This window comes from Stenotrophomonas sp. FW305-C-20-S1 (assembly GCF_058783335.1).
The window spans coordinates 1-55,105 of sequence record NZ_JBYTEK010000031.1 but is presented as its reverse complement, the minus strand read 5'-3'; the positions used below and the strand labels follow the sequence as shown (position 1 = coordinate 55,105).

The 55,105-nt window shown below is 66.8% G+C and carries 39 protein-coding genes and 1 pseudogene; 17 read left to right on the top strand and 23 right to left on the bottom strand.

Going from position 1 to position 55,105, the window contains the following annotated elements; genetic code table 11:
• Window positions 1-383 precede the first annotated feature (383 nt).
• The 4 genes from AC3WTC_RS15660 to AC3WTC_RS15645 form a co-directional block, all read right to left on the bottom strand.
• Window positions 384-2,672, bottom strand: a complete 2,289-nt coding sequence (locus AC3WTC_RS15660; protein ID WP_081323768.1) for a TonB-dependent receptor — start codon at window positions 2,670-2,672, stop codon at window positions 384-386.
• A gap of 176 nt (window positions 2,673-2,848) precedes the next feature.
• Complete coding sequence (gene phbB, locus AC3WTC_RS15655) at window positions 2,849-3,589, bottom strand: acetoacetyl-CoA reductase (RefSeq protein WP_025874115.1); 741 nt, start codon at window positions 3,587-3,589, stop codon at window positions 2,849-2,851.
• Window positions 3,590-3,614: 25 nt separating this feature from the next.
• Window positions 3,615-4,943 carry a CitMHS family transporter gene (locus AC3WTC_RS15650; protein ID WP_492711868.1) on the bottom strand — a complete coding sequence of 443 codons (1,329 nt, stop codon included), beginning with the start codon at window positions 4,941-4,943 and terminating at the stop codon, window positions 3,615-3,617.
• Window positions 4,944-5,018: 75 nt separating this feature from the next.
• Window positions 5,019-6,155, bottom strand: coding sequence for an OprO/OprP family phosphate-selective porin (locus AC3WTC_RS15645; protein WP_447945821.1), 1,137 nt, complete (start codon window positions 6,153-6,155; stop codon window positions 5,019-5,021).
• Between the two features lie 306 nt (window positions 6,156-6,461).
• Between AC3WTC_RS15645 and AC3WTC_RS15640 the strand changes: the two genes are divergently transcribed.
• The 4 genes from AC3WTC_RS15640 to AC3WTC_RS15625 all read left to right on the top strand — a co-directional run bounded on the left by AC3WTC_RS15640 (window position 6,462) and on the right by AC3WTC_RS15625 (window position 10,316).
• Window positions 6,462-7,151: a response regulator transcription factor gene (locus AC3WTC_RS15640; protein ID WP_025874118.1), complete on the top strand. Its 690-nt coding sequence runs from the start codon at window positions 6,462-6,464 to the stop codon at window positions 7,149-7,151.
• The gene (locus AC3WTC_RS15635; RefSeq protein WP_312401170.1) at window positions 7,144-8,535 is read left to right on the top strand and encodes a sensor histidine kinase; all 1,392 of its coding nucleotides are present in this window, start codon (window positions 7,144-7,146) and stop codon (window positions 8,533-8,535) included. The genes AC3WTC_RS15640 and AC3WTC_RS15635 overlap by 8 nt, the downstream gene beginning before the upstream one ends.
• Entirely contained in the window at window positions 8,532-9,587 is a 1,056-nt protein-coding gene (locus AC3WTC_RS15630; protein WP_492711865.1) for an ABC transporter substrate-binding protein, read from the top strand. The genes AC3WTC_RS15635 and AC3WTC_RS15630 overlap by 4 nt, the downstream gene beginning before the upstream one ends.
• 72 nt (window positions 9,588-9,659) lie before the next feature.
• Window positions 9,660-10,316: a response regulator gene (locus tag AC3WTC_RS15625; protein ID WP_033831979.1), complete on the top strand. Its 657-nt coding sequence runs from the start codon at window positions 9,660-9,662 to the stop codon at window positions 10,314-10,316.
• Between the two features lie 59 nt (window positions 10,317-10,375).
• Here the strand turns inward: AC3WTC_RS15625 and AC3WTC_RS15620 are convergent, their stop codons facing one another.
• The 3 genes from AC3WTC_RS15620 to AC3WTC_RS15610 all read right to left on the bottom strand — a co-directional run bounded on the left by AC3WTC_RS15620 (window position 10,376) and on the right by AC3WTC_RS15610 (window position 15,196).
• A complete protein-coding gene (locus tag AC3WTC_RS15620) occupies window positions 10,376-10,987 on the bottom strand; it encodes a hypothetical protein (RefSeq protein WP_492711864.1) in 612 nt (203 codons plus the stop codon).
• A 319-nt stretch (window positions 10,988-11,306) separates the two neighbouring features.
• The gene (locus tag AC3WTC_RS15615; protein ID WP_492711862.1) at window positions 11,307-13,958 is read right to left on the bottom strand and encodes a hybrid sensor histidine kinase/response regulator; all 2,652 of its coding nucleotides are present in this window, start codon (window positions 13,956-13,958) and stop codon (window positions 11,307-11,309) included.
• 68 nt (window positions 13,959-14,026) lie between these two features.
• A complete protein-coding gene (locus AC3WTC_RS15610; protein WP_059065060.1) occupies window positions 14,027-15,196 on the bottom strand; it encodes an OprO/OprP family phosphate-selective porin in 1,170 nt (389 codons plus the stop codon).
• A gap of 331 nt (window positions 15,197-15,527) precedes the next feature.
• Between AC3WTC_RS15610 and AC3WTC_RS15605 the strand changes: the two genes are divergently transcribed.
• Both AC3WTC_RS15605 and AC3WTC_RS15600 read left to right on the top strand, forming a co-directional pair.
• Complete coding sequence (locus AC3WTC_RS15605; protein ID WP_025874125.1) at window positions 15,528-16,883, top strand: dicarboxylate/amino acid:cation symporter; 1,356 nt, start codon at window positions 15,528-15,530, stop codon at window positions 16,881-16,883.
• A gap of 229 nt (window positions 16,884-17,112) precedes the next feature.
• A complete protein-coding gene (locus AC3WTC_RS15600) occupies window positions 17,113-19,404 on the top strand; it encodes an NADP-dependent malic enzyme (protein WP_025874126.1) in 2,292 nt (763 codons plus the stop codon).
• Between the two features lie 505 nt (window positions 19,405-19,909).
• Here the strand turns inward: AC3WTC_RS15600 and AC3WTC_RS15595 are convergent.
• Both AC3WTC_RS15595 and AC3WTC_RS15590 read right to left on the bottom strand, forming a co-directional pair.
• Entirely contained in the window at window positions 19,910-20,665 is a 756-nt protein-coding gene (locus tag AC3WTC_RS15595; RefSeq protein WP_431602132.1) for a basic secretory protein-like protein, read from the bottom strand.
• On the bottom strand, window positions 20,662-24,006 hold the full coding sequence (locus AC3WTC_RS15590; protein WP_492711860.1) for a GH92 family glycosyl hydrolase: 3,345 nt from the start codon (window positions 24,004-24,006) through the stop codon (window positions 20,662-20,664). The genes AC3WTC_RS15595 and AC3WTC_RS15590 overlap by 4 nt, the downstream gene beginning before the upstream one ends.
• Window positions 24,007-24,443: 437 nt before the next feature.
• Between AC3WTC_RS15590 and AC3WTC_RS15585 the strand changes: the two genes are divergently transcribed.
• From AC3WTC_RS15585 to AC3WTC_RS15570, 4 genes and pseudogenes are all read left to right on the top strand, one after another.
• A complete protein-coding gene (locus AC3WTC_RS15585) occupies window positions 24,444-24,641 on the top strand; it encodes a zinc-finger domain-containing protein (RefSeq protein ID WP_025874129.1) in 198 nt (65 codons plus the stop codon).
• Window positions 24,642-24,656: 15 nt separating this feature from the next.
• Window positions 24,657-25,772, top strand: a complete 1,116-nt coding sequence (locus AC3WTC_RS15580; RefSeq protein ID WP_492711858.1) for a glycosyltransferase — start codon at window positions 24,657-24,659, stop codon at window positions 25,770-25,772.
• On the top strand, window positions 25,753-27,084 hold the full coding sequence (locus tag AC3WTC_RS15575) for an O-antigen ligase family protein (RefSeq protein ID WP_492711857.1): 1,332 nt from the start codon (window positions 25,753-25,755) through the stop codon (window positions 27,082-27,084). Before AC3WTC_RS15580 ends, AC3WTC_RS15575 begins: the two co-directional genes overlap by 20 nt.
• 269 nt (window positions 27,085-27,353) lie before the next feature.
• A pseudogene (locus AC3WTC_RS15570) lies at window positions 27,354-27,804 on the top strand (REP-associated tyrosine transposase).
• Window positions 27,805-27,907: 103 nt separating this feature from the next.
• Here AC3WTC_RS15570 and AC3WTC_RS15565 read toward each other — a convergent pair.
• Window positions 27,908-28,825 carry an LpxL/LpxP family Kdo(2)-lipid IV(A) lauroyl/palmitoleoyl acyltransferase gene (locus AC3WTC_RS15565; RefSeq protein ID WP_025874133.1) on the bottom strand — a complete coding sequence of 306 codons (918 nt, stop codon included), beginning with the start codon at window positions 28,823-28,825 and terminating at the stop codon, window positions 27,908-27,910.
• 60 nt (window positions 28,826-28,885) lie between these two features.
• Here AC3WTC_RS15565 and waaA point away from each other — a divergent pair, with 60 nt between their 5' ends.
• A complete protein-coding gene (gene waaA, locus AC3WTC_RS15560) occupies window positions 28,886-30,184 on the top strand; it encodes a lipid IV(A) 3-deoxy-D-manno-octulosonic acid transferase (protein WP_025874134.1) in 1,299 nt (432 codons plus the stop codon).
• A gap of 235 nt (window positions 30,185-30,419) precedes the next feature.
• On the top strand, window positions 30,420-31,742 hold the full coding sequence (locus AC3WTC_RS15555) for an amino acid transporter (RefSeq protein WP_248148842.1): 1,323 nt from the start codon (window positions 30,420-30,422) through the stop codon (window positions 31,740-31,742).
• A gap of 84 nt (window positions 31,743-31,826) precedes the next feature.
• Here AC3WTC_RS15555 and AC3WTC_RS15550 read toward each other — a convergent pair whose 3' ends face one another.
• The 3 genes from AC3WTC_RS15550 to AC3WTC_RS15540 form a co-directional block, all read right to left on the bottom strand.
• Complete coding sequence (locus AC3WTC_RS15550) at window positions 31,827-33,185, bottom strand: TolC family outer membrane protein (RefSeq protein ID WP_025874136.1); 1,359 nt, start codon at window positions 33,183-33,185, stop codon at window positions 31,827-31,829.
• A 16-nt stretch (window positions 33,186-33,201) separates the two neighbouring features.
• Window positions 33,202-33,849, bottom strand: a complete 648-nt coding sequence (locus AC3WTC_RS15545; protein WP_032975442.1) for a protein-L-isoaspartate O-methyltransferase family protein — start codon at window positions 33,847-33,849, stop codon at window positions 33,202-33,204.
• A gap of 136 nt (window positions 33,850-33,985) precedes the next feature.
• Window positions 33,986-34,666: a TetR/AcrR family transcriptional regulator gene (locus AC3WTC_RS15540; RefSeq protein WP_032975445.1), complete on the bottom strand. Its 681-nt coding sequence runs from the start codon at window positions 34,664-34,666 to the stop codon at window positions 33,986-33,988.
• A gap of 123 nt (window positions 34,667-34,789) precedes the next feature.
• Between AC3WTC_RS15540 and AC3WTC_RS15535 the strand changes: the two genes are divergently transcribed.
• Both AC3WTC_RS15535 and AC3WTC_RS15530 read left to right on the top strand, forming a co-directional pair.
• A complete protein-coding gene (locus tag AC3WTC_RS15535) occupies window positions 34,790-35,926 on the top strand; it encodes an efflux RND transporter periplasmic adaptor subunit (protein WP_033831969.1) in 1,137 nt (378 codons plus the stop codon).
• A gap of 3 nt (window positions 35,927-35,929) precedes the next feature.
• On the top strand, window positions 35,930-39,091 hold the full coding sequence (locus tag AC3WTC_RS15530) for an efflux RND transporter permease subunit (protein WP_492711856.1): 3,162 nt from the start codon (window positions 35,930-35,932) through the stop codon (window positions 39,089-39,091).
• A 500-nt stretch (window positions 39,092-39,591) separates the two neighbouring features.
• Here the strand turns inward: AC3WTC_RS15530 and AC3WTC_RS15525 are convergent, their stop codons facing one another.
• Entirely contained in the window at window positions 39,592-40,500 is a 909-nt protein-coding gene (locus AC3WTC_RS15525) for a LysR family transcriptional regulator (RefSeq protein WP_492711855.1), read from the bottom strand.
• 116 nt (window positions 40,501-40,616) lie between these two features.
• On the opposite strand from AC3WTC_RS15525, the gene AC3WTC_RS15520 reads away from it, so the two are divergent.
• Together AC3WTC_RS15520 and AC3WTC_RS15515 are read left to right on the top strand one after the other, a co-directional pair.
• The gene (locus AC3WTC_RS15520) at window positions 40,617-41,390 is read left to right on the top strand and encodes an SDR family oxidoreductase (RefSeq protein ID WP_025874142.1); all 774 of its coding nucleotides are present in this window, start codon (window positions 40,617-40,619) and stop codon (window positions 41,388-41,390) included.
• A gap of 159 nt (window positions 41,391-41,549) precedes the next feature.
• On the top strand, window positions 41,550-42,623 hold the full coding sequence (locus AC3WTC_RS15515; RefSeq protein WP_492711853.1) for a hypothetical protein: 1,074 nt from the start codon (window positions 41,550-41,552) through the stop codon (window positions 42,621-42,623).
• Between the two features lie 62 nt (window positions 42,624-42,685).
• On the opposite strand, the gene leuB is transcribed toward AC3WTC_RS15515, so the two are convergent.
• The 9 genes from leuB to ilvC form a co-directional block, all read right to left on the bottom strand.
• Window positions 42,686-43,747, bottom strand: a complete 1,062-nt coding sequence (gene leuB, locus AC3WTC_RS15510; RefSeq protein WP_492711852.1) for a 3-isopropylmalate dehydrogenase — start codon at window positions 43,745-43,747, stop codon at window positions 42,686-42,688.
• Window positions 43,737-44,315 (bottom strand): 3-isopropylmalate dehydratase small subunit, encoded by a 579-nt coding sequence (leuD, locus tag AC3WTC_RS15505; protein WP_032977269.1) that lies wholly within the window; start codon window positions 44,313-44,315, stop codon window positions 43,737-43,739. Before leuD ends, leuB begins: the two co-directional genes overlap by 11 nt.
• Window positions 44,315-45,733, bottom strand: a complete 1,419-nt coding sequence (leuC, locus tag AC3WTC_RS15500; RefSeq protein ID WP_248148846.1) for a 3-isopropylmalate dehydratase large subunit — start codon at window positions 45,731-45,733, stop codon at window positions 44,315-44,317. The genes leuD and leuC overlap by 1 nt, the downstream gene beginning before the upstream one ends.
• 59 nt (window positions 45,734-45,792) lie before the next feature.
• Window positions 45,793-46,572 carry a class I SAM-dependent methyltransferase gene (locus AC3WTC_RS15495; RefSeq protein WP_492711851.1) on the bottom strand — a complete coding sequence of 260 codons (780 nt, stop codon included), beginning with the start codon at window positions 46,570-46,572 and terminating at the stop codon, window positions 45,793-45,795.
• Window positions 46,573-46,582: 10 nt separating this feature from the next.
• Window positions 46,583-48,169, bottom strand: coding sequence for a 2-isopropylmalate synthase (locus AC3WTC_RS15490; protein WP_025874148.1), 1,587 nt, complete (start codon window positions 48,167-48,169; stop codon window positions 46,583-46,585).
• Window positions 48,166-49,257 (bottom strand): threonine dehydratase, encoded by a 1,092-nt coding sequence (locus AC3WTC_RS15485; RefSeq protein WP_492711849.1) that lies wholly within the window; start codon window positions 49,255-49,257, stop codon window positions 48,166-48,168. Before AC3WTC_RS15485 ends, AC3WTC_RS15490 begins: the two co-directional genes overlap by 4 nt.
• Before the next feature lie 96 nt (window positions 49,258-49,353).
• Window positions 49,354-49,605 (bottom strand): ACT domain-containing protein, encoded by a 252-nt coding sequence (locus tag AC3WTC_RS15480; RefSeq protein ID WP_025874150.1) that lies wholly within the window; start codon window positions 49,603-49,605, stop codon window positions 49,354-49,356.
• A complete protein-coding gene (gene ilvG / locus AC3WTC_RS15475) occupies window positions 49,589-51,325 on the bottom strand; it encodes an acetolactate synthase 2 catalytic subunit (RefSeq protein ID WP_059065039.1) in 1,737 nt (578 codons plus the stop codon). The genes AC3WTC_RS15480 and ilvG overlap by 17 nt, the downstream gene beginning before the upstream one ends.
• Before the next feature lie 37 nt (window positions 51,326-51,362).
• Window positions 51,363-52,337, bottom strand: a complete 975-nt coding sequence (ilvC, locus tag AC3WTC_RS15470) for a ketol-acid reductoisomerase (protein WP_025874152.1) — start codon at window positions 52,335-52,337, stop codon at window positions 51,363-51,365.
• Between the two features lie 800 nt (window positions 52,338-53,137).
• On the opposite strand from ilvC, the gene ggt reads away from it, so the two are divergent.
• A complete protein-coding gene (gene ggt, locus AC3WTC_RS15465; RefSeq protein WP_080149926.1) occupies window positions 53,138-54,799 on the top strand; it encodes a gamma-glutamyltransferase in 1,662 nt (553 codons plus the stop codon).
• Window positions 54,800-55,105: the final 306 nt, after the last annotated feature.

Here is a 55,105-nt window from a genome sequence, read left to right as displayed (position 1 = left end):
GCGCTGGCCAGGACACGCCGCAAGTACGTCCCTGTAGGCTCGGCCACGGCATCCATGCCGTGGACGGTCCTGGCCAGCGCAAGCCCCCCGCTCCAGACAATTTCCCGCTAGACGGCCAGCAATCCACCAGAGGGATTGCGCTTGGAGAGCTTGAAAAGCAAAGCGCCGGGCACTGCCCGGCGCTTTGCTTTTGCTCTTGCTTTCCATTGCCTCCGCGCCGGCGCAGGAAATCGTCGAGCGCGGTGGGACGGGCCGAGGCAGGACCGTGAGGCGCATGGATGCGCCGACCGAGCCTACAGGGACGTACTTGCGGCGTGTCCTGCCTCGGCCCGTCCCACCTCGCCCCGCTGCGGTACTGATGCGCCGCAGCACCCGCTTTCGACTTAGAACTCCGCCGCCACCGTCATGAAGATCTGCCGCGGCGCACTCGCATGGATTGCATACCGCGTGCCCTTCGGATCGGTCGGTGCGAACGAACTCAGCTGGCCCGCATAACGCTTGTTGGTCAGGTTGGTCGCGTTCAACGACACCCGCACGTTGCGCAGGCCCATGCCCGGGCCGAAGTCGTAGCCGGCGCCGGCATCGAAGGTGGTCACGCCCGGCACCGACTGGTCGTTGGTGTAGGTGTAGTACCGCTTGCCGGTGTACTTGGCGCGCAGGCTGGCGAAGAAGCCATCGCGGTTCCAGCTGATCTCGCTGGACGCCATGCGCTGCGGCGTATCCACGGTGATCTTGCCGGCCACCGGTACGATCGCACCGCCCGAGGTGTAGTCATCCTCGTAGGTGGTCTTGTTCCAGGACAGCGCGTTGTACCACTGCAGGCCATCGACCGGCTTGAGGATGAAGGTCAGCTCTGCGCCATGGCTCTTCACCGAACCGACGTTGATGAAGCGCGTCACGCACTCCGGGCGCGTGCCTACCTCGATGCTCGAGCACGGGTTCAACGACAGCAGACGGTTGTCGAACTTCACGTTGTAGGCCGCGATCGACGCCTGGTATTTCTCGCCGAAGGTACGGAAACCAGCTTCCAGGCTCTTGGACTTCTCCGGCTCCAGGCCGGCGCTGGCCGCGAACGATTCCGGTGACACCTGCAGCGGGCCACCGCTGCCGCCGCCGACGAAGGCGGCGATGTTCTCGGCGTACGAGGCGAACACTTCATTGTTGGCGTTGAGCTTGAAGCCCACGCCCAGCTGCGGCAGCACCGATTCCTTGGCGGTCAGCGTACCCGAGGCGATGCTGGTTTCCACGCCCGGCTGGGCCTTGGCAGTCATGCGCGTGTTGGGGCTCTTGATGCCCACGTCCACGGTCAGGCGCTGGTCGAGGAAGCGCATGCGGTCCTGCACATAGAACTGGCGGGTACGGATGTCGAAGTCCTGGTTGAACAGGCGACGATCCGGATTCTGCAGGTACAGGTCGTCCAGGAACGGGCCGCTGATGTAGTAGAAGTTGCGCGAGACGTTATGGTCGTTCTGCTCGTACCACACGCCGGCTTCCAGTTCGTGGATGCCCAGCGTCCACGACAGCGCAGCGGTCACGCCATCGCGGTTGATGGTGTAGTTGGTGCTGCGGATCGAGATCGGCAGCATCCTGTCGGTGCCCGGGTAGGACGGCTGGCCCGGTGCCCACCAGTGGCCCTGGCCACGGTTTTCGTGGTGGTAGCCCAGTAGTTTCAGGCGGCCCTGTTCACCCAGGCGGATGTCGGCGTCGATCGAGTACAGGTTGTCATCGCGCAGCGCACGGCTCTGGTAGTAGGCATCGTCGATGCTGTTGACGCCGCCGCTGAATGCACAGCGTGCCTTGTTGTAGGTGCCCGGTGCGCAGTATGCAGCCGCGACGGCGCGATCCCAGTCCGGTGCATAGATGTTCCAGTCATAACCCAGGCCGCGCGCCAGCATGTCCTTGGACAGGTAGGCATAGTTGGCCTGGCTGGCGCGCGAGGTGGCGACAAAGGCACCGAAGCGGTTGTCGCCCACGTTCCATACCGCCTTGGCATTGAACTGGCGGGTGGTCTGGTTCTGGTACGGCGCGGCCCACATGTCCTGGTCCTGGTGCACGCCGGACACGTAGGCCGAGAAGCCGTTGATGTCGCCGGTGTCCACCCGCAGGTAGCCGCGGCGCTGGTTGTCATCGCCGACGGTGATGCTGGCGCGGCCGCCGAATTCGGTGGACGGGTCCATCGAGAAGTACTGGATGGTGCCGCCAAGGTTGCTGGTCGAGGCCACGCCCAGCGAGCCGATGCCCTGCGACAGCTCGGCGCCGGCCAGGTTCTCGGCGATCAGTGCACGGGCGATGCTGAGGCCGTTGTAGTTGCCGTAGCTGTTGTCGCCCAGCGGGATGCCGTCCAGCGTGTAACCCAGGCGGCTCTTGTCGAAGCCACGCAGGCTGATGGTCTGCGATTCCTCATTGGCACCGAATGCATCGTTGGATTGCACCGACACGCCGGGCAGGCGGTCGAGGATCTTCTGGCCGCTGGTACCCGGCGGCAGCACCTGCTTGTCGACGGTGGTGATGCGCTGCACCTGGCGGGTCTCTCCCTGGCCGATGACCGAGACGGTATCCAGCGTCTGCGCGCTCAGCGCGGTATCGGCGGTGGCGTCGGTGGCTTCAGCGGCGTGGGCGCTGGCGGCGGAAAGCGCGATCGCCACGGCGATCGTCAGGTATCGGGTCTGCATGATGGTCCGTTGCATGGGGGATGGTCACCGGCCCGGGGGCGTGGTGCACGGCCACTATGCGAACGGAACATGAAACCTTGTTTACGGAAAACCAACGAACGGCGTCGTGGGAGAAGCCGCGCAGGGCGTGAATCTGCCGGGGGAGGGAAGCAGACCCACGCCCTGCGCGGAGAGGGCTAGCCCATGTACAGGCCACCGTTGACCGGATAGTCGGCACCGGTCACGTAGGAGGCTTCATCCGAAGCCAGCCAGGCACACAGGCCGGCCACTTCTTCCGGGCGACCCAGGCGCCGCACCGGTACCGACGCGGCCAGTCGATCCAGCACGTCCGGTGGGAAGCTGCTGATCGCCTGGCTGGCGATGTAGCCCGGCGACAGCGTGTTGACGGTGACCCCGCGCGAGGCGACTTCAGCGGCCAGCGCACGGCTGAAACCGTGCATCGCGGCTTTTGCCGTAGCGTAGTTCACCTGGCCGATCTGGCCCTTGTGCGCGCTGACCGAACCGATGTTGATGATGCGGCCCCAGCCACGCGTGGCCATGCCATCGACCACCTGCTTGGTCAGGTTGAACAGCGAATTGAGATTGGAGGCGATCACCGCATTCCAGTCCTCCACCGTCATCTGCCGGAACAGCAGGTCGCGGCTGCCGCCGGAGTTGTTGACCAGCACGTCCACCTCGCCGACCTCGGCACGCACCTTGGCGAAGGCCGCCGTGGTCGACGCCCAATCGGTGGCGTTGCCTTCGGAGGCGATGAAATCAAAGCCCTGTTCGCGCTGCTCGCGCAGCCAGTTGGCCTTGCGCGGCGAGTTGGGCGCGCAGCCGGCGACCACGGTATGGCCGGAACGGGCCAGGCTCTGGCAGATGGCAGTGCCGACACTGCCCATCCCGCTGGTGACGTAGGCGATGCGAAGAGTCATTGCAGAACGCTCCTTGGTAAGGAAATCAGGCCGTGAAGGGATAGAGCCCGAACAACAGGCCGCCGATCATCAGCAGCAGCGAAATGGCGATCGCCCACTTCAGGGTGAATTTCTGGTGGTCGGCGAATTCAACCTTGGCCAGCCCCACCAGCAGATAGGTGGAAGGCACCAGCGGGCTGAGCAGGTGCACCGGCTGCCCGGCCAGCGACGCGCGGGCCATTTCCACCGGGGTGATGCCGTAGTTGCCGGCCGCCTCGGACAGGATCGGCAGCACGCCGAAGTAGAACGCGTCGTTGGACATGAAGAAGGTGAATGGCATCGAGGCCACGGCGGTGATCACCGCCAGGTACGGGCCCCAGCTGTCGGGGATGATCGCCAGGAAGCTGTGCGACATCGCCTCGACCATGCCGGTGTTGTTGAGGATGCCGGTGAAGATGCCTGCGGCGAAGATCAGCGCCACCACCGACAGCACGCTGCCGGCATGGCTGACCACGCGGCGGCGCTGTTCGGCCAGGTTCGGGTAGTTGATCACCAGCGCGATGGCGAAGCCGATCATGAACAGCACCGGCATCGGCAGCACACCGATGATGAGCGCGCTCATCAGCGCCAGGGTCAGCACCAGGTTCACCCACAGCAGCTTGGGGCGCTTGGTGTCTTCGGCGTCTTCCACGGTCGGCAGCGTGTTGCCGTCGTCGGACACGCTGTTGTCCATCCAGCTGCCGCTCTTGGGCAGGGTCACCACGCCCAGGCGACGACGCTCCTTCAGGCCCAGGTACCAGGCCAGCAGCAGCACGCCAGCGCAGGCGATCACCATCGAGGGAATCAGTGGCACGAACACATCGGCCGGATCCACGTGCAGTGCGGTGGCCGCGCGTGCGGTCGGGCCGCCCCACGGGGTCAGGTTCATCACGCCACCGGCGAGAATGGTCACGCAGGTCATGTTCAGCGCGTTCATGCCCAGCCGCTGGTACAGCGGCAGCATCGCCGAGACGGTGATCATGTAGGTGGTCGAGCCATCGCCGTCGAGCGAGATCAGCATCGCCAGCACGGCGGTGCCAAGCACGATCTTCATCGGGTCGCCCTTGACGAAGCGCAGGATGATCCGCACCAGCGGATCGAACAGGCCTGCATCGATCATCACGCCGAAGTAGAGGATGGCGAACATCAACATCACGCCGGTCGGCGCGATCTTCTTGATGCCTTCCAGCATCATCTCGTCGATGCCGGCGGCGAAGCCACCGATCAGGGCGAAGATGATGGGAATGGTGATCAGGGCAACGAGCGGCGACAGTCGTTTGCTCATGATCAAGTACATGAACGTAATGACCATGCCAAAGCCGAGGATGCTCAGCATCATCTGCGGACTCCTAGAGGAAACAGGACGTGGGACGTGGAAGGGGCCCGAGCGTGCGTGCCCGGGGAAAACGCGTTAGAAGTCGAACTGCAGGCGCCCGGTGACCGCGCGCGTGCGATCCACCGTGGTGCCAGCGAGGCGGTCGCGGTTGCGGCTTTCGATCACGTTGAGCATGAAGCGCAGGTTGTCGCGCAGGTACCAGTTGCCGCCCAGCGTCCAGCCTTCGGTACTGCCACGGCGCAGGTCCGGCGCACCATCGAGGTGCTGCGCGCCCCACATCTGGTCGTAGCGCAGGGCCACTTCGAAGGCACCGGCCTTGTGGCGGATGTTCTTGACCCGGGCGAAGCGACCGGTCTTGCGGTCGTAGGCGCGGCTTTCGCCGGTAACGAACCAGCTGAGCATGCCGTAGGCGGCCATCACGTCACCGCGCTGGGCGCCATCATCGAAGGTGGCGCCGCTGAACTCGCCCTGCCATGACAGCGGGCCGCGCACCTGCGCATATTCCAGCGACCACTTGTTGACGTCGGTATCGCGGCCGGCGGAGAAGTCGACCAGGGTCAGGCGGCTTTCGTCGGACAGATGGCCGGCCGGACGCGGACGGATCTTCAGGCCCGGGGTGCCGTTGCCGCCCGGGTTGTCATAGGCCTCGCGGGCCAGCGACAGGCCCAGGTGCAGCACGTCGCCCTCGCTGGGTGACGGCGCCCAGGTAACGCGTCCACCCGCAGCGCGGCCCTTGACCTGCCAGGCGTCGATGCTCTCCAGGCTGTACACGCTGGCCGCCCAGGTGAAATCGCCCGGATTGGCCTGCCACGAGGCGCCCAGCCGGTACAGCGGCGCCAGCGTGGTGCCGGCGTTGCCGCGCTCCAGGAAGCTGCCGTAGTTGGAGCCGGTGCGGTCGTCCAGCGAGAAATACTGCTTGAACTGGCCCACGGTGAGGCGACCGGCATCGCCGAAGCTGCGGCTCAGGTAGACGTCCTTGGCCTCGACACGGTCGCCGGAGAAATCGGCTTCCAGCTTGTAGTCGACCACGAAGAACTTGCCGGACACGTCAACCCAGGCGCGGCGGATCTCGGTGTCGTCCTTGTTCGGCGTACCCCGGTTGTCGTTGTCGAAGGTGGCGAAGTCCAGGTGCAGGCGGCCGCCCACCGTGGCGGTCACTGGACGCTCGTCTTCGGCGAAGACCGGCGCGGCCAGCGCAGCCAGGGCCATCATGGCGGCAGGACGCCGCCAGGCAATGCTCAATTCCACAAACCCTCCCAGGTGCGCGCCAGGCGCGCGGCAATCGTGGGCACCGGACGGTGCGCGGCCGCAGTCTGTGTCGCGCAAGCTGTCATCGTCCTGTCAGCGGTTTGTGCGGTGCAGCGTAAATGGTCTCCGCTGCGCTACCCGGCGACGATGCACCCGGGGGCGCCGATCCATGACCGGCGGAACAGGTCAGCATCGGTAGCGCCCGGCCATGCCCGGCGAGCGCAGCGGCGCCATGCGGTAGCATTCGTTTCCCCTCCCACTGTTGTGCCCATGCGCCTGCTGCTGGTCGAAGACAACCCGGACCTGGCCGATGCGATCATCCGTCGCATGCGCCGCAGTGGTCACGCGGTGGACTGGCAGGCCGACGGCCTGGCCGCCGCCAGCGTGCTGCGTTACCAGAGTTTCGATCTGGTGGTGCTGGATATCGGCCTGCCAAAACTGGATGGGCTGCGGGTGCTGGCCGGCATGCGCGAGCGTGGTGACAGCACACCGGTGCTGATGCTGACCGCACGCGATGGCATCGAAGATCGCGTGCAGGCACTCGATGTCGGTGCTGACGACTACCTCGGCAAGCCATTCGACTTCCGTGAATTCGAAGCGCGCTGCCGCGTGCTGCTGCGACGTGCACGCGGGCAAGCCAGCGAAGTGGTGCAGATCGGCGGCTTCCAGTTCGACAACGCTGCGCACCGGGTGACCCTGGATGGCGAGCCGATCGAGCTGCCCAACCGCGAGTATCGCTTACTGGAGATCCTGGTCGGGCGCCTGGGCCAGGTGGTGGGCAAGGATGAGATCGGCAATGGCCTGTTCGGTTTCGATGACGAAGCCGGGCCGAATGCCATCGAGCTGTACATCGGTCGCCTGCGCAGAAAGCTGGCGGGCGCACCGCTGCGCATCACCACGGTGCGTGGTGTCGGCTATCTGCTTGAAGCCAGCGACGGCCCGGCCGATGCCGATGGTTGACGCGCGCAGCGCAAGTGCCGCCCCCGGGTCGCTGCGGCGCACCCTGCTGCTGTACCTGGGCGCGTTGCTGGCGGTGTTCGCGGTGGCGCTGCTGTTCGCTGCACGCGACTACGGCCAGCGTGCCGCCAACCGCTCCTACGACCATCTGCTGGTGTCGTCGGCCCTGTCGATCGCCGATTCGGTGGCATTGGTCGATGGCCAGTGGCAGGTGGACCTTCCGTATGCCGCGCTGGACCTTCTGGCGATGGCGCCGGAAGACCGCGTGTTCTACCGGATCGCCGACAGCCGCGGCAACCTGATCACCGGCTACGCTGACCTGCCTGCGTCGCCGCGGCGGCCGGGCACGCAACCGCAGTTGTTCGATGCCCCTTACAGCGGCGAGATCGTGCGTTTCGTGGTGGTCGGCCGCAGCTTTGCCGCGGCCTCCGCGCAGGGCGAAGTGCAGGTGCAGGTGGGGCAGACCCGGCGTGCGCGCGAAGCGGTGGCGCAGGAACTGGTCACCCGCGCGCTGTTGGCCATCGGCGTGCTGTCGGGATTGCTGCTGGCACTGGTGGCGTTCGGCGTGCACCGCGCGTTCCGGCCGCTGGTGCGGGTCGAGCGCGAACTGTCACGCCGTGAGCCGTCCGACCTGAAACCGCTGGATGCGCGCGTGCCACGCGAGATGGACCAGATGGTGGCCGCGCTGAACCGCTTCATGGAGCGCCTGTCCAGCAGCAATGAAACCCTGCGCGCGTTCATGGCCGAGGCCGCGCACCAGATGCGCACGCCGTTGGCCGCGCTGCGTGCGCAGGCACAGCTGGCGCTGGACGACGACGATCCGGAAGACATGCGGCGCAGCCTGCAGGCGATCGAGCGCAACGCCACCCACATGAGCCGGCTGCTCAACCAGCTGCTCAGCGATGCCAGCGTGATCCATCGGTCACATCTGCAGCGCTTCGCCACCGTGGACCTGGCCGAGACCGTGCACCAGGCCCTGCATGAAGCGCTGCCGCAGGCAGGGCCCGCCCCGCGCGTGCAGCTGGCGATGACGGCCGAGCCGGTGCAGGTGCATGGCGACGCGCTGCTGCTGCGCGAAGCCATCAAGAATCTGGTCGACAACGCGCTGAAGTACGGCGGCGATGGCCCCTTGCAGATCGCGCTGACCGCTGAAGGCGGGCAGGCCGTGCTGACCATCGCCGACCACGGCACCGGCATCGCCGCCGCCGATGCCGAACGCGTGTTCGAGCGTTTCGCGCGCGGCGAAGGCGCACCCTCCGGCGGTGCAGGCCTTGGCCTGGCCATCGTCAAGCGGGTGGTCGACAGCCATGGCGGGCAGATCGATCTCAGCAATCGACCGCAGGGTGGCCTGGTCGCCACCATCCGCCTGCCCCGGAGCAGCACATGATCCGCCTGTTCGCCGCAGCCTTTGCCCTGTTGCTGGCCGTGCCGGCCCTCGCTGCGCCGGGCGATGTACGCCGCTTCCCCGCCCAGGGCGCCGCCACCGCGCAGCTGCGCATCCACGGCACCACCGATATCGAGGTCTTCGCCGAGGTCATCGCTGACTACCAGCGGCTGCATCCGGGCAGCGAGGTGGTGTACGAAGACATCATCACCCAGGACCTGTACGCGCGTTACCTGCGCGACCGCAGCGGGCCTGCGTCGCCGGACCTGCTGATCTCCAGCGGCATGGACCTGCAGACCAAGCTGGTCAACGACGGCCACGCGTTGCCACACCGCTCGCTGCAGACCCAGGCGCTGCCAGCGTGGGCGCAATGGCGTGGCGAGGCATTCGGCATCAGCTACGAACCGGTGGTGATGGTCTACAACACCCGCAGGCTGCCGGCCGCGAAAGCGCCGCATACGCGTCGACAGTTGCTGGACCTGCTGCGCGCGGAGGGGGCGCCGTTGCGCGGCAAGGTTGGCACCTACGATATCGAACGCAGCAGCGTGGGCTACCTGCTGGCGACCCAGGACGCCCAGCGCGGCAGCATCGCCGGCGCGTTGCTCGGTGCGCTGGGCGACAATGCGGTGGTGCGCGAGGAGCGTACCGGGGTGCTGCTGGACCAGGTGGCCAGCGGCCAGTTGTCGCTGGTCTACAACGTGCTGGGCTCGTATGCGCAGGCGCGTATCGATGCGGGCGCACCGCTGGCCATCGTCGAGCCGGAAGACTACACGCTGGTGGTACTGCGTACGGCGGTAATTCCGCGTACCGGTGCGCACCCGCAGGAAGCGCGGCGTTTCCTCGATTACCTGCTGTCGCCACGCGGCCAGCAGGTGCTCGCGCGGGAAGCGCGGCTGATGCCGATCGTGCGCAGCGATGCAGGCGGCGGGGATACCCCTGGCCGCAGCCGTCGCCCGATCCAGCTCGGCCCCGGCCTGCTGGTCTACCTGGATGCGCTCAAGCGCCGCCAGTTCCTGGATGCATGGCGCAGCAGCGTGGAGCCGGCGGGGCGGTAGCGCCCGTACTGGTGCTCCGGTAGCGCCGGGCCATGCCCGGCGGAGGCAGTTCGCTGCCCGTACAATGGCCGCATGAGCGAATACACCATCCTGATCGCCGATGACCATCCGCTGCTGCGTTCGGCGGTGGTGCAGTCGTTGCGGCAGAGTCTGCCGCTGGCGCAGGTGCGCGAGGTGGCCAGCGCCGAAGCACTGGCCACCTCGCTGGACGCACAGCCCGATGTGGATCTGGTGCTGCTGGACCTGACCATGCCGGGCGCACATGGATTCTCCGCGCTGCTGCACGTGCGCGGTTCGCACCCGGACATTCCGGTGGTGATCCTGTCCTCCAACGACCACCCGCGGGTGATTCGTCGCGCGCAGCAGTTCGGCGCGGCCGGTTTCATTCCCAAGTCCGCGCCTGCCGAAACCATCGGTGAAGCGGTGGCAGCGGTGCTCGATGGTGGCCTGTGGTTCCCGGCGATGGCCGCTGAGCGTTCCGAGGCCGACGCGTTGCTGGCCAGCCGCCTGGCGCAGCTGACGCCGCAGCAGTTCCGGGTGCTGCTGTGCCTGGCCGACGGGCTGCTCAACAAGCAGATCGCCTATGAACTGGGCTTGGCCGAAAACACGGTGAAGGTGCACGTGACCGCCATCCTGAAGAAGCTCGAATGCCACAGCCGCACCCAGGCGGCAGTGCTGGTGAAGGCACTGGAGCCGGAAGGTGATGCGCGCGTTGGATTGGATGGCTGACCGAGACGGGACGTTGGCGCATGTACTGCGTCGTTGTGGATGCTGTTCCGCTTTCCTGATCAGTTCCCGCTGATCGAATTCAGTTCGGGATCGGTAGAGAACATGAATCTGTTCTCGTATCCCTCGCCGAGCTTCTCAGATACTTCGGCGTAGCTGTATGTGGGAGATGATCGGTCTGACGCCAGTCTGTGGCCCCATGCTTCGTGATCGGCACTGCTTTGGGCGCGAGCGATACCAATGCATATGCTCAGGCCGCACGCCAGGCGATCAAGAACCCCGTCCTGACCCATTGCGCGCTCGAGAGATGATCGATAGTGCCTGGTCAGGTCCTGGGCATCAGGGCTGGACGCTGCGTCGATGGTCATACGGTCGATTGCATCAGAGCTGCTGCGGCTGGATCGCAAAAGGGTTTCAGCTGTTTGGTTCGAGATGCCCCCGTTTGCCATGAATCCGGATTCGACTTGAAGGTACTCGAATGTGCGTTCTCTACGATTGCTGGCCGAAGCTGAAACAGCTTCATTTGAAGACGTTCGGCCGGACCGGCCCGCTGGTTCGGGTAGGTCCGGATGAAAGTAATTGATGCCGCCTTCTTCTGTGGATCTCTGTTGATTGCGGTCTGCTGTTTGTGATTTGCCATCGACGCATCCGCTGCAGTACAGGCCGAGAAGCATTGCCGCGATCAGGCCGAAGTGTCTTGTAGATGCAGCGGGCACGGGACGAGGGAGCACGGTTGTTGCCTCTGGTCTGGCTGGCCGGTTGGCCCGGGCACGCAATTGTCTGATCTTCAGCAACGTTGGTAAGTAGGACGATTGCTCGTTTGTTGTTCGGACTATGCCCATGCTTCGTCACGAGTACGTCGCTTCCCTTCCTCCTCTCAAAGAGCGGATGGCAAGCGAAGGATGTCTGGCCATCAAGTGGCGGAGCACCCGCTCACGTCAGAGCGTGAACGCTCTGACGCGGGCCGATGGTCCTCGCTCAGGTGCGACTGACTTACCCGCGATGCCGCAACAGCAGCTGCGTCATCAACGCCCGCAGCGCCGGCGGCCGCACGGGCTTGAGCAGGAAGCCCCAACCGTTCTCGGCAGCATGCACTTTCAGCGCATCATCGCGCTCAGCGGTCACCAGGATCACCGGCGGCCGCGCCTTCCACAGCGTGCACAGCGCTTCATACAGGTCCGGTCCGTGCCATTGCCCCATGCGTACGTCCAGCAGCAACAGCTGCGGCACGTTCAGCGCACTGGCGATTTCCAGTGCCCCCTGGGGGCCATCGGCAAGTTCCACATGGCAGCCCCAGCGTTCCAGCAGAGCACGGGTTGCGACACAGACGTGGGGGTCATCATCGATGCTCCAGACCCGACATTCGCGCAGCGGGCTGTCATCGGACGGTTCGGTCGCGACGACCGGCGCCGCCGGCGGCGCAATCACCTCGTCGGCGCCCCCGAGTGCCACGCTCACCGCGAATACGCTGCCCTTGCCCAGCGCGGAACGCAGGCTGATGCGGTGTCCGAGCAGTCGACCGATGCGTTCGACGATGGCCAGGCCCAGGCCGGCGCCCCGTTCCTGCTCCACGCCGTCGTTGAGGCGCCGGAACTCTTCGAAGATCTCGCCCTGCAGGCTTTCCGGAATACCTGGTCCCTGGTCATGCACCTCGATGCGCAGCTGGTCGCCTGCACGCCGGCAGCCGATCAGTACGCGGCCACGTGGCGTATAGCGCAGCGCATTGGACAGGAAGTTCTGCAGGATGCGCCGCAGCAGTGCTTCGTCGCTGACGATCACCGCACGGGTGTCCACCCAGTCCAGCTGCAGGCCGCGGCTCTGTGCGGCGATGCCGAACTCGCGCGCCAGGGTTTCCAGCAAGGGAGACAGCGCGAATGCGCGCACCCGTACCTGCAACGACCCCGACTCCAGCCGTGAAATATCCAGCAGGCTGTTGAGGATCGCGTCCTGCGCGGCCAGTGCAGCGTCGATATGGTCGCTGGTCTGTTGCTGTTCGGGGTCGGTGAGCTTGCCGCGCAGCACCGACACGAACATGCGCGCGGCGTTCAGCGGCTGCAGCAGGTCGTGCACGGCCGAGGCGACGAAGCGGGTCTTGTAACGGTTGGCCTGCTCGGCTTCGCGGCGGGCTTCGTCCAGATCCTGGGTGCGTTCGGCCACGCGGTGTTCCAGCGCATCGGCCAGCGAACGCAATTCGCGCGCGGCGTTCTTGTAGCTGGTGATGTCGGCATAGCTGGTGACGAAGCCACCGTCGGGCAGCGGGTTGCCGCGGATCTCCAGCACCGTGCCGTCGTCCTTCTCGCTCTCGCGCATGTGTGGGCGGCCACTGCGCAGGTGGGTCAGGCGGCGTTCGATGGCCTCGTCGATCGGGCCGGGCCCCAACAGGCCGCGACGTGCGTTGAAGCGGAACAGTTCCTCGATCGGGCGGCCCACCCGCACCAGCCCCGCCGGGAAGCGGAACAATTCCAGATAGCGCGAATTCCACGCGACCAGACGCTGTTCCTTGTCGATCACCACCACGCCCTGCGGCAGATGTTCGAGGCTGCGGCTCAAGCCAACGTCGGCATCGGTCGCGGCTTCCAGCAAGCCGTCCTGGGCGGTGCGCAGTTCCTGTGCATGCTGCTTGAGCAGGGTTTCCAGTTCACGCCGGCTGCGCTGGCGGTGCTTGGACAGACGACGCCGTTGCTGCACGAACAGCACCAGGAAACCCAGCGCCAGCCAAGCGGCGGCGCCGGCCACTGCCGCGCCGCGGCCGGCACTGGTGGCCGCGCTGGCGTCGTGCAGCAGGTGCAGGCTCCAGTCTTCGTCGGGCAGCGCCAGGGTCTGCCACAGCATCGCCTGCGGCAGCGCCGGGTCGAGCAGGCGCACCATGCGGCCGCCATCGGCCAGCACATCCTCGGTGCGCACGCGCAGCGGCTGCAGCGAGCGGTCGGCGTACTGCCGCGCCGCGCGCATCTCGCGGCGTTCCTCCGTGCCGAGCGGACGCAGCAGGCGGTAGCGCCACGCATCGCGGTTGGCCAGGAACACCACGTCGTGGTTGTCGCTGGTCAGCACCACGTCCGGGCTGTTCAACCATTCCTGTTCCAGTGCCGACAGCTCGATCTTGATCACGATCACGCCGATGCGCTGGCTGTCGGCATCGAGGATGGCCTCGGACATGAAGTAGCCGGGCACACCGGTGGTCATGCCGATGCCGTAGAAGCGACCACGGCCATGGGCCAGCGCCTGCTGGTAGTACGGACGGTAGCTGTAATCCTCGCCGACGTTGCTGGTCGGCTGGTCCCAGTTGCTGGCGGCCACGGCCACGCCATCGCGGCCGACCAGGGTCAGTGTCGAGGTGCGGGTAACCTGGTTGGCACGCTGCAGTTTGAGGTTCAGGCGCTGCCGCTCGGCGGGGGAAGGCGGCACCTGCAGTGCATGCAGCAGGTCCGGGTCCAGCGCCATCACCTGCGGCAGGGTGCCGAACCGGTCGATGCGCTGTTGCAGGCCCTGGCCATACAGCTGCAGCTGGCGCTGCACCTGCGCGCTTTCGGTGCCCAGTGCGCGACGCCAGGCATAGTGGCCTGCGGCGGCCGCGCACAGCACGGTGCCGGCCACCATCACCAGAACGGTCAGCAACTGCAGGCGGTGTCGGCTGAGCCAGTACATGGCGGCAGTCTACGCAGGGCCGGCGGGCGTGGCATGCACGCCCGCCGGGATCTGACGCGTGGAAGGGATCAGAAGTGCATCTGCGCGCGAAGTTCGAAGATCTCCGGGGTGCTGCGCACACCGCGACGGCTGGCGTCGACCTTCACGTAGTTGGCCTGGAACTTGAAGTGGCTGGTCAGGTACCAGTTCGCGCCCAGGGTCAGGTCGTGCTGGCGGCCACCGAGGATGCTGCCGTCGTCCAGGTCCAGTCGGCTGTAGCGGGCCACCAGTTCCACCGCACCGTAGTCGTGCGCCGGCTTGATGTTGGCAACGGCGCCGGCGTTGTACGGGCGTGATTCGCCGGTCAGCACCCAGCTGGCCATCGCGTACTGGCCGTGGCCGGTGTAGTCGGGCTTGCCATCATTGCGGGTGACGGTGGCCTGCAGCGCTTCGGCCTGCAGCGAGAACGGACCGCGGATCCAGATGCCTTCCAGGCCGGTGCGGCGGATCTGGTCGGCGGTGACCAGCGCCCCCGAATCGACCAGACGGATATCGGTCAGGCCGGCTTCCGGACGGGCCCGCAGGCGCGCGCTGGCTTCGTGGTGCACGTCGCGGCCATCGTGGTAACCGCGCGGATTTTCCTGCGAATAAGCCAGGCCGAGGTGGATCACATCGCCCGGTGCCTTCACCGGCGTCCACACCGCACGCACCGCCTGGGTGGTGCCGGGGTTGTCGCCCTGCAGGTCCTTGCCGCCATAGGCGCCGGCCTGCAGCAGGTACTGCGGACGCTCCAGCACCCATTCCACGCCGGTGCGGCGGCCTGCGTAGAACGCCTGCACGGGCAGCGCGGTTTCGAGGAAGCTACCCGCGCGCGAGGAGGTGTTGGCATCCAGGCCGACCGGGGTCTTCATGTAGCCGAAGCGGAAGCGGCCGACATCGCGGCCGAAGAATGCCTTGCTCTCGAAGCGCACGAACACGTCCAGCCAGGTATCGGCCTGGAAATCGTAGTAGACCATCGCGTCGTACACACCCTTCTTTTTCAGGGTCGCGCCGAACTCCTTGCGACGCACCGCATCGTCATCCTCGATGCCGCTGGCGGACGAGAAGTCGTTGTAGTCGTAGGCGATGTTGGCGGTAGCGGCCAGCTCGGTGCCGTCGCCGAAGGCGTACTTGGTCGGCCAGTTGTCGAAATCCGCAGCGGATGCGAAGGCGGGGAGGGCGGCCAGGGAAAGGGCCAGCAAGGTGGGAATCGGGCGCATGGGTGGTGCGGCTCTCTCGGATTGCGTGTGGACAGGACAACAACGGCCGCGATGGCCGGAACTTTCGCAATGACGCGCCCGGCCGTTCAGGTCGGGCCACCGGCGTCCCCGCGATCAGGGGTGCGGCGCCAGTGTAGGCAGCGCAGCCACCTGAACCGGGGGGCTAGTACCAATAGGTTATCTGCGCTGGCGTGCCCGGCGCGTACAAAGGCGTCCATTGGTCGCACCCCTGCGCCTGCAGTCACGGGGCGTGCGGTCAGTTTCCACGGTAACGGTTCCCGTGCATTTGCGGGGCCGTACGTGCCTGAAAACGCCCCTTCCGGAGTCCGCCATGCACATCCCGACCGCTGCGCCGGTGCCCAGCAAGCCGTTGCCGCTCTACCGCCAACTGTATTTCCAGGTGATCGTGGCGATCGTCCTGGGTGCTGTCCTCGGCCACTACGAGCCGCTGATCGGCGAGAAGATGAAGCCGCTCGGCGATGCCTTCATCAACCTGGTGAAGATGATCATCGCCCCGGTGATCTTCCTGACCATCGTCACCGGCATCGCCGGCATGACCCACCTGCGCACGGTGGGCCGGGTGTTCGCCAAGGCGATGGCGTATTTCCTGTTCTTCTCCACGCTGGCGCTGATCGTCGGCATGATCGTGGCGCACGTGGTGCAGCCCGGCGCCGGCATGAACATCAACCCGGCCGAGCTGGACCAGACCGCGGTGCACAGCTATGTCGAGAAGTCGCACGACCTGACCCTGGTCGGCTTCCTGATGGACATCATCCCGAAGACGCTGATCAGCGCCTTCGTTGACGGCAACATCCTGCAGGTGCTGTTCGTGGCGGTGCTGTTCGGCATCGCGCTGGCCTCGGTGGGCGAGAAGGGCAAGCCGATCCAGAACTTCCTGGAAGCGCTGGTCGCGCCGGTGTTCAAGCTGGTGCACATCCTGATGAAGGCCGCGCCGATCGGTGCCTTCGGTGCCATCGCCTTCACCATCGGCAAGTACGGCGTCGGCTCGCTGGTCAACCTGGCCTGGCTGGTCGGCTCGTTCTACCTCACCGCGTTCCTGTTCGTTGCGGTGATCCTGGGCGTGGTCTGCCGCCTGTGTGGCTTCTCGGTGTTCAAGCTGGCCCGTTACCTGAAGGCCGAGCTGCTGCTGGTGCTGGGCACCTCGTCGTCGGAGTCGGCGCTGCCGTCGCTGATGGAGAAGATGGAACGTGCCGGCTGCAGCAAGTCGGTGGTCGGCCTGGTGGTCCCCACCGGTTACTCGTTCAACCTGGACGGCACCAACATCTACATGACCCTGGCCGCGCTGTTCATCGCCCAGGCCACCAACACCGAGCTGACCCTGGGCCACCAGATCGCGCTGCTGCTGGTGGCGATGCTCAGCTCCAAGGGCGCTGCCGGCGTCACCGGTGCCGGCTTCATCACCCTGGCCGCCACCCTGGCGGTGGTGCCGGAAGTGCCGGTGGCCGGCATGGCGCTGATCCTGGGCGTGGACCGCTTCATGAGCGAGTGCCGCTCGCTGACCAACTTCATCGGCAACGCGGTGGCCACGGTGGTGGTCTCGCGCTGGGAAGGTGCGCTGGACCGCGACCGCCTGAAGCTGGCGCTGGATGGTCGCGAAAGCGAACTGCCGCCGCCGGTCGATGCCGTGCCGCTGGCGATGACCGAGGCGCTGCCCGCCAAGGGCTGATCCGGGTGTGTGGTACTGCGGGGCCGGTCACGACAGTGGCACGGCCCCGCAGCGTTTCAAGGCGTCCCACGGCTGTCATCGCCAGCGCCGAAGCTGTGCTCTGGTAACGTCGCATACGCCAGGGAATTGTGCGGTCGCAGCATCACTGCGACAGCATAGCGACAGGTCCGACCGCTCCAACGGGGGTATGATCCCCTGTCCCTTCTGCCCATTCATGTAACCCACATCGATGTCCAACGAAGATTTCAAACAGGCCGCCCTCGATTACCACCGGATGTCTCCGCCCGGCAAGATCAAGGTTTCCGCTACCAAGCCCATGCTGACCCAGCGCGACCTGTCGCTGGCGTATTCGCCGGGCGTGGCGTACGCCTGTGAAGCGATCAAGGCCGATCCGCAGCAGGCCAGCGAGCTGACCGCCCGCGGCAACCTGGTGGCGGTGATCTCCAACGGCACCGCGGTGCTGGGCCTGGGCAACATCGGCGCGCTGGCCGGCAAGCCGGTGATGGAAGGCAAGGGCGTGCTGTTCCAGAAGTTCGCCGGCATCGATGTGTTCGACATCGAAGTGGACGAGAACGACCCGGACAAGCTGGTCGACATCATCGCCTCGCTGGAGCCGACCTTCGGCGGCATCAACCTGGAAGACATCAAGGCACCGGAGTGCTTCATCGTCGAGCGCAAGCTGCGCGAGCGCATGAAGATCCCGGTGTTCCATGACGACCAGCACGGCACGGCGATCATCGTCGGTGCTGCGGTGCTCAACGCCATGGCGATCACCGGCAAGAAGATCGAAGAAGTGAAGCTGGCGACCACGGGCATGGGCGCGGCCGGCATTTCCTGCGTGAACATGCTGGTGCAGCTGGGCCTGAAGCCGGAGAACATCCTGGCCTTCGACCGCGAAGGCGTGATCCACACCGGCCGTACCGACCTGGACCCGGAAAAGCTGCGCTATGCGCGCGACACCGACAAGCGCACCCTGGCCGAGATCGTCGATGGCGCGGACATCTTCCTGGGCCTGTCGGCGCCGGGCATCCTGACCGCCGAGATGGTCAAGACGATGGCGCCGGACCCGGTGATCTTCGCCCTGGCCAACCCGACCCCGGAAATCATGCCGGAACTGGTGCGCGCCGCGCGTCCGGACGCAATCATCGGTACCGGTCGTTCGGACTACCCGAACCAGGTCAACAACGTGCTGTGCTTCCCGTACCTGTTCCGCGGTGCGCTGGACGTCGGTGCGACCGCGATCAACGAGGAAATGAAGATCGCCTGCGTGCGCGCGATCGCCGCGCTGGCCCGCCGCGCCGCCACCGACATGGGCTCTGCCTATGGCGGTGAGACCCCCAGCTTCGGCCGCGAATACCTGATCCCACGTCCGTTCGACCGTCGCCTGCTGGTGGAGCTGTCGGCCGCCGTGGCCCAGGCCGCGATGGATTCGGGCGTGGCCGCCCGTCCGATCGCCGACATGGAAGCCTACCGGCAGAAGCTGTCGCAGTTCGTCTACCGCACCAGCCTGATGATGAAGCCGGTCTACGATCGCGCGCGCAGCGACAAGCAGCGCGTGGTGTATGCCGAAGGCGAAGAAGAAGTGGTGCTGCAGGCGGTGCAGAACGTGGTCGACGACGGCCTGGCACATCCGATCCTGATCGGTCGCCCGGAAGTGATCGAATCGCGCATCGAACGCCTCGGCCTGCGCCTGAAGATCGGCGAGAACATTGAAGTCACCAACATCAATGATGACCCGCGCTTCAACGAATACTGGCAGTACTACCACGGCCTGACCGGCCGTCGTGGCGTCACCGTGGCCGCCGCCAAGAACCTGATGCGTTCGCGGCCGACCCTGATCGCTGCGGTGATGGTGGCCCGTGGCGAAGCCGATGCGATGCTGACCGGCATCGTCGGCCGCTTCCACAAGAAGCTGGGTTACGTGCGCAGCGTGCTGCCGCTGGAATCGAAGGTCACCTCGACCTCGGCGATGACCGGCGTGATCAACCAGCAGGGTGTGTTCTTCTTCGTCGATACGCACGTGCAGGAAGACCCGACCGCAGAGCAGCTGTGCGAAGCGACCCTGCAGGCCGCTTACCGCATGAAGTTGTTCGGCGTCGAACCGAAGGTGGCACTGCTGTCGCACTCCAACTTCGGCAGCCACGATTCGAAGGATGCGCTGAAGATGCGCCAGGTGCGCGAGCTGCTGCTCAAGCGCAACCCGCGTCTGAACGTGGACGGCGAAATGCAGGGCGACACCGCATGGGATGAAGCCCTGCGCCAGAAGCTGCTGCCGGGCTCGACCCTGCAGGGCCGTGCCAACCTGTTCGTGCTGCCGAACCTGGAAGCGGCCAACATCGCCTACAACCTGGTGCGCGTGTTCACCGATGGCGTGGCGATCGGTCCGATCCTGATGGGCGTCAACAAGCCGGTGCACATCCTGACCACCAGCGCGACCTCGCGCCGGATCCTGAACATGACCGCGATCGCCGCGGTTGATGCGCAGATCCGCAAGCAGATCGAAGCGGAAAAGAAGGCATAAGCCTTCGTTCCGCTGCGATCTGCAGAAACGCGCCCCACGGGGCGCGTTTCTGTTTCCGCAACGCGGAAACCGGATCGGGTAGCGCCGGGCCATGCCCGGCGAGCGCACAGCGCGGCGCTTCCCGTATTCCGCCGGGCATGTTCCGCCGGGCATGGCCCGGCGCTACCGGAGAAGCAACGCGGAAACGGTAGTGCCGGCCGCTGGCCGGCGAGCGCGCAGCGCGGTGCTTCTTGTGTTCTGCCGGGCATGGCCCGGCGCTACCGGAGAACTGCAGCCGCCCGGTAATCGCCCTGCAACCTCGCTGCGGCCCAATACGCCCACGCGGCCTGGCCGTGGGAAGGGACCGGACCGGCCTTCCCACCCTGGGCCCGACCAACTTTCCATGGGCGGAGCAGTGTCATGCGCAGTCGAGTGAGCAAGCGGTATTTCCAGCAGCTGTTCGCGCTGTACGCCGGTTTCGTGCAGTCGCGTTGAAGGCCGGGGCATCGCCCCGGCAACATCGAGCTTACCGCCGCCTCGCGCGTCGCGCGGGCGGCGGCGCAGGGGCCGGGGAGCGCGGCTTGGCATACTCCGCCCACAGCGCCGGCAGGGTCTTGCCGGTGTGTTTCTGCCACAGCGCCGGCGCATAGCGCCCGTCGCGCAGATCCTTGTCCAGTGCCAGCACCAGTCCCGGGTGCGCCGCTTCGGCCCACTTCAGGAAGGCACCGGTCACCCGGTAGCCGCTTTCCACCGTCTGGCCCTGGCTCAGCTTGTCCGGCAACGCCCAGCCGGCAGCGGCGTTGTTCATGCCGTAGCGATCGCGGGCGTAGTCGGCAATGCCCTCCACCAGCCAGCCCGGCACGCGCTTGTCGCCATAGCTGGGGTAGCCCTGCACGATGTGCATCGCTTCGTGGGTGACCAGATCGATGTCATCCGGGTGCTGGACCAGCCAGCCCGGATTGATCGTGATCGTGCTGGCCTTGTCCTTGTCGCCGACGAAGGCGACGCCGTTGTACGCCGGATCGATCACGATGCGCACCTCGTTCGGCGCGGCCGGGCGGAAGTCCGCACGCTCGCGCAGGTAAGCAAAGTAGAACGTATCGATGATGCGCTTGCGCACCGGCGCGGCCAGCGCGCCGGTGGCATCCTGGTAGTACAGGGTCACCCCGTCACGGCTGACCTGCCCATCGAAGGCCTGGGTCTGCGGTTGTGCGTGGCTGAGGCTGGGAAATACAAGGGCGGCAAGAGCGAGGGGGAGCAAACGTAGGCGCATGGACGTCATTGTAGGGGGGAGGGCGCCAACAGTTCGATCTCGGCCAGCTGCAGGCGCCCCGGCGCAGCCAGGCGCAGACGGTACTCGGCGTAGCGTGAGGGCGAGGCGATACGGAACGGGCGGGTCTGCCGCGCCGAGGTGAAATCTTCGCCGCGTCGCTGGTCCAGCGTTACCCAGCGCCCGTTGCCGGCACGCGCTTCCAGCGTCCACTCACCGCCACGGACCGTGCCGTCACCGCTGGTCAGCGTGTACATCGTCGGTACGCCATCGCCCACGTGGCTCAGTGCGATGGTCACGCCGCCGCCCAGCGGCACGGCCGTGTTGGCATCGTCGTCGATTAGCGCGGGCAGGGCACGGCCATCAGCCAGTGCCGCCTGCGCGCCGTTGCCGAGCAGATCGTGCAGCAACTGCGGGCGCTGGCCACGGGCGGTCAGCGAGCGCGGTACATCATCCACGCCGCTGCCCCAGCGTGACGGCTGCGGGCCCATCACGAAGTCCAGGGTTGCCCCCTTGGCGATCACTTCGTGCGGCACCCAGGTTTTGCTCCACGGCTTGCCGTTGATCTTCAGCGACTGCACGTACACGTTCTCCGGCGAATTCTGCGGTGCATTGACGGTCAACACCGCGCCGCCCTGCAGCTCGACGCGCGCATGCTGGAACGCCGGCGAACCAATCACGTACTCCGGCGCACCCATGCGCAGCGGATACAGGCCCAGCGAGGCCAGCACGTACCACGCCGAGGTCTCGCCGTTGTCCTCGTCGCCCGGATAGCCCTGGCCGATCTCGCTGCCGACATACAGCCGCGACAGGATCTCGCGCACATGCTGCTGGGTCTTCCACGGCTGCCCGGCATACAGGTACATCCACGGGATGTGGTGTGCCGGCTGGTTGCTGTGCGCGTACATGCCCATGCGCACGTCGCGCGCTTCGGTCATCTCATGGATGGTGCCGCCGTAGGAGCCGGCGAATGCGGCGTCGGCGGTTTCCGGGGTGGCGAAGAAGGTATCGAGCTTGGCGGCCAGCTTGTCGCGGCCACCGTACAGCGCGGCCAGGCCTTCGCCATCGTGCGCGGCGGTGAAGGCGAACGTCCAGCCATTGGATTCGGTGTAGTCGTGGCCCCACACGCGCGGGTCGTAGTCCTTGGCCTGCAGGCGCCAGCTACCATCGGGCCTGCGGCCCTGGAAGAAGCCGGCGGCCGGATCGAACAACGTCGCGTAGCTGCCGGCGCGGTGGCGGAAGTAGTCGGCCTCGGTGGCGTAGCGTTCGCGTGCGGACGGTGTCGTCGCGCGCTTGGCCAGGGCATCGGCCATGTTGGCGATGCCGAAATCATTGAGCGCACCTTCCATCGTCCACGACATGCCTTCATGCACGTCGGCGCTGGCATAGCCGCGGAACGTCGATCGATCCATGCCCTTGCGGCCGACGTGGCGGTCCGGTGGCACCACGGTGGCGTTCTTCAGCGCTGCGGCGTAGGCCTCTTCCGGATCGAAGCCACCGATGCCCTTCAGCCACGCATCGGCGAAGGCGACGTCCGAGCTGGTGCCGACCATCAGGTCCGCGTAGCCCGGCGAGGACCAGCGCGCGACCCAGCCACCGGCGCGGTACTGCTCGATGAAACCCTGTACCAGCTGCCCGGCATCATCCGGGGTGAACAGCGCATACGCCGGCCAGGTGGTGCGGAACGTGTCCCAGAAGCCGTTGTTGACGAAGACCTTGCCGTCGCGCACCGGTGCGAAGCTGCGCGTCGCGCTGCCGTCGGTGTTGTCATCGGCGGCGCTGGCCTGGCTGGCATAGCGCCACTCGGGCGCGGCGGCGGTGCCCGCATTCTCGTGGCCGGAATTGGGGTACAGGTACAGCCGGTACAGGCTGGAGTACAGCGTGGTCTTCTGGTCGTCACTGGCATTGCCGATGTCGAAACGGGCCAGGCGCGCATCCCACGCATCCTGTGCGCGTCCGGCCACGCTTTCCAGCGTATCGGCGGCGGCCAGTTCCAGTGCCAGGTTGTGCCGCGCCTGCTCGACCGAGATCAACGAGGTGGCGATGCGCATCGTCACCCGGCGCTCGCTGCCTGGGTCGAACTTGATGTAGCCGGTCGGGCGGCCGGTGCCGATCTGGCCGCTGCTGCGCCACGGCCTGTCGAAGCTGGCGACCACGTACATGCGGGTGGCGCCGTTGGACAGGCCGCTGCGGGTATCGGTGTAGCCGGTCAACGTCTGCGTGGCGGCATCGAGGGTGAGTCCGCCGCGGGCATCGACGTTGTCGAACAGCAGGTTGGCGTCGCCGCCTTCGGGGAACTCGAAGCGGAACAGCGCGGCATGGTCGGTGGGGGCGATGGACGCGGCGATGCCGTTGTCGAAGCGCACGTCGTAGCGATACGGGCGCGCGTTTTCCTGCGTGCGGTCGAAGGACAACGCCCGCTTGCTGCGGTCCGCTTCGGGCACACCGCGCGTGGCGGAGGGCATCACCTGGAAGGTCTGGCGGTCGCCCATCCACGGGCTGGGCTGGTGGCTCAGCGCCAACGCCTGCAGCTGCGGCCGGTTCTTCGCATCGTTCTGCTCGTTCCAGCGGTACAGCCAGTTCAGTGCGCCGGCATCGGTCACCGGCGTCCAGAAGTTGAAACCGTGCGGTACCGCAGTGGCCGGGAAGTTGTTGCCGCGCGAGAAGGTGCCGTTGGCCTGGGTTCCGCGCGTGGTCAGTACCCAGTCGGAGACCCGCTGCGGCGCCTGCCGTGGCTGCACGTCCAGGCGCACGTCGTCGATCCAGCCCGACACCGGCGCGCCATTGGCGCTGGCCACCTCGAGCTCGATGGCCAGCACGCGGCGGCCCTTCAGCGCCGGCATGTCGCCCAGCCTGACCGCCTTGCGCGCCCACTGCTGCGGGTACAACGTCTTCGAATCGCCCTGCGCCCGTGCGCCCAGCGCTACGCCGTGCTGGTCGCGCGCGCCGCTGGCGGAGACGCGGCTGCCATCGTCCAGCAGCAGGTCCAGCGAGACATAGGTGGAGGCCACGGTGTCCTTGCCGACGATCTCCGGCAATACCAGCCAGGACAGCGTGGTGTCGGTGTCGATGGGCAGATCGGTCTTGAACAGTTCGCGGCGTGCCTGGCCGCCACTGGCGCTGTAGTGCAACGCATGCAGGCCGCTGTAGCCGACGTTGCGCTTGGCCGCGTACGGCGCGCCGGGGCCACTGCCGACGTCGACGGACAAGGTGCCATCGGACCTGGCCGGTGCCGGTTCGCCCGGCTCGAAGGAGGTCTGCAGCCCTTGCGCCAGCACCGGCGTCGCAGTGGTCGCACAGGCCAGGGCCAGGGCGAGCGGAAGCAGGGCGCGGCGCGGATCGGACAGGGTCATGCAGGGTCTCCCGGTAGGGCAGGCGGCAGGCAGAACCCGCATCGGCGAACACCACGGACAGCATCGCCCCGTCCGCCGCAGGGCAGTCGGGAGGCGATGCAGGTCCGGTGGGGGGCGGGCCATGCGATCGGGTCAGGAATGGATCGCTGCCGATGCTGCAACAGCCGGCAGCGCCCTGACAAGTGCCATTTAGTTCGATCCAAATGCGGGAAATTCGAACGACGACCGATTCCGCGCGGAACTGACTGGCCTGCCTGGGATTTCCCGCCGATGGGGGCAGGGCGACGGCAGCGCGGGAGGGGCAGCGCGGTCGCACGTGGCTGCACCGGCGAAGGCTGCAAGCGGGCCGCCGCGCGCAGCGGCCACGCAGCGCACGGTGTTTGCCGGGCCCAGATGCTAGAATCGCAGGCCTCGCAATCCGTTCATCGACATCCGCCATGAGCCATACCGCCACCGCGCCCGCCAACGCCGAAAAGCGCTACACCGTGCACCGCAGCGATCTGCCGCTGAGCTGCCCGACCCCGGAAATGGCGCTGTGGAACTCGCATCCGCGGGTGTACCTGCCGATCGAAGACGAACCCAACGGGCAAGCGCAGTGTGCTTACTGCGGCGCCGTGTTCGTGCTGGCCGACTAAACGGCTGCCCCCTCGATGCGCCGATTGACCGTGGTGCAGTTGCTGCCGGCGCTGCACTCCGGCGGTGTCGAGCGCTCGACCCTTGAAATCGCCGCGGCCCTGGTCGCTGCCGGCCATCGCGCGCTGGTGGTGTCCGCTGGTGGTCGCCTGGTGCAGCCGCTGCTCGACAGCGGTGCCGAGCACCTGACCCTGGATATCGGCCGCAAGTCGCTGCTGACGCTGCGCCATCTGCCTACCCTGCGTCGCCTGTTCACCGAAGTGGGCGCCGACATCGTCCACGCCCGTTCGCGCCTGCCGGCGTGGCTGGGGCTGTACGCGATCCGTGCGATGCAGCCGGCGCAACGCCCGCATTGGGTGACTACCGTGCATGGGTTGAATTCGCCCAGCCGCTACAGCGCGGTGATGACCAGCGGCGAACGCGTGATCTGTGTGTCCAACAGCGTGCGCGACTACGTACACACGCATTACCCGACGGTGCCGCACGACAGGCTGCAGGTGATCCCGCGCGGGGTGGATGTCAGCCAGTTCCCGCGCGTGGCACGCGCTGATCGGCGTCCCCGGCTGGCGCTGGCGACCGACTACCCGTGGCTGGCCCAGGTCGACGGACCGCTGTTGCTGCTGCCCGGTCGCGGCACCCGCCTGAAAGGCCACGCCCACGCGTTGCAGCTGCTTGCCGATGTCCGTGCAGCAGGCGTGCCGGCACAGTTGTGGATGCTGGGCACCGACGAGCCTGGCCGGGAAGCCTATGTGGCAGAGCTGCGCAGGCATGCGGCCGCACTGGGCGTGACCGGGGCGGTGCACATCAGTACGCCGACTGCGCGCATCGCCCAGGCGTACGCCGCCAGCGATCTGGTGCTGCAGCTGTCGGGCAAACCGGAAGCCTTTGGTCGCACCGTGGTCGAAGCGTTGTCGGTCGGCCGCCCGGTGCTGGGTTGGAACCATGGTGGGGTCGGCGAACTGCTGCAGCAGCTGCAACCCAGTGGCGCAGTGCCGCTGGGCAATGCGCAGCTGCTGGGTGAACGTGCGCTGGCCCTGCTGGCACAGCCGCCGTCGCTGCCGGGCCGTATCCCGTTTACCCTGCAGGCCATGCAGCGCGATACCCTCCGTCTTTATGCCGACCTCGCTGGCTGACGCCACGCCGCCCCTGCGCGATGAGCGCGCCGGCCGCTGGGCACCCTGGTGGGTGCTGGCCTACGTCGCGTTGTGGCCGCTGCCAGGTATCGCCGAAACAGTCCTGGGCCTGGGGGCGTTGTACGCCGCCGCACGCATGGTCATCCGCCGGGTGCAGCATCGCCCCCATCTGCTGAGCCCGGCAGCGTGGGCGCTGACATCGATTCTTTTCCTTGGCTACTGGTTGCCGCAGGCGTTCTCGGCCTTCGATGCCGTGGACCCGGCGGCGTCGTGGACCAAGGCTGCGGCCGGGCTGCGCTATCTGCCTTTCATGTGGCTGGTGGCGATCGCCGTGGCCACCCCGCAGCGGCGGCGCCTGACCCTGGGTGGGTTGGCGGTGATCACCGGCCTGTGGACGCTCGATGCGCTGGTGCAGGCACTGGCAGGCACCAGCCCCTGGTTCTGGTCGCTGCAGCAGATCAAGCTGGCCATCAGCGGCCACGCATTGTGCCCGGCTGAAGAAGCCGCGCTGGCCGACCGTCTCAGCGGCGCGCTTGGGCCGTGCAACCTGAAATTCGGCCAGGTGCTGGCCAGTCTTTCGCCGTTCCTGTTGTTGCCGGTGGCGCGCCGTTTCGGCAATGCGGGCTGGCTGCTGGCCGCTTCTGCAGTGGGCGTGGTGCTGCTGCTGGCCGGCTCGCGTGCCTCATGGATCACCTTCGGCCTGGTGGTTGTCTACAGCGGTGTGCGCCAACTGGGGTGGAAGCGGTTGGGCCTGCTGGCACTGGCCGCTGTGCTCACGGCGGGCGTGTTGACGGCCAGCGTGCCGCAGCTGCGTGAGCGTGTGGCGCGCACGGCAATGGCCTGGGACGGTGGCGAGGACGGGGTCGAGCAGGCCCTGTCCGGCCGTACCCGCATCTGGAACGCGGCGGCCTGCATGATCGAAGCACATCCGATCAATGGTGTCGGTGCACGTGGCTTCCGCGATGCCTATCCCCACTGCGTTGCGGATGAAGGACCGGCGGTGTGGGGCACCATGCCCGCGCTGCACGCCCATCAGATCGTGCTGGAGATCCTGGCCGAGACAGGTGTGCTGGGGCTGCTGCTGTGGCTGGCGGCGGTGGCACAGGCATGGCGGGCATGGCGTTTCGCCCCGGCCCCGGCGCGCGAACGTGCACGCCCGGCAATGCTGGCACTGGCGGTCACCGTGTTCCCGCTCAATACGCACCTGGCGTTCTATTCCGCGTTCTGGGGCGGCTTGACCGTCCTGCTCGCCGCGCTGTTCGTCGGCACGTTGCTGGCGCGCGAACCGGACGATCAGCCGGGCGCCGGGTAATCTCCGCATCCACGCATGGCGTGGATCTACTTGCGTGTGCGGTACGGGGCGTATCCACGCATGGCGTGGATCTACTTGCGTGTGCGGGACGGGGCCCTATCCACGCATGGCGTGGATCTCCGGGGACGTGTTTGGCGGCGGAGCAGTAGATCCACGCCATGCGTGGATGGGCTTTCCCATGAACACTGGCCGGTGTCGCGGCTTTTCCCGACTGGCCGCAGGGTGGTCCGCCAATGCAAGGATGACCGGGCAAACCGCAGTCTGTCCCCATGGCAAGCCCCAGACTCCGCTACGGTCGCTACTCCCGCACGGGAAATGTCTATTCCCTGACCACGACAACACACGGCCGGGAGCCATTCTTCTCCGACGCAGGCAATGTCGCTGTGCTGGTGGACGCGCTGCGCTTCGTCGAACGCAGCGGCATCAGCCACAGCCTCGCCTGGGTGGTGATGCCCGACCACCTGCACTGGTTGATGGAGCTGCAGAAGGGAACGCTGGCCCAGTGCATGGCGTTGCTGAAATCACGCAGCAGCCGGCAGCTGAACCGGATATCGGGACGAGAAGGGCCGCTCTGGCAGCACGGCTATCACGACCATGCGGTGCGTACCGATGAATCCCTTCATGACAACGCGATGTACATCCTGGGCAATCCGGTGCGGGCCGGATTGGCTGGTGGGCTGGGGGGACTACCCTCACGCCTGGTGTCGTTGGCCGTTGTAGATTCCGGCATCGGAAGAGAGAACATCCACGCATGGCGTGGATCTACTGATCGGGATTCCCGGTAGATCCACGCCATGCGTGGATGAGCCATCCAAATCTCACGTCACTTGTAGAAATCGCTGCGCCCGCCTGGCTGGCGCTTGAAGCGGCGATGGATCCACAGGTACTGGTCCGGTGCCTCGCGCACCATCTGCTCGATGGCCTGGTTGACCCGCGCGGTATCGGCTTCGACGTCCTCGCTGGGGAAATTCTCCAGCGGCGCGCCGATCTTCAGGAAGTACTTCCCGCCTTCGCGGCGATGGAAGTACGGGATGACCGCACAACCGGTCATCCGCGCCAGCTGGTGGGTGGCGGTGATGGTGGAGGCAGTGTGGCCGAAGAACGGCACGAATACGGTGTCCTTGCCGCGCATGTCCTGGTCGGGCGCATACCAGAGGAAGCCGCCCTTTTTCAGGTGGCGCACCGTCGCGCGGATGTCCTCGTTTGCGTACATCGCCTTGGCGTAGCGCAGGCGGCCGAACTTCACCGCCCACTCGTACACCGGGTTCTTGTGCTTGCGGTACATGCCGGACAGGTCGACGTGGTCGCACAGCAGGCGGCCGCACATTTCCAGGGTCATGAAGTGGCCCGAGACCAGCAGCACGCCGCGGCCTTCGGCCTGCATCTGCTTGAGGTGTTCCAGCCCTTCGATGTGCACCTGCGGGCGGATGCTGTCGATGCTGCCCCACCACGAACGCGCGCATTCGAAGATGCCCACACCCAAGGCGTCGAAGCTGTCGCGCACCAGACGCTTGCGCCAGGCCTCGTCCTTCTCGGGGAAGCACAGCTTGAGGTTGACCTCGGCGGCATGGCGGCGGCTGCCGGCCAGGCGCCAGGCGATCGAGCCGACCCCGCGGCCCAGCACGCGCTGCAGCGTCCACGGCAGCCGGGCGATCCCGAAGGCAGTGAACATGACGGCAAACATCGGCCAGTTGCGTGGATCACGCAGCGACGGACGGACGGCGGTGGTGGCATCGGACATGCCGCCATTCTACCAACCCGGCCGCGTGTCTTTCCCGGGGGGCTCCCGTATCCTTGCCGCATGCGTAAAGACCCTGTCGAATGGATCCTGCGTGGCCTGTACTCGGCCGTGCTGTACCTCCTGCTGCCGATCACCGTGTACCACCTGGTCTGGCGCGGCTTCCGGGTCCGTGAATACTTCCGGCGCTGGGATGAACGCTATGCGTCCTATCCGCAGCCCAGCGGCCAGCCCCGGGTCTGGCTGCATGCGGTCTCGGTGGGCGAGGTCAACGCCGCTGCGCCGCTGGTCAATGCGCTGCGCGCGCAGCGGCCGGACATCCGCTGGGTCATCACCACCATCACCCCGACCGGCTCGGAACGGGTGCGCGCGCTGTGGGGCGATGCGCTGGACCATGTGTACCTGCCGTACGACGTGCCGGGCAGCGTCAACCGCTTCCTGGGGCACTTCCAGCCAAGCCTGGCGCTGATCCTGGAAACCGAGCTGTGGCCGAACATGCTGTTCGGCTGCCGCGACCGTCGCATTCCGGTGTACATCCTCAATGCGCGCCTGTCGGCCCGATCGCTGCGCGGCTACCGCGTGCTGGCGGCGTTGATCCGGCGTGCGCTGCGCACGGTCACCTGCGTGGCCGCACAGTCGCAGGATGACGCTGCGCGGTTCGTGCAGCTGGGCGCGGCGCCGGAACAGGTGCAGGCACTGGGCAACCTGAAGTTCGACATCGCCACGCCGGACGTGCAGCCCTTCATCGAACAGTTCCATGCCCATGTGCCGGCCACGCGCCCGGTGTGGATCGCGGCCAGCACGCATGATGGTGAAGAGCAGGCAGTGATCGACCTGCACCGCCGCCTGCGGCAGCAGCATCCGGACCTGCTGCTGCTGTGGGCGCCGCGGCATCCGGAGCGCTTCCCCAAGGTGGAGGCGCTGGCCCGCGAGCAGGGCTGGAACGTGTCGACACGGCGCGCACAGCAGTGGCCGGACGCGCGTAGCGATGTCTTCGTCATCGACACGCTGGGCGAACTGATGCCGTTCTACGGCTGTGCCCAGGTCGCCTTCGTCGGTGGCAGCCTGCAGGCCATCGGTGGCCACAACCTGCTGGAACCGGCAGCGATGGGCACCGCAGCGGTGACCGGCCCGCATCTGCACAACTTTGCCGAGATCTCGCGGCGCATGCGCGAGGCCGGTGCACTGCTGATCGGCGAGGACGTGCAGGCGGTGGGTGATCTGCTGCTGCACCTGCTCGACGACGTGCAGGCGCGCGAAGACATGGCCCGCGCCGGTTGCACGCTGGTCAGCAATGGCCGCGGCGCGCTGCAGCGGACCCTGCAGCTGGTGGCTCCACACCTGCCGCCGCCGCTGGCCTGAGACCTCGCCTGTCGCCCTCAGGTGTTTCAAGGGCGCCCTGCCTTTGCGCTGTCGTGAACGCCTGCATCAAGTCTGCTTGATGGTGGTGAATCTGTCGTAGCTGGACCGCTCGCGCCGACCACGGCGTGCAAGCTGTCACATCATCGTTCGTATGGCGCAGATTCCGATTCCGCTTACCGCGTCAGGCTGCCAGCTTGTTGTCGACCACGCTTGGGCGACATCAAGGGAGCTTTGAATGATCGGCGACAACGGAGGCGCGCTGCACGCCAGCGCGAAGCCCGGGAGGCTGGGCACCGACCATCTGCTGGTGGTGGCGCTGACCCTGCTGTTGGGCGGCAGCGTTGTCGCCCTGGTCGGGCAGCACACGGCGGCACAGGCGGGGCCCGCCATTGTCCTCAGCCTGTTGCTGGCGGCGTTGGGCGCAGTGCCGATGCTGTATTGCCTGCGCATGGCGATGCGGCGCCTGCCGGAGGCTTCGGGTCTGCATGGTCTGCTGCGTGCCGCCTGGGGCAGGCTGCCTGCCGACGTACTGGTGATTGCCCTGCTGCTGGAACTGACGGCGACCATCGCAGGGCTGGCGCAATCGATGGCGCGTCATCTGTACGCAGCCGCCGAGGTCATCGACGCCGCACCCGGGCAGTGGCTGCCCTTGCCGCTGGCGGCGGCGATCCTGGTGCTGCTGCTGGGGGCCGCCGCTGCAGTGCTGCGGACGCCGCGCGCGCTGTTGTTGGCCAGTGCACTGTTGACGGTGAAGCTGGGCGTGGGCCTGCTGCTGTTGTTGCTGGCAGCACGCCATGTGCACTACGCGCATTGGATTCCGTGGCTGCCATCGGCTACCGCGCCCTATCGCTTCGGGGTGGGTGGCGTGCTGGCAGCGGGCGTGGCATTGCTCGGCGTCCTGCTGGGTGCAGGCCTGCTGGCAGGGTTTTCCGGGCGGGTGCCGCGCCCTCGTTCGCAGGTTTCCAGAGCCGCCGGCGCAGCGGTGCTGATGGCGATGTTGTGGCTGATGGTACTGGCTGCGCTGCAGTCGGGCCTCGTCGAGTTTGCCGCGTTGGCCAGCACGCGGCCGCTGTCGGTGGCGTTGCAGGGGATCCCGCAGCTGCAGTGGTTGCTGCCACTGTTGCCGTTGGCGGGCGGCGCGGGGCTGGCGGCCCTGCAGTTGGTGCTGCTGCTGTTGGCCGCGCGGCTGGGGGTGGAAGTCTGGCCGCCGAAGTCCGGCGCAGTGGGTACCGGTGCGCGCTTGCTGCTGACGCTGGCGCTGACCGTGCTGTCGGCGGCGTTGGCGCTGTCGCTGCCGGAGGGGTGGCTTCCACAGCTGCCGGGGCCTGCAGGCCTGCTGGTCCTGGCCGCCGTGTGCCTCGGCGTTGCCCGCAGCCAGTGGCAGGTGCGGGCCGCGACCGGCGAACGACGGCTGATCCCGATGGTGCTCGCCCCAGTGGCAACCGCACTGTGCCTGTTGCCGGCAGTCACGTCGCGGCTGTTTCTACCGGTGCTGGTGGTGCTGGCGGTCGTGTTGGCAGGCGTCCTGTTGCGTCGGCGCGCCGGGCGTTCGCGCTAGCGCCCCCACACACCGCAGGCCATCTGCAATCAATAAAAAAGCCACCCTCGCGGGTGGCTTTGTGACCAGGCCGGTCGCGCCGACTCAGTTCGTGGTCGTCGACGGGTTGCCCGCGTCCTGGGTCAGCAGGCGGTTGATGTCCTGCAGTTCGGCGACATCCAGGCCACCCACGGCCTGGCTCAGCAGCAGGCGGTTCTGCAGGAAGTTGTAGCGGGCCTGCGCGTAATCCAGCTGTGCGGAGAACAGGATGCGCTGGTTCTGGATCACGTCCAGCACGGTGCGGGTACCCACTTCCAGGCCAACCTGCGAGGCATCGTAGGCGCTCTGCGCGGAAACCACGGCCAAACGGCGCGCTTCCACTTCGCTGATGCCCTGCACCAGAGTCTGGTAGGCATTGCGGGTGTTGCGGTCCAGCGCGCGCTTCTGCTGCTCGAAACCGTCCTGGGCGATGTCACGCTGGGCCAGCGCCTGGCGCACGCCGGACTGGGTGGCGCCGCCGGAGAAGATCGGCACGCTCAGGGTCAGGCCGATGCTGTTGGTGCGTGCATCGGGGGAGAGCGAACCGGCACCGACGCTGTCGCCCCAGGTCGCGCTCTTGCCCCAGCTGCCGCCCAGCGACAGGGTCGGGTAGTGACCGCCACGGGCGGCCTGCACGCCGGCTTCGGCGGCACCGACCTTCAGCTCCTGCGCCTTCAGTGCCGGATTCTGCGTGGTCGCCTGCTGCACCAGCTGGTCCAGGTTGCCGCGGTTGGCCGGCACTTCCGGACGGAAATCGGCCGGCAGGCCCTTCAGGTTGACCACCGGCTGGCCGGTCAGTTCGGTCAGGGCCTGGTAGTTATCGGCCAGGGTGTTCTGCGCAACGATGGTGTTGGCGCGCGCCTGGTCGTACTGGGCGCGTGCTTCATGCACGTCGGTGATCGGCGCCAGGCCCACCTCCAGGCGCTTGTCGGCGAAGTCGAACTGCTTCTTCGCGGCCGCTTCATTGGTCTGTGCGGCGTTCAGCGATTCGATCGCCACCAGCACGTTGAAGTAGGCCGCCGAGGTGCGCACGATCAGGTTGTCGTTGGCCGAGTCGAGGGTGAAATCAGCCGCCTTGCTCAGCTCGCGCTGCGAGCGCAGGTTGTTGATCTGCGTCCAGTTGAACAGCGTCTGCGAACCGTCGATCGTGTAGTTGCGGCGCTTGCTGGTGACCGTGCCGGAGTTGGCGTCATGGTCGGCTTCGGTGCGGGTGCGGCTCAACTGGGCCTGGCCATTGATCTGCGGCAGCAGGGCAGCACGCGCCTGCACGGCGCCTTCCTTGTCGTACAGCCGGGTGGATTCGGCGGCGGACAGCTGCGGGTCACCATTGCGCGCCATTTCATAGACCTGCAGCAGGTCGGCGGCATGGGCGGACAACGGCAGCAGGGCAGTGGCCAGCGCAACAGCGAGGGATCGGCGGATCATTGCGGCTTCCTTGGACTCAGAGGTGGAACTGGGGGGCCGGGGCGGCACCACGCAGGTAATCGATATCGGTCTCGAACAGCGACTCGGTGCTGCCATCGGCCTTCACCAGCAGTGCTTCCATTGCCGGCGAACGGCCCTGGATGACATACAGGCGACCACCCGGACGCAACCACGAAGCAAACTGTGACGGCACCACGTCGACGGCGCCAGTGACACAGATCACGTCGAAGCGGCGTTCGGTCTGCCAGGCCAGGCCATCGGCCACTTCCACGCGCACGTTGGTGCCCAGGCCGGTGGCATCCAGGCGGGCGCGCGCAGCAGCGGCCAGTTCCGGATCGATTTCCAGGCTCAGCACGTCGCGCGCCAGCGCGCCGATGCAGGCCGACAGGAAGCCGCTGCCGGTGCCGATTTCCAGCACTTCGTCACCCGGCTGCAGATCCAGTGCCTGCAGGGTACGGCCCTCGATGACCGGCTTCATCATCTTCTGGCCGTTGCCGATCGGCAGTTCGACATCGGCATAGGCCAGCGCCCGGTGCGCGTCGGCGACGAAGGCCTCGCGCGGCAGGCGGGCCAGGACGTCGAGCACCTTGATGTCCAGCACGTCCCAGGGACGGATCTGCTGTTCCACCATCAGTTCGCGGGCGTGGGCGTAATCAATCGTCATGAGGTTCAAATCCAGCGCAGTGGGCCGGCCATTTTACCGGTGCCGGAGGCCGGCGGCGCGCCCAGAGCATCAGCTGCGGGGTGGCCGGGGTCGCAGTGCCGGAAGTCATCGCGACCTCCGGTTCGTTCAGTTTTGGTTATCCAGCATTCCCAGCCCCCCGCGGCGCGTAGGCGCGCAGGAAGAAATCCACACTGGCGGCCACATGGATCGCAGCATCGGTCTCGACGGGGGACAGTGGCATGCCGCACATCATATGCATGTGCACTTCGCCCTTCACCAGGGTCAGGAACTGCTGGCCGGCGATGTAGCAGTCGGGGATATCCAGTTCGCCGCGCTCGGCACGCGAACGCATGAAGTCGGCCAGTGCCTCGCAGGTGCGTTGCGGGCCCGCCTGCCAGAACAGTTCACGCAGGCGCTCGTCGGTCTCCGGCGCCATCATCATCCGCTGGATCGACAGGGCCGCGTCGGAGGTGATCATCTCGAAGAACGCCATGCCGATGCCCAGCAACTGGTCACGCAGGGGGCCTTCGACGTCGGCCACGAACAGCGCGTCGGGCAGCATCTCGATGCACTTGGACTGCACAGCTTCGGAGAACAGGGTCTCTTTGTCGCCGAAATGGCTGTAAACGGTCAGCTTCGAGACGCCGGCCTGGGCAGCAATGCTGTCCATGCTCACGCCGCTGTAGCCCTGTTCAATGAACAGTGTCTTGGCTGCCTCGAGTATTGCCGCGCGCTTGCCCAGATCCTTGGGGCGCCCGGGACCGGCAGCCTTGGCAGCGGGCTTGGCCGTCGGCTTTCGGGAAGTGGGAGAACTCATTCCGCTAATACTAGACCAAGCGGTTCGATATTTATACTATACCGGCTGGTTCACTAATGTCCGCGTTGCAACAGTATGTTGCCGGCGCGTTCCCCCCGGATTTCTTTTCAGGTCCTGTACCTCATGAAAAACATGCGTTGGTTGGGCGTAGGCGTACTGGTCGTGGTGTTGGCAGCGTGCGGCAAGCAGGCCGCCGAGCCGGCGGCGGCCATCCCGGTGCTGGTGGTGCATCCCACCACGCAGGATGGACAGGCCGCGGCCGCCTACCCCGGCGAGGTGCGTGCCCGCCAGGAAAGCCCACTGTCGTTCCGGGTTGGCGGCAACCTGGTCAGGCGCCTCGTCGACGCAGGCGAGCGGGTGAAGAAGGGCCAGCTGCTGGCCGAGCTGGATGCGGCCGACTACGCCTCGCAGGCGGCGGCGTCGCAGGCGCAGCTGGCGGCGGCGGAAGCAGACCTGGTGCGTGCGCGCGATGACCAGAAGCGCTATGCCAAGCTGGCGGAAGACCAGCTGGTGAGCCGCTCGGCACTGGACCAGCAGACGGCGGCATTCAAGGCTGCACAGGGCCAGGCCAACGCCGCCCGGGCCAACCTCGCCGTGGCCCGCAACCAGGCCGAGTACGCGCAGCTGCGCGCACCCGCCGATGGCGTGATCGCCAGCCGCCAGGCCGAAGCCGGCCAGGTCGTGAGCGCGGGGCAGACGGTGTTCACCCTGGCCGCCGATGGTGGCCGTGAGGTGCTGATCGCGCTGCCGGAAAGCAGCATCCGCGACTACAAGGTCGGCCAGTCGGTGCAGGTGGAACTATGGAACCGCCCGGGCCAGCTGCTGCCGGGTACCCTGCGCGAGATCGCCCCGGCCGCCGATGCACAGGCGCGCACCTATGCCACGCGCGTGAGCCTGGCGCCGGAAGCACTGAGCGAAGTGGAACTGGGCCAGAGTGCGCGGGTGTTTGCCACCGCCGGGCGCAGTGGTGCGTTGCAGCTGCCGCTGGCGGCTGTGCTGCGCGGCAGTGATGGCAAGGCCAGCGTGTGGGTGGTCAATCCGTCCAACGGTGCATTGAAGGCAACGCCGGTGCAGGTGGGTGCCTACGGCGCGCAGGCCGTGCCGGTCGTGTCCGGCGTGGGCGCGACGGACTGGGTGGTCGCTGCCGGCGGCCATCTGCTGCGCGAAGGCCAGGTGGTGACGCCGGTCGACCGCCAGAACCGCCCGGTGCTGGCACCGTCGGCCGCCAAGCCGGCGCCGGCCGCAGGCAAGGGGCACTGACCCGTGCGCCGCTTCAATCTCTCCGAATGGGCGCTGGGCAACCGTGCGCTGGTGTTGTTCGCGATGCTGGCGTTCGCCGTCATCGGTGCCTGGTCCTACAAGCACCTGGGCCAGTCCGAAGATCCGCCCTTCACCTTCAAGGCGATGGTGGTACGCACGATGTGGCCGGGCGCCACCGCCGAGCAGGTCTCGCGGCAGGTGACCGAGCCGATCGAAAAAGCGTTGATGAACACCGGCGAGTACGAATTCATCCGTTCGTACTCGCGGCCGGGCGAATCGCAGGTGATCTTCATGGCGCGCGACAGCCTGCGCTCCAAGCAGATCCCGGACCTGTGGTACCAGGTGCGCAAGCGCGTGGGCGATATCCGCGCGACGCTGCCGAGGGAGATCGTCGGGCCCTTCTACAACGATGAGTTCGGCGACACCTTCGGCAACATCTACGCGTTGACCGGCGAAGGCTTCGACTACGCGGTGATGCGCGACTATGCCGACCGCATCCAGCTGGAGCTGCAGCGCGTGCCCGACGTCGGCAAGATCGACCTGGTCGGCCTGCAGGACGAGAAGGTGTGGATCGAGCTGTCCAACACCAAGCTGGCCACGCTGGGCGTATCGCTGCAGCAGGTGCAGCAGGCGCTGGCCGACCAGAACGCGGTCAGCGCCACCAGCTTCTTCGAAACCCCGACCGACCGCGTGCAGCTGCGCGTGACCGGTCAGTTCGATTCGATCGAGGACATCCGCAAATTCCCGATCCAGGCCGGCGAACGCACGTTGCATCTGGGCGACATCGCCGAGGTCAAGCGTGGCTTTGCCGATCCGGCCTCGCCGAAGATGCGCTTCATGGGCCAGGATGCGATCGGCCTGGCGGTGGCGATGAAGGACGGCGGAGACATCCTCAAGCTCGGTGCCACCCTGGATGCCGAGTTCGAACGCCTGCAGAAGACCCTGCCGGCCGGCATGCAGCTGCGCAAGGTGTCCGACCAGCCGCATGCGGTGGAAGAGTCGGTGGGCGAGTTCGTGCAGGTGCTCACCGAAGCGGTGGTGATCGTGCTGCTGGTCAGCTTCTTCTCGCTGGGCCTGCGTACCGGCCTGGTGGTGGGCGTGACCATCCCGTTGGTGCTGGCGATGACCTTCTTCGTCATGCACTACTTCGATATCGGCCTGCACAAGATTTCGCTGGGTGCACTGGTGCTGGCACTGGGCCTTCTGGTGGACGATGCGATCATCGCGGTGGAGATGATGGCCACCAAGATGGAGCAGGGCTACGACCGCCTGCGCGCGGCCAGTTTCGCCTGGGAATCCACCGCCTTCCCGATGCTGACCGGTACCCTGATCACTGCCGCTGGCTTCCTGCCCATCGCCACGGCGGCATCCAGCACGGGTGAGTACACCCGTTCGCTGTTCCAGGTGGTGACCATCGCGCTGGTGGTGTCGTGGATCGCGGCAGTGCTGTTCATCCCGTACCTGGGTGACAAGATGCTGCCGGACCTGTTCAACCCGCAGCTGCCGAAGCCGGACAGCCTGGCCGGCCGCTGGCGCGCCAAGCGCCTGCAGTGGGCCGACCGGCATCCGTCACTCGCGCGCTGGATCGCACCGAAGGAGCATGCGCACGATCATGATCCGTACCAGCGGCCGTTCTACACGCGCTTCCGGGCGTTCCTGGATACCTGCCTGCGCCATCGCTGGTGGGTGATCGCTGCGACCATTGCACTGTTCATCGGTTCGTTGATGCTGTTCCGCTTCGTGCCACAGCAGTTCTTCCCCGACTCGACCCGCCCGGAACTTATGGTGGACATCGAGCTGGCCGAAGGTGCGTCGCTGGCCGCGACCCAGGCACAGGCCGACAAGCTGGAGAAGCTGCTGAAGGGGCGCGAAGGCGTCAGCAACTACGTGGCCTACGTCGGCACCGGTTCGCCGCGCTTCTACCTGCCGCTGGACCAGCAGCTGCCGGCCACCAACTTCGCCCAGTTCGTGGTGCTCACCGAAGACGCCAAGGCCCGCGAATCGACCCGCGACTGGATGCTGAAGGACGTGATCAGTCAGTTCCCGGATGTGCAGATGCGGGTGACGCGCCTGGAGAATGGTCCGCCGGTCGGTTATCCGGTGCAGATGCGCGTGTCCGGCGAGCACATCGCGCAGGTGCAGGCGATCGCGCGCCAGGTCGAGGCCAAGGTGCGCGAGAACCCGCATGTGATGAACGTGAACCTGGACTGGAGCGAGCCGAGCAAGGTGGTGCGGCTGGTGATCGACCAGGACCGCGCCCGCGCGCTGGGCGTCAGCAGTGCGCAGGTCAGCCAGTTCCTCAGCAGCTCGTTGTCGGGCATGAGCGTGAGCACCTATCGCGAAGGCAACCGCCAGATCGAGATGCTGCTGCGTGGCCCGGACAACGAGCGCGCGCAGCTGGACCTGCTCGGCAGCCTGGCGATTCCGACCAGCAGTGGCACTGCGGTGACGCTGTCGCAGGTCGCGCGGCTGGAATACGCCTTCGAGGACGGCATCATCTGGCACCGCAACCGTCTGCCGACGGTGACCGTGCGTGCCGACATCAGCGATGGCATGCAGCCGCTGGACGTGGTGCAGCAGATCGTGCCGACCCTGGATGGCATCCGTGCCGACCTGCCCAGCGGCTACCTGCTGGAGACCGGCGGCTCGGTGGAGGATTCGGCGCGCGGGCAGAACTCGATCAAGGCCGGCATGCCGCTGTTCCTGATCGTGGTGGCCACGTTGCTGATGCTGCAGCTGCGCAGCTTCTCGCGTGCGGCGATGGTGCTGGTGACCGCTCCGCTGGGCATCATCGGCGCGACGCTGTTCCTGTTGCTGTTCCGCGCGCCGTTCGGCTTCGTGGCGCTGCTGGGCACCATCGCGCTGGCGGGCATGATCATGCGCAACTCGGTGATCCTGATCGACCAGATCCAGCAGGACATCGATGCCGGGCATGACCGCTGGCATTCGATCATCGATGCGACGGTGCGGCGTTTCCGCCCGATCGTGCTGACCGCGCTGGCGGCGGTGCTGGCGATGATCCCACTGTCGCGCAGCGCTTTCTATGGCTCGATGGCGATTTCGATCATGGGTGGATTGATTGTCGGCACGGTCCTGACGCTGGTGTTCCTGCCGGCGCTGTATGCAGCGTGGTTCCGGGTCAAGCCGGACGAATCCGGGGCGTGATGCCCCGGGTTTCCCGGCCACCGGGCTGAGCCCCCTCTGCGGTGGTGGCAGTAGTGCCGTGGTTGGCCGGGTGGGCAGGTGGGCTGGGGGACGCCGCAAGTACGTCCCTGTAGGCTCGGGCGCGCCATCCATGGCGCTTACGCCCCCAGCCCACCTGCCCACCCGGCCACGGACAGTGTCCTGTGGCCTCCACCACAGGAAGAGAAAGAAGAAGAGCGAAAAGCAACAGCAGCAGCCGCGTGCTGATGGTTGGGGTCGGATACACCTCATCCACGCATGGCGTGGATCCACCAACCGTCATCGGGAAATTGTCGGAGGCGGGGAGGGGGCAGCTGGCGGGACCGTCCACGGCATGGATGCCGTGGCCGAGCCTACAGGGACGTACTTGCGGCGTGTCCCGCCAGCTGCCCCCCTCCCCGCCAACCAAGCAACAACCCAGAGCCGCTCTGGCTTTTGCAGTTGCAGTTGCATCTGCGGGCGCCGGGCAGCCGCCCGGCCGATCACCCCTGCAACTGCAGCCGCTCACGCAGCAGCGGCACCAGCCAATCCAGGAACACCTGCACACGTTGCGCGCGATGCTGCCGGTGCGGCAGCAACAGGGTCACCGGCAGCGGCTGCGCCGCGTACTGGGGCATCACTTCCACCAGCGCACCGGTTTGCAGTTCGGCCTGCACGTCGTAGCGTGGAATCTGCAGCAGTCCCAGCCCCGCGACGCAGCAGGCAATCGACGCCTCGGCGCTGTTCACCCGCACCCAGCCCGTCATCGGCAGCGTGCGCAGCTGGTCGCCGTCTTGCCATTCCCACGGTTCCATCCGCGCCGTGGTCGGCGACGCATAGTTCACCGCGCGGTGCTGCTGCAGGTCGGTGGGGTGCTGTGGCACGCCGTGCGCGTGCAGGTACGCCGGCGCGGCAACGTTGACGAAGTCCAGCTGGCCCAGCGTGCGGGCCACCAGACTGGAGTCGCCCAGCTGCCCCACCCTCAGCACCGCATCGCAGCCGTCCTCGATCAGATTCACCGCGCGATCGGTCATGCCCAGGTCCAGCTCGACCTGGGGGTGCCGTGCGAAGAAGTCCGGCAGCACCGGGGCGATGATGCGGCGGCCGATCCGGCTGGGTACATCGATCTTCAACAGGCCACTCGGCTGTGCGTCGTCCTGGCGGAACAGCGACTCGGCGTCTTCCACCTCGGCGATCAGGCGCAGGCAGCGCACGTAGAAGGTGTCGCCATCGTGGGTGGTGGAGACCCTGCGGGTGGAGCGCTGCAGCAGGCGCGTGCCCAGGCGCTGCTCGAGTTCCGCCACGGCCGCCGAGACGGTGGAGCGGGGCAGGCCGAGCTGGTCGGCGGCGCGGGTGAAGCTGGTGCACTCCACCACCCGGGCAAAGATGCGGAAACGCTCGATCCGGTCCATTGTTCGCCCGCTTTGGAAAGTTAAGTCAATGTTGCGGTCTTTATCCGCAATTTCTGCACGATATCGTCGTCGGCACAGGGTTGCCAGCCCGGCAGCCTCTTCCCGAGACCGATGCCATGACCGACCACCGTATCCAGGGCAAGACCGTGCTGATCGCCGGCGGTGCCAAGAACCTCGGCGGGCTGATCGCCCGCGACTTCGCCGTACAGGGCGCCAAGGCCATCGTCATCCACTACAACAGCGCTGCTACCCAGGCCGATGCGGAAGCCACCGTCGCTGCGGTGCAGGCCGCTGGCAGCAAGGCCGTGGCCCTGCAGGCCGATCTGACCTCGGCCGCTGCGATGGAGCGCCTGTTCGCCGACGCGGTCGCCGCCGTCGGTCGCCCCGACATCGCCATCAACACCGTCGGCAAAGTGCTGAAGAAGCCGATGCTGGACATCAGCGAAGCGGAGTACGACCAGATGAGCGCGGTCAATGCGAAGACGGCCTTCTTCTTCCTCAAGGAGGCAGGGCGCCATGTCAACGACGGCGGCCGCATCTGCACGCTGGTCACGTCCCTGCTGGGCGCGTTCACGCCGTTCTACTCCAGCTACGCGGGCACCAAGGCGCCGGTGGAACACTTCACCCGCGCAGCGTCGAAGGAGTTTGGCGAGCGCGGGATTTCGGTGACCGCGATCGGCCCCGGACCGATGGATACGCCGTTCTTCTATCCGGCCGAGAGTGCCGATGCGCAGGCGTATCACAAGACCGCCGCGGCGCTGTCGGCGTTCACCCGTACCGGCCTGACCGACATCGCCGACATCGTGCCGTGGATCCGCTTCCTGGTGACCGACGGTTGGTGGATGACCGGGCAGACCATCCTCGTCAACGGCGGTTACACCACCAAGTAGAGACACGCGAGGCTTGGGTTCGCGCAGTAGATCCACGCCATGCGTGGATGCTCTTGGCTTCATCCACGCATGGCGTGGATCTACTGTTGATCCCCAAGTGGACAGCTTCAGGGCGTTCACGGGCACAATAGCGGGCTGTCCCGGGGCCGGAGAGCCTGCATGTTCCCTCGCACGATCCGCGCTTGCGTGCTGATGCTGGTTGCCTGCTGCGGTCATGCCGATGCAGAGCCGGCGCAGACCGAGGCCCTGCGCTTCCAGCAGAACCTGCTCGCCGTGCTCGAATGCCGTGCCAGTACAGATACCCGGCAGACCGTCGCCAGCACCCTGCGGGCGGCACGTTACGGCGATCCGGCCGGTCGCCCGTTGCATCTGCGTGACTGGCATTTCGAGCAGGCCGGAGACGCCGACGCTGCTTCGGTGACGGTCATCGATATGCCGGTGCCGTTGACCGCGCAGGGCGTCCGGACCCAGCGCGTATTCGCAGACGCGCAGGGGTTGTCCATTACCATCGATGCTGCAGCGCGTGATCGTATCGTTGCCCGCCATGGCCTGCAGCTGCAGTCGAGCACGCTGCGTGAGCCCTTCCGGGTGTGGTCCGCACGATCGGTTGATGGCAACACGTCGGCCACGTCGATCATGGTGAGCAGCGATGGCGACGGCTATCGGTTGGGATGTACTGCCCAATCTGCCAGCACGCAGGGAACGTTGCCACTGGATCGGCAGCAGCGTGCAGATGCCAATGACCTCACAGCGGCCATCGAGTGCCGTGCCGACGATGCGGCCCTGCGCCGCGTCGGGCGCTTGCTGCAGCAGGTGATGGAACAGCCGCAGAGCGAATGGCCGGCAGAGGTGCACGCAGTGTCGCCACCCACGCATGCGATCAACGGCACGGTGCTTCCCCTCTTCCAGATCGAACTGCAGACGCCGCTGCAGATCCAGGGCATCGCCACCGACAAGGTGCTGGCCGCACCGGCCGGCCTGTTCGCTGCAGACCTTGGCAGAATCAACGTGGCAAGCGTGTTGCTCGATGCCGGTCTGACAACTGCTCACCAGCAGGCCGGCGTGCAGGTCTGGCAACGCGAAGCGTCGCGCAGCGGCTTGCCTTCAGGCAGCATCCGAATCCATGAACGCGTGGTGGCCAGAGCTGACGACGGCACTGTCCTGACCGGATGCAGCAGCTCGCAGATGCGCGCGGCCGCGAGCGATCCGCAGAGCGCGAACATCCCGCACTGAGTGAGTCAGTGCGGGATGCGCAGAGAGAACGGGTACCGGACGCCGTCCGGTACCCCGATCATTCATCCCAGTTTGGCCAGCACCGCGTCGGTGGCCGTCGCCGTGCTCACCGCGTGGCCCTTGGCGGCCAGGTCTGCGGTGAACACGCCATCGTCCAGCACCACGTGCACCGCCGCTTCCACCGCTGCTGCTTCGTCTTCCAGCCCCAGCGAATGGCGCAGCAGCATCGCCGCGCTGAAGATCGTCGCGTACGGGTTGGCGATGCCCTTGCCGGCGATGTCCGGTGCCGAGCCGTGGATCGGCTCGTAGATACCCACCGCACCCGGCTCGCCCAGCGATGCCGATGGCAGCAGGCCCAGCGAACCGGCCAGCATCGAGGCCTCATCGGTGAGGATGTCGCCGAACATGTTCTCGGTCACGATCACGTCGTACTCGCGTGGCTTGGCCAGCAGATGCATCGCCATGGAATCGACCAGCTGGTGTTCCAGCGCCACGTCCGGGAATTCCTCGCGGCCGATGCGCGCGGCCACGTCACGCCACAGGCGTGAGGTTTCCAGCACGTTGGCCTTGTCCACCGAAGTGACCTTGCCTCGACGCTGCTGCGCCAACCGGAAGGCACTGCGCAGCACACGCTCGATCTCGGCCACGGTGTAGCGGCACAGATCGCTTGCGCTGTCGGCATCGCGGGTCTTGTCGCCGAAGTAGATGCCACCGGTCAGTTCGCGCACCACGACGAAGTCCACGCCCTGCAGCAGCTCGGCCTTGATCGGCGAGGCGTGGAGTGCGGCTTCATGGGTGCGCACCGGACGCAGGTTGGCATACAGGCCCAGCGCCTTGCGGATCGCCAGCAGGCCCTGTTCCGGGCGGACCTTGGCGTTCGGGTCGGACCACTTCGGCCCGCCCACGGCGCCCAGCAGCACAGCATTGGCGGCCTGGCAGGCGGCCAGGGTCGACGCCGGCAGCGGTTCGCCGTGGCGGTCGATGGCGATGCCACCGATGTCGTGCTCGCTGAAGGTGAAGGTGTGGTTGAAGCGCTTGGCGACGGCGTTCAGAACGGCGACCGCGGCGGCGGCCACTTCCGGGCCGATGCCATCACCGGGCAGGACAACAATTTCAGCGTGCATGCTCACTCTCGTAACGTTCGATTTCAGGGACACGGCCCAACAGATAACCCAGTTGATCGACGCCTTCCAGCAGGCAGGTCTGCGAGAAGCCGTCCAACGGGAAGGAGTAGACGCGGCCATCGGGCGTGCGCAGCTCGCGCGCCGCAACGTCGATGGTCAGCTCATCGTCAGGGCGCTGCATCAGCAGCTGCACGTCGGCCTCGTCCAGTACGATCGGCAGCAGGCCGTTCTTCAGCGAATTGCCGCGGAAGATGTCGGCGATCTCGCTGCTGACGATGGCACGCAGGCCGAGATCGGTCAGTGCCCACGGCGCATGTTCGCGCGATGAGCCGCAGCCGAAGTTGCGCCCGGCCAGCAGGATGCTGCGGCCGGCATTGTGCGGTTGGTTGAAGGCGAAGTCCGCCACGGGCGAGCCATCGGCCTGCCAGCGCCAATCGTTGAACGCATTGCGGCCCAGGCCAGCACGTTCGGTGGTGGACAGGAAACGCGCCGGAATGATCTGGTCGGTGTCGATGTTGGTCTGGCGCAGCACCACGCTGGCCGAGCTCAGGGTGCGGAAGCCGCTCATCAGGCCACCTCCTGGGTGAACAGTTCACGGGCATCGGCGACGTGGCCCTGCACAGCGGCCCAGGCAGCACTCATCGGCGAGGCCAGCAGCGTGCGCGAGCCCGGGCCCTGGCGGCCTTCGAAGTTGCGGTTGCTGGTGCTGACCGCCAGTTGGCCGGGGGCGACCAGGTCGCCATTCATGGCGATGCACATCGAACAGCCCGGCTCGCGCCATTCGGCACCGGCCGCGCGCACGATCTCATGGATGCCTTCGGCCTCGGCCTGGCGCTTGACGATTTCAGAACCAGGCACCACCAGCATGCGCACGCGCTCGGCGATGCGACGGCCACGCAGCACCTGTGCCACTTCGCGCATGTCGCTCAGCCGGCCATTGGTGCAGGAGCCGACGAACACCACGTCCACGGGCGTGCCGGCCAGCGTCTGTCCCGCCTGGAAGTGCATGTAATCCAGACCCTTCTGCGCGGCGGCATCGTTGGCCGCCGGGATCGGCGCATCCACCGCGATGGCGGTGCCGGGGTGGGTGCCCCAGGTCAGGGTCGGGCGGATATCGGCGGCATCGATGTGCACCTCGCTGTCGAAGCGCGCGCCTTCATCGCTGCGCAGCTGCGTCCAGCGGGCAACGGCAGCGTCGAAGTCGGCGCCCTTGGGGCCACGCGGCGTGTTGGCGACGAAGTCGAATGTCACCTGGTCGGGAGCGACCATGCCGGCGCGTGCACCGGCTTCGATCGACATGTTGCACAGGGTCATGCGCTGTTCCATGTCCATCGCTTCGATGGTGCTGCCGCGGAACTCGATCACGTGCCCGGTGCCGCCATTGACGCCGATCACGCCGATGATGTGCAGGACCACGTCCTTGGCGCCGATACCCGGTGCGACCTTGCCATCGACGGTGATCGCCAGCGTCTTCGCCTTGCGCTGCAGCAGGCACTGCGTGGCCAGCACATGGCCGACTTCGCTGGTGCCGATGCCGAAGGCCAGCGACCCGAATGCGCCGTGGGTGGAGGTGTGGCTGTCGCCGCAGACGATGGTCATGCCCGGCTGGGTGAAGCCCTGTTCCGGTGCGATCACGTGGACGATGCCGCGGTTGTCCGAGGCCATGTCGAACAGTTCGATGCCGTGCTCGGCGCAGTTGCGCGCCAGCATCGCGACCTGTGCTTCGGAGGCGGCACTGGCGTAGGGCAGCGTACCGTCGGCAGCGGCCGGCAGGGTCGGCGTTGAATGGTCCATCGTGGCCTTGGTCCGATCCGGACGGCGCGGCTTCAGGCCACGCTCGCGCAGCTCGGTGAAGGCCTGCGGCGAGGTCACTTCATGGATCAGGTGCAGGTCGATATACAGCACGGCGGGCGCGCTGTCGGTTTCTGGAACCACCACGTGGGCGTCCCACAGTTTGTCGTACAGGGTGCGGGGTGCGGAAGTCATGCGTTTGCCTGGCAGGAGTACGGAGTAACGAGCATCGAAGAGAAAGTAACAGGAGCAGGTCAGCGGCGCCGCGCGAGCACGCGCAGGCGCACGTAGTCGGCCAGCGGCTGGCCGGCGGCATTGCGCGGCAGGTCGGCCAGCAGGGCAGTGGCGGCATCGCGCACCGTGGCGCGCGCCTCGGCCGGCAGGTCGTCCAGCAGTGGAGCGGCGAATACCCGCAGCCAGCCGGCAACGCCGGTCGGCAGCGCGGTCGGTCGCGGCAGGCATTCGATCAGCTGCACCTGGAAGCCATGCTGGCGCAGGCGGTCTGCGTAGGCATCGGCGGTGGGGAAGTACCACTGGAATGCGCTGGCACCATGGCCATGGGCGACGCGCGCGGCCTGCACGGCGGCAGTGATCGTGGCCACGTTGCCATGGCCGCCGAACTCGGCGACGAAGCGCCCGCCGGGGCGCAGGGCGCGGCGCACGCCCTCCAGCACGCGATCCGGGTCGGGCATCCAATGCAGGGCGGCGTTGCTGAACACCGCATCGAACGCACCGTCGAAGGCCAGGGCGTGGCCGTCCATCACCTGCGCATCGACGCCCCGCGCACGCGCGGCTATCACCATTTCCGGCGAGGCATCGACGCCCTGCAGGTGTGCGCCGCTGAGGGCCAGTTCGGTGGTGAGCACGCCATCGCCACAACCCAGGTCGAGAATGCGCTCACCGGCACGCGCATCGAGCAGGCGCGCAACGGCGCCACCGAGGGTCGGCACGAAGCCGGCATCGATCGCATAGTCCTGGGCATTCCACTGCTGGCCAGCGCTGCTGGCGGTGGTTGCGGTGTCGAAGGCGCTCATCTCACATTCCTCAGGCGGTGGCGGTGGCAGGTGATTCAGTACTGATGCCGGCGTTGGCCTGGCGCTGGCGCAGCAGACGGTTGGCCACGTCCAGCCAGGCCAGCGCGGACGCTTCGATGATGTCCTTGCTGGTGCCGGTGCCGTCGTACTCCACGCCTTCGTGGCGTACGCTCAGGTTGGCTTCGCCACGCGCGTCGGCACCGATGCCGACGCTGTGCACGTGGTAACTGTCCAGCATCAGCTGCACGCCGGTGGCGGCCGACAACGCGCCGAACAGCGCATCGACGGGGCCGTCGCCCTGCGCGGTCTCGGCCACGCGGTTGCCGTCCGGGTCGGACAGTTCGACCAGCGCGTTGGCGCGGCTGCCGACATCGCTGATGGTCATCGAAGCCAGACGGTAGCCCTGGGCATTGGAGCCGCCCTGCATCAGCGTCTGCAGGTCGGCATCGGTGACAACACGCTGCTGCTCGCACAGTCCCTTGAACTGCTCGAACACCAGCTTCAGCTCGTCTTCTTCCAGCCAGAAGCCCAGCGCGCGCAGGCGCGCTTCGACGGCAGCGCGGCCACTGTGGCGGCCCAGCACCATCTGCGAATCTTCCCAGCCCACGTCTTCCGGACGCATGATTTCGTAGGTGCCGCGGTGGCGCAGCATGCCGTGCTGATGGATGCCCGACTCATGGGCGAAGGCATTGGCACCCACGATGGCCTTGTTGCGCTGTACCGGCATGCCGACCAGGCGCTGCAGCAGCTGCGAGGTGCCGACAATGCGCGGGGTATCGATGGCGGTGTCCTGCTCGTAGAAAGCCTGGCGCACCTTCAGCACCATCGCGATCTCTTCCAGCGAGCAGTTGCCGGCGCGCTCACCGATGCCGTTGACGGTGCATTCGACCTGGCGCGCGCCGCCTTCGATGGCGGCCAGCGAGTTGGCCACGGCCAGGCCCAGATCGTTGTGGCAGTGGGCGCTGAAGATCACGTTGGCCGCGTTCGGCACATCGGCGACGCCAGCGATGACCTGCTGGAACATCGTGCGGATCTCTTCCGGCGTGGTGAAGCCGACGGTGTCGGGCAGGTTGATGGTGGTGGCTCCGGCAGCGATCGCCACGCGCGAGACCTCGATCAGGTAGTCCAGTTCGGTGCGGGTGGCATCCTCGGCGGAGAACTCCACGTCATCGATGTAGGAGCGGGCCAGCGCTACGTGCCTGCGTACCGATTCCAGTACCTGCTCGCGGGTCATCCGCAGCTTGTGCTCACGGTGCAGCGGGCTGGTCGACAGGAATACATGCAGGCGCGGGTTGGCAGCGGCTTCCAGCGCACGCGCCGAGGTTTCGATGTCGGCCTGCAGGCAGCGCGACAGCACCGCCAGGCTCAGGCTCGGACGGCGCAGTTCGCGGCCGATCAGGGCCATCGCTTCGCGGTCGGACTGCGAGCTGGCCGGGAAGCCGGTCTCGATGATGTCCACGCCCAGTTCGTCCAGCGCACGCGCCATCACCAGCTTCTGCGGCGGGCTCATGCTGCAGCCGGGGGACTGCTCGCCGTCACGCAGGGTGGTGTCGAAGATGCGGATGCGCGGGGTGGTAATTCGTTCGATGGTGGTCACAGGGAAATCTCCTCGACAGCGGGTGCGACGGCTTGCAGGGGGGAAGGGGAAGGCGTGGGAAAAGCGATGGCGATCGCCTTGCCGGGCGAGCGCGGGGTTTCTGCCCGGCGCCGGCGCGGCTTGCGTGGCGGGCGTGGGCGGATGTCGGTGAGCAGGCCGGCGAGCACGCCGGCGTCGATGTTGCCGCCGGAGACGACCGCGCACTTGCGGCGCCCGGCGACGCGACGGCCGGCGGCCAGTGCCAGCGCACCGGCGCCTTCGGCGATGATGTGTTCTTCCAGTGCCAGCCGCACCAGGGTCTCGCGCAGCTCGGCTTCGCGCACGATCACCACGTCGTCCAGCAGCGAGGTACACAGGCGACGGGTCAGGAAACCGGGGATCTTCACCCGCACCCCATCGGCCAGCGACGCCACGGGATTGATCTCGCGCACGTCGCCGCGGATCGCGCGGGCCATCGAATCGACCCCCTCGACCTGCGCGCCGACGATGCGCACGCCCTGCGACTTCAGCGCCAGGGCGACACCGGATGCCAGGCCGCCACCGCCGATCGGTACGATCACCACGTCGGGCGCGTGTGCGGCCAGCTCGATGCCGACGGTGCCCTGGCCGGCGATGACATCGGCATCGTCGAAGGCGGACAGGAATCGGTAGCCGTGGCGCTGCGCCAGTTCGACGGCGAACGCATAGGCCTCGTCATAGCTGTTGCCGTGCTGTCGCACCGTTGCACCCCAATGGGCGACGCCAGCGATCTTGGTGGCCGGTGCGCCATGCGGCATCACGGTGATGGCCGGCACATCCAGGCGATAGGCGGCCCAGGCCACGCCCTGGGCGTGGTTGCCGGCCGAGGCGCAGATCACCGGCCGGGTATCGCCACGTTCGCGGGCGGCCAGCAGGGCATTCAGCGCGCCGCGCACCTTGTACGAGCCGGTGCGCTGCAGGTTTTCCAGCTTCAGCCAGGTGCCGAAGCGCTCGGCATGATGCAGCGGCGTGGGCGGCAGGAAGCGGCGCAGGCGGGCCTGCGCAGCCAGTACGTCGGCAACGGTTACGTCGCCGACATCGCTTTCCTTGCTGGCGTCAGCGGCCGGCATGGGCCACCAGCAGGGTGTTGCCGACCACCGCATGCGGGCACGGGCGGCGAAGAAGACGCCTCCGTACCGGCACCGTGTTGCAAACGGTACGGGCGTTCATGCGGATGCTCCTTCCAGTGCGGTCATCTGCACCGAAACGCAGTCGTAGATCTTTTCCATCTGCCGGCACAGCGTTTCCGGCGGGCGCTGGCTGTCCACCACCAGTTGCAGGTGCCAACGGCCATCATCGGCGGCCACCGGCGCACCGGTGATCGCGCGCGGCGCGAAACCGCGGCGTTCGGCCATGCCGATCACGCGCAGCAGCGCGCCCTCGGCCGGTTGCAGCACCAGGTCAAGCCGGTATTGCATTGGGGATCTCCTGGCGTGCATGTGCAGGGTTGCTTTCCAGCATGGTGCTGTTGGCGGTATTGGGCGGTACCAGCGGCCACACGTTCGCGCGTGCATCGATGGCCACGTGCAGCAGGGCCGGGCCGGGTTCGGCCAGCAGCGCGGCCAGGCCACCTTCGACGTCATCACGTGCGTCGATGCGCGTGGCCGCGATGCCGAACACCTTGGCCAGGGCGACGAAGTCCGGGTTGTCGGACAGGTCGATCTCGCTGTAACGCTCGGCAAAGAACAGTTCCTGCCACTGCCGCACCATGCCCAGCGAACTGTTGTCCAGCAGGATGATCTTCACCGGCAGGCGGCAGCGGGCGATGGTCGCCAGCTCCTGCACGTTCATCATGAAGCTGCCATCGCCGGACACCAGCACCACCGTGCGCTCGGGGCAGGCGAACTGCGCGCCCATCGCCGCCGGCAGGCCGAAGCCCATCGTGCCCAGTGCACCGCTGGTCAGGTGGTTGCGCGGATGAGTGAAGCGGCAGTGCTGCGCAACCCACATCTGGTGCTGGCCGACGTCGCAGGCGACCACCGTATCGGCCGGCGCCAGTTCGCTCAGGCGCTTCAGCAGCGCCGGGGCGTAGATGTGCTGGCCGGGTGCGTCGTAGCGCGCGGCGAAGCGATCGCGATGCTGTGCGCAGCGCTTGCGCCATGCGTCCTGGTGGGCCTTGGGGGAGGGGAAGGCCGCACGCAGGGCGCGGATGGCGTGGCCGACGTTGCCGGGTACGGCGACATCGGCGCTGCGCAGCTTGGAGATCTCGTACGCATCGGCATCGATGTGCACCACGCGGGCAAACGGTGCGAACTCGGCCAGCTTGCCGGTCGCCCGATCATCGAAGCGCGCACCCAGCACCAGCAGCAGATCGCTTTCCTGCACGGCCATGTTCGCCGCGCGGGTGCCGTGCATGCCCAGCATGCCCAGCGACTGCGGGTGCTGGGGAGGCAGCGCGCCCAGCCCACGCAGGGTCATCACGGTGGGGATGGCGCTGGCTTCGACGAATTCGCGCAGGTCCTGCACGGCATCGCCCAGGGCGATGCCACCACCGGCGTAGACCACCGGCTTCTCGGCCGCCGCCAGAGCCGCGATGGCCTCGGCGATGGCCGCGTCGGCGGGAGCCGGCGGCGGTTCCACATTGGCCGGCACATGCGCCGGCAGGTGGCTGGCATCGGCCAGCTGCACGTCCTTGGGCAGATCGATCAGCACCGGGCCGGGACGGCCTTCGCGGGCGATGCGGAAAGCATCGGCCACCACGCGCGGCAGGTCATCGACGCTGCGCACCAGCCAGCTGTGCTTGACGATCGGCATCGTCAGGCCGAACACGTCCAGTTCCTGGAACGCATCGGTGCCCAGCAGCGGCGTGGCGACCTGGCCGGTGATGCAGACCATCGGCACCGAATCGAGCATCGCATCAGCGATGCCGGTGACCAGGTTCGACGCGCCCGGCCCGGAGGTCGCCACGCAGACGCCGACCTGGCCACTGGCGCGCGCAAAGCCGTTGGCGGCCAGTGCCGCGCCCTGCTCATGGCGCACCAGGATGTGCTTCAGCGACGAATCCACCAGCGCGTCGTAGAACGGCATGATGGTGCCGCCCGGATAGCCGAACAGCGTACGGACACCCTCGGCCTCCAGCGCCTGGGTCAGCCAGCGCGCGCCGTTGGGCGGCGCGCTGCGGTGTGTGGGAGAGTTCATGGGGGAACCTTGCAGAGCGGGTGGGGGTGCCGCGTTGTTACGCGGCTTGACCTTGCAACCAGACCATCTTGGCGCGCAGTTCCTTGCCTACCTTCTCGATCGGGTGCTCCAGGTCGGCCTGCTTGAACTTGTTGTAGTTCGGCAGGCCCGCTTCGTACTCGGCCACCCAGTTCTTGGTGAAGGTGCCGTCCTGGATGTCCTTCAGCACTTCCTTCATGCGCGCCTTGGTACCGGCGTCGATCACCCGCGGGCCGCTGACGTAGTCGCCGTACTGCGCGGTCTCGGAGATGAACTCCAGCATCCGCGAGATGCCGCCTTCGTAGAACAGGTCGACGATCAGCTTCAGTTCGTGCAGCACTTCGTAGTAGGCGATTTCCGGCTGGTAACCGGCTTCGACCAGCGTCTCGAAGCCCGCCTGCACCAGTGCCGAAGCGCCGCCGCACAGCACCGCCTGCTCGCCGAACAGATCGGTTTCGGTTTCTTCCTTGAAGGTGGTCTGGATCAGGTTGGCGCGCGCACCACCCAGGCCGGCCGCATAGGCGAGCGCGTACTCGGCGGCCTTGCCGCTCTTGTCCTGGTAGACCGCCCAGATGCATGGCACACCGCGGCCGATTTCATATTCGCGACGGACCAGTGCACCCGGGCCCTTCGGTGCCACCAGCACGACGTCCAGGTCTTCGCGCGGCTTGATCATGTCGAAGTGCACGTTCAGACCATGCGCGAACAGCAGCACCGCGCCCTGCTTCATGTTCGACGCCAGCACGTCCTCGTACAGCTTCTTCTGCACCATGTCCGGGGTCAGCACCGCGACCAGGTCGGCATCCTTCACTGCATCGGCCGGTGCCTTCACGGTGAAGCCATCGGCCTGTGCCTTGACCTCGGTGGGGCCGCCCGGACGCAGGCCTACCACCACATCGAAGCCGGATTCACGCAGGTTCAGCGCGTGCGCGCGGCCCTGGCTGCCGTAGCCGATGACGGCGATCTTGGTCTGGGGCAGTTCGTTGGTGCTCATGGGGGAGGTTCCTTGCGGGTGGGAAGAAAAAAGACGGCCGGCAGTCGAAGCGACGTACCGGCCGGTCAGGGAAAAGCGGGGAGGGCAGCGCCGCGCATCGCACAGGTACTGCCACCACGAGGGTTCGTGGTGCAGCGGGTCTGGGTTGTGCGATGGGCGGTGGTCATGGTGGTTGCGTCTGAAACCAGGTCCTGAAATGAAAAAACCCACACCTGGGCGGGTGCGGGTTTTTGAAGAGTTCCGGTGTGTTTGTTGCTTACACGCTGGCTCGTCCCGCACCTGTTGGTTGGGTAATAAGTACGAGCACAAGAATCGAACGCAGCGAGGCGGCGCCGGTATCGGCGGCTTCGATGTGGGTTCGCGGTGGTGTGTTGTGATGCAACATGTGATCGAGAAAACCACAGCCATTTCCGCTGTGTCAACCCTCGCAGCACTATTTCCGTCAGTTTCCGCTGCATGCAGTGCAATCGCTTGTGGCACAAGGATGGTTGCTGCTGAAAGTGTTTCGGTGAACCCGAATTCACTCTTTTCAACGGGTTTTTTGCGCGGATTCCGGCGATACCAGCTGCGCTCGCCGGGTCGTGCAGCGCCCCGTGTGCCGCGGGAGGTTCCGCGCGCATTGCGATGCGTTCGTGGCAATGGCGCCCGTGGCTCCATGAGGCGCCCCATGACCTATGCCCGATGGCCCCCGGTCGCGGTAGCGGCGAAGATCGGGTCACCACCCCTTCCCTCGGAACCTGACCGTGTCCCGACGTCTTGCCCGTTCCCTGCTGGCTGCTGCCGTGCTGGCTGCCGTGCCCATGCTGTCCCAGGCCGCCGACCGCATTACCGGCCACACCTTCGCCACCCGTTCGGAGGTGATCGCCCCGCATGCGATGGCCGCCACCTCGCAGCCGCTGGCTACCCAGATCGCGCTGGACGTGATGAAGGCCGGTGGCTCGGCCGTCGATGCCGCCATTGCGGCCAACGCAGCGCTGGGGTTGATGGAGCCGACTGGCAATGGCGTCGGCGGCGACCTGTTCGCCATCGTGTGGGACCCGAAGACGCAGAAGCTCTACGGCTACAACGGCTCGGGCCGTTCGCCGAAGTCACTCACCCTGGCCGAGTTCCAGCGTCGTGGCCTGAAGGAGATCCCCGCGACCGGCCCGCTGCCGGTATCGGTGCCGGGCGCGGTTGATGGCTGGTTCGCGCTGCACGAGCGCTTCGGCCGCAAGCCGATGGCCGACAACCTGGCCCCGGCCATCCGCTACGCGCGCGACGGTCATCCCGTTGCCGAAGTGATTGCCTATTACTGGGATCGCTCGGTGCCGAAGCTGTCGCAGTATCCGGGTTTCAAGGAACAGTTCACGATCGATGGCCACGCGCCGCGCAAGGGCGAGATGTGGAAGAACCCCAACCTTGCCGACACCCTGCAGAAGATTGCCGACGGCGGCCGTGATGCCTTCTACAAGGGCGACATCGCCCACACCATCGGCGATTACTTCAAGAAGAACGGCGGCTACCTGAGCTACCAGGACATGGCCGACCATCATGGCGAGTGGGTCGAGCCGGTCAGCAGCAACTACCGCGGCTACGACGTGTGGGAGCTGCCGCCCAACAGCCAGGGCATCGCCGCGCTGCAGATCCTCAACGTACTGGAAGGCTACGACTTCTCGAAGATTCCGTTCGGCTCACCCGAGCACGTGCATCTGTTCGTGGAAGCCAAGAAGCTGGCCTTCGCCGACCGTGCGCGCTTCTACGCCGACATGGCCTTCCAGCCCGCGCCGGTACAGAAGCTGATTTCCAAGGAGTACGCAGCGCAGCGTCGCGCGCTGATTTCGATGGACAAGGCGCTGAAGGAAGTGCAGCCGGGCACGCCCAAGCAGCTGGAAGAGGGCGACACGATCTACATGACCGTGGCCGATGCCGACGGCATGATGGTGTCACTGATCCAGTCCAACTACCGCGGCATGGGCAGCGGCATGGCCCCGCCGGGGCTGGGCTTCATCCTGCAGGATCGCGGCGAGATGTTCGTGCTGCAGAAGAACCATCCCAACGGTTACGCACCGGGCAAGCGTCCCTTCCAGACCATCATTCCGGCCTTCATCACCAAGGGTGGCAAGCCTTATGCAAGTTTCGGGGTGATGGGCGGTGCGATGCAGCCGCAGGGGCACGCACAGATCGTGATGAACCTGGTGGACTTCGGCATGAACCTGCAGGAGGCCGGTGATGCACCCCGCATCCAGCATGAGGGATCGACCGAACCGACCGGGCAGGCGACGGCGATGACTGATGGTGGCGAGGTCAATCTGGAAACCGGGTTCCCGTACGAGACGGTGCGGGCGCTGATGCGCAAGGGGCACCGGGTGGTGTTCGCCGATGGTCCGTATGGTGGTTATCAGGCGATCCTGCGTGATCCGGAAACCGGGGTGTACTACGGCGCGTCGGAGAGCCGCAAGGATGGGCAGGCGGCGGGCTACTGAGGTTTCCCGGCCACCGGGCTGAGCCCCCTGCGGTGTTGGCAGCAATGCTGTGGTTGGCCGGGTGGGTAGGTTGCCTGGGGGACGCCGCAAGTACGTCCTTGTAGGCTCGGGCGCGCCATCCATGGCGCTCACGCCCCCAGCCAACCTACCCACCCGGCCACGGAGAGTTTCCGTGGCCGCCACCGCAGTAAGAGTAAAGAAGAAGATCAAAAGCAAAGGCAGCAGCAACAGCCGCGTGCTGATGGTTGGGGTCGGGGCCGTTTTCCGTTGGAAAAAGGATCCGACCCCAACTTGTTTTCCGACACA

Bases quoted from the DNA above. Each gene is read 5' to 3' on its own strand.
- leuD (WP_032977269.1), bottom strand. From the start codon at position 44,315: ATGAGCGGCTTCCGCACCCTGAGCTCGGCCAGCGTGGTGCTGCGCCAG.
- AC3WTC_RS15540 (WP_032975445.1), bottom strand. From the start codon at position 34,666: ATGAGTTCTCCCACTTCCCGAAAGCCGACGGCCAAGCCCGCTGCCAAG.
- AC3WTC_RS15660 (WP_081323768.1), bottom strand. From the start codon at position 2,672: ATGCAGACCCGATACCTGACGATCGCCGTGGCGATCGCGCTTTCCGCC.
- leuC (WP_248148846.1), bottom strand. From the start codon at position 45,733: ATGACTTCCGCACCCCGCACCCTGTACGACAAACTGTGGGACGCCCAC.
- AC3WTC_RS15610 (WP_059065060.1), bottom strand. From the start codon at position 15,196: ATGCGCCCGATTCCCACCTTGCTGGCCCTTTCCCTGGCCGCCCTCCCC.
- AC3WTC_RS15495 (WP_492711851.1), bottom strand. From the start codon at position 46,572: ATGAGCGCCTTCGACACCGCAACCACCGCCAGCAGCGCTGGCCAGCAG.
- AC3WTC_RS15635 (WP_312401170.1), top strand. From the start codon at position 7,144: ATGGTTGACGCGCGCAGCGCAAGTGCCGCCCCCGGGTCGCTGCGGCGC.
- AC3WTC_RS15575 (WP_492711857.1), top strand. From the start codon at position 25,753: ATGCCGACCTCGCTGGCTGACGCCACGCCGCCCCTGCGCGATGAGCGC.
- AC3WTC_RS15585 (WP_025874129.1), top strand. From the start codon at position 24,444: ATGAGCCATACCGCCACCGCGCCCGCCAACGCCGAAAAGCGCTACACC.
- AC3WTC_RS15615 (WP_492711862.1), bottom strand. From the start codon at position 13,958: ATGTACTGGCTCAGCCGACACCGCCTGCAGTTGCTGACCGTTCTGGTG.
- AC3WTC_RS15645 (WP_447945821.1), bottom strand. From the start codon at position 6,155: ATGATGGCCCTGGCTGCGCTGGCCGCGCCGGTCTTCGCCGAAGACGAG.
- AC3WTC_RS15550 (WP_025874136.1), bottom strand. From the start codon at position 33,185: ATGATCCGCCGATCCCTCGCTGTTGCGCTGGCCACTGCCCTGCTGCCG.
- AC3WTC_RS15535 (WP_033831969.1), top strand. From the start codon at position 34,790: ATGAAAAACATGCGTTGGTTGGGCGTAGGCGTACTGGTCGTGGTGTTG.
- AC3WTC_RS15625 (WP_033831979.1), top strand. From the start codon at position 9,660: ATGAGCGAATACACCATCCTGATCGCCGATGACCATCCGCTGCTGCGT.
- ilvC (WP_025874152.1), bottom strand. From the start codon at position 52,337: ATGAGCACCAACGAACTGCCCCAGACCAAGATCGCCGTCATCGGCTAC.
- AC3WTC_RS15555 (WP_248148842.1), top strand. From the start codon at position 30,420: ATGATCGGCGACAACGGAGGCGCGCTGCACGCCAGCGCGAAGCCCGGG.
- AC3WTC_RS15590 (WP_492711860.1), bottom strand. From the start codon at position 24,006: ATGACCCTGTCCGATCCGCGCCGCGCCCTGCTTCCGCTCGCCCTGGCC.
- waaA (WP_025874134.1), top strand. From the start codon at position 28,886: ATGCGTAAAGACCCTGTCGAATGGATCCTGCGTGGCCTGTACTCGGCC.
- AC3WTC_RS15565 (WP_025874133.1), bottom strand. From the start codon at position 28,825: ATGTCCGATGCCACCACCGCCGTCCGTCCGTCGCTGCGTGATCCACGC.
- AC3WTC_RS15640 (WP_025874118.1), top strand. From the start codon at position 6,462: ATGCGCCTGCTGCTGGTCGAAGACAACCCGGACCTGGCCGATGCGATC.
- AC3WTC_RS15595 (WP_431602132.1), bottom strand. From the start codon at position 20,665: ATGACGTCCATGCGCCTACGTTTGCTCCCCCTCGCTCTTGCCGCCCTT.
- AC3WTC_RS15480 (WP_025874150.1), bottom strand. From the start codon at position 49,605: ATGCAATACCGGCTTGACCTGGTGCTGCAACCGGCCGAGGGCGCGCTG.
- AC3WTC_RS15650 (WP_492711868.1), bottom strand. From the start codon at position 4,943: ATGCTGAGCATCCTCGGCTTTGGCATGGTCATTACGTTCATGTACTTG.
- ggt (WP_080149926.1), top strand. From the start codon at position 53,138: ATGCTGTCCCAGGCCGCCGACCGCATTACCGGCCACACCTTCGCCACC.
- AC3WTC_RS15580 (WP_492711858.1), top strand. From the start codon at position 24,657: ATGCGCCGATTGACCGTGGTGCAGTTGCTGCCGGCGCTGCACTCCGGC.
- AC3WTC_RS15630 (WP_492711865.1), top strand. From the start codon at position 8,532: ATGATCCGCCTGTTCGCCGCAGCCTTTGCCCTGTTGCTGGCCGTGCCG.
- AC3WTC_RS15620 (WP_492711864.1), bottom strand. From the start codon at position 10,987: ATGCTTCTCGGCCTGTACTGCAGCGGATGCGTCGATGGCAAATCACAA.
- AC3WTC_RS15600 (WP_025874126.1), top strand. From the start codon at position 17,113: ATGTCCAACGAAGATTTCAAACAGGCCGCCCTCGATTACCACCGGATG.
- AC3WTC_RS15520 (WP_025874142.1), top strand. From the start codon at position 40,617: ATGACCGACCACCGTATCCAGGGCAAGACCGTGCTGATCGCCGGCGGT.
- leuB (WP_492711852.1), bottom strand. From the start codon at position 43,747: ATGCACGCTGAAATTGTTGTCCTGCCCGGTGATGGCATCGGCCCGGAA.
- phbB (WP_025874115.1), bottom strand. From the start codon at position 3,589: ATGACTCTTCGCATCGCCTACGTCACCAGCGGGATGGGCAGTGTCGGC.
- AC3WTC_RS15605 (WP_025874125.1), top strand. From the start codon at position 15,528: ATGCACATCCCGACCGCTGCGCCGGTGCCCAGCAAGCCGTTGCCGCTC.
- AC3WTC_RS15485 (WP_492711849.1), bottom strand. From the start codon at position 49,257: ATGCCGGCCGCTGACGCCAGCAAGGAAAGCGATGTCGGCGACGTAACC.
- AC3WTC_RS15515 (WP_492711853.1), top strand. From the start codon at position 41,550: ATGTTCCCTCGCACGATCCGCGCTTGCGTGCTGATGCTGGTTGCCTGC.
- ilvG (WP_059065039.1), bottom strand. From the start codon at position 51,325: ATGAACTCTCCCACACACCGCAGCGCGCCGCCCAACGGCGCGCGCTGG.
- AC3WTC_RS15545 (WP_032975442.1), bottom strand. From the start codon at position 33,849: ATGACGATTGATTACGCCCACGCCCGCGAACTGATGGTGGAACAGCAG.
- AC3WTC_RS15525 (WP_492711855.1), bottom strand. From the start codon at position 40,500: ATGGACCGGATCGAGCGTTTCCGCATCTTTGCCCGGGTGGTGGAGTGC.